Source organism: Pseudonocardia sp. (genome assembly GCF_050250275.1).
Taxonomy (GTDB): Bacteria; Actinomycetota; Actinomycetes; order Mycobacteriales; family Pseudonocardiaceae; genus Pseudonocardia.
This window is the reverse complement of sequence record NZ_JBFWOY010000046.1, coordinates 1-43,819: the sequence shown is the minus strand read 5'-3', so window position 1 is coordinate 43,819 and position 43,819 is coordinate 1. Positions and strand designations below refer to the sequence as shown.

41 protein-coding genes are annotated in these 43,819 nt (G+C 74.0%); 31 read left to right on the top strand and 10 right to left on the bottom strand.

Annotation, left to right across the window (positions count from 1 at the left end):
* Positions 1 to 151: 151 nt before the first annotated feature.
* The gene (locus AB7F12_RS29300) at positions 152 to 586 is read right to left on the bottom strand and encodes a nitroreductase family deazaflavin-dependent oxidoreductase (RefSeq protein WP_428502158.1); all 435 of its coding nucleotides are present in this window, start codon (positions 584 to 586) and stop codon (positions 152 to 154) included.
* A 229-nt stretch (positions 587 to 815) separates the two neighbouring features.
* On the opposite strand from AB7F12_RS29300, the gene thiC reads away from it, so the two are divergent.
* The 6 genes from thiC to AB7F12_RS29270 all read left to right on the top strand — a co-directional run bounded on the left by thiC (position 816) and on the right by AB7F12_RS29270 (position 7,903).
* Positions 816 to 2,462 carry a phosphomethylpyrimidine synthase ThiC gene (thiC, locus tag AB7F12_RS29295; RefSeq protein ID WP_428502159.1) on the top strand — a complete coding sequence of 549 codons (1,647 nt, stop codon included), beginning with the start codon at positions 816 to 818 and terminating at the stop codon, positions 2,460 to 2,462.
* A gap of 41 nt (positions 2,463 to 2,503) precedes the next feature.
* Complete coding sequence (gene thiD / locus AB7F12_RS29290; protein ID WP_428502169.1) at positions 2,504 to 3,319, top strand: bifunctional hydroxymethylpyrimidine kinase/phosphomethylpyrimidine kinase; 816 nt, start codon at positions 2,504 to 2,506, stop codon at positions 3,317 to 3,319.
* 192 nt (positions 3,320 to 3,511) lie between these two features.
* The gene (locus AB7F12_RS29285; RefSeq protein WP_428502160.1) at positions 3,512 to 5,782 is read left to right on the top strand and encodes a xanthine dehydrogenase family protein molybdopterin-binding subunit; all 2,271 of its coding nucleotides are present in this window, start codon (positions 3,512 to 3,514) and stop codon (positions 5,780 to 5,782) included.
* A gap of 5 nt (positions 5,783 to 5,787) precedes the next feature.
* Complete coding sequence (locus AB7F12_RS29280) at positions 5,788 to 6,333, top strand: (2Fe-2S)-binding protein (RefSeq protein ID WP_428502170.1); 546 nt, start codon at positions 5,788 to 5,790, stop codon at positions 6,331 to 6,333.
* Positions 6,330 to 7,145 (top strand): FAD binding domain-containing protein, encoded by an 816-nt coding sequence (locus tag AB7F12_RS29275; protein WP_428502162.1) that lies wholly within the window; start codon positions 6,330 to 6,332, stop codon positions 7,143 to 7,145. The genes AB7F12_RS29280 and AB7F12_RS29275 overlap by 4 nt, the downstream gene beginning before the upstream one ends.
* Before the next feature lie 260 nt (positions 7,146 to 7,405).
* Entirely contained in the window at positions 7,406 to 7,903 is a 498-nt protein-coding gene (locus AB7F12_RS29270) for a peptidoglycan-binding domain-containing protein (protein ID WP_428502163.1), read from the top strand.
* Between the two features lie 61 nt (positions 7,904 to 7,964).
* Here AB7F12_RS29270 and AB7F12_RS29265 read toward each other — a convergent pair whose 3' ends face one another.
* Both AB7F12_RS29265 and AB7F12_RS29260 read right to left on the bottom strand, forming a co-directional pair.
* Positions 7,965 to 8,603, bottom strand: coding sequence for a response regulator transcription factor (locus AB7F12_RS29265; protein ID WP_428502164.1), 639 nt, complete (start codon positions 8,601 to 8,603; stop codon positions 7,965 to 7,967).
* Positions 8,600 to 9,763 carry a sensor histidine kinase gene (locus AB7F12_RS29260; RefSeq protein ID WP_428502165.1) on the bottom strand — a complete coding sequence of 388 codons (1,164 nt, stop codon included), beginning with the start codon at positions 9,761 to 9,763 and terminating at the stop codon, positions 8,600 to 8,602. The genes AB7F12_RS29265 and AB7F12_RS29260 overlap by 4 nt, the downstream gene beginning before the upstream one ends.
* 122 nt (positions 9,764 to 9,885) lie before the next feature.
* On the opposite strand from AB7F12_RS29260, the gene AB7F12_RS29255 reads away from it, so the two are divergent.
* The 7 genes from AB7F12_RS29255 (at position 9,886) to AB7F12_RS29225 (ending at position 15,104) form a co-directional block, all read left to right on the top strand.
* A complete protein-coding gene (locus tag AB7F12_RS29255; protein ID WP_428502166.1) occupies positions 9,886 to 10,479 on the top strand; it encodes a hypothetical protein in 594 nt (197 codons plus the stop codon).
* Positions 10,472 to 10,609, top strand: coding sequence for a hypothetical protein (locus AB7F12_RS29250; protein WP_428502167.1), 138 nt, complete (start codon positions 10,472 to 10,474; stop codon positions 10,607 to 10,609). Before AB7F12_RS29255 ends, AB7F12_RS29250 begins: the two co-directional genes overlap by 8 nt.
* A gap of 136 nt (positions 10,610 to 10,745) precedes the next feature.
* A complete protein-coding gene (locus tag AB7F12_RS29245; RefSeq protein ID WP_428502168.1) occupies positions 10,746 to 11,216 on the top strand; it encodes a peptidoglycan-binding domain-containing protein in 471 nt (156 codons plus the stop codon).
* Positions 11,217 to 11,868: 652 nt separating this feature from the next.
* Entirely contained in the window at positions 11,869 to 13,296 is a 1,428-nt protein-coding gene (locus AB7F12_RS29240; protein WP_428516888.1) for a glycosyltransferase, read from the top strand.
* A gap of 13 nt (positions 13,297 to 13,309) precedes the next feature.
* Positions 13,310 to 13,537, top strand: a complete 228-nt coding sequence (locus tag AB7F12_RS29235; RefSeq protein WP_428498669.1) for a hypothetical protein — start codon at positions 13,310 to 13,312, stop codon at positions 13,535 to 13,537.
* A gap of 38 nt (positions 13,538 to 13,575) precedes the next feature.
* On the top strand, positions 13,576 to 14,289 hold the full coding sequence (locus AB7F12_RS29230) for a polysaccharide deacetylase family protein (RefSeq protein WP_428516892.1): 714 nt from the start codon (positions 13,576 to 13,578) through the stop codon (positions 14,287 to 14,289).
* The gene (locus tag AB7F12_RS29225; RefSeq protein ID WP_428518047.1) at positions 14,286 to 15,104 is read left to right on the top strand and encodes a glycoside hydrolase family 16 protein; all 819 of its coding nucleotides are present in this window, start codon (positions 14,286 to 14,288) and stop codon (positions 15,102 to 15,104) included. Before AB7F12_RS29230 ends, AB7F12_RS29225 begins: the two co-directional genes overlap by 4 nt.
* A 1-nt stretch (position 15,105) precedes the next feature.
* Here AB7F12_RS29225 and AB7F12_RS29220 read toward each other — a convergent pair whose 3' ends face one another.
* Positions 15,106 to 15,753 (bottom strand): response regulator, encoded by a 648-nt coding sequence (locus AB7F12_RS29220; RefSeq protein WP_428498666.1) that lies wholly within the window; start codon positions 15,751 to 15,753, stop codon positions 15,106 to 15,108.
* A 68-nt stretch (positions 15,754 to 15,821) separates the two neighbouring features.
* On the opposite strand from AB7F12_RS29220, the gene AB7F12_RS29215 reads away from it, so the two are divergent.
* The 4 genes from AB7F12_RS29215 (at position 15,822) to AB7F12_RS29200 (ending at position 20,749) form a co-directional block, all read left to right on the top strand.
* The gene (locus tag AB7F12_RS29215) at positions 15,822 to 17,063 is read left to right on the top strand and encodes a sensor histidine kinase (RefSeq protein ID WP_428498665.1); all 1,242 of its coding nucleotides are present in this window, start codon (positions 15,822 to 15,824) and stop codon (positions 17,061 to 17,063) included.
* Positions 17,064 to 17,223: 160 nt separating this feature from the next.
* Positions 17,224 to 17,892: a DUF6069 family protein gene (locus AB7F12_RS29210; RefSeq protein ID WP_428498664.1), complete on the top strand. Its 669-nt coding sequence runs from the start codon at positions 17,224 to 17,226 to the stop codon at positions 17,890 to 17,892.
* A 161-nt stretch (positions 17,893 to 18,053) separates the two neighbouring features.
* Positions 18,054 to 20,003 carry an FAD-dependent oxidoreductase gene (locus tag AB7F12_RS29205; RefSeq protein ID WP_428498663.1) on the top strand — a complete coding sequence of 650 codons (1,950 nt, stop codon included), beginning with the start codon at positions 18,054 to 18,056 and terminating at the stop codon, positions 20,001 to 20,003.
* Positions 20,000 to 20,749, top strand: coding sequence for an SDR family NAD(P)-dependent oxidoreductase (locus AB7F12_RS29200; protein ID WP_428498662.1), 750 nt, complete (start codon positions 20,000 to 20,002; stop codon positions 20,747 to 20,749). The genes AB7F12_RS29205 and AB7F12_RS29200 overlap by 4 nt, the downstream gene beginning before the upstream one ends.
* A 101-nt stretch (positions 20,750 to 20,850) precedes the next feature.
* Here AB7F12_RS29200 and AB7F12_RS29195 read toward each other — a convergent pair whose 3' ends face one another.
* A complete protein-coding gene (locus AB7F12_RS29195) occupies positions 20,851 to 21,999 on the bottom strand; it encodes a GNAT family N-acetyltransferase (RefSeq protein WP_428498661.1) in 1,149 nt (382 codons plus the stop codon).
* A 146-nt stretch (positions 22,000 to 22,145) separates the two neighbouring features.
* Here AB7F12_RS29195 and mftA point away from each other — a divergent pair, with 146 nt between their 5' ends.
* The 7 genes from mftA to AB7F12_RS29160 all read left to right on the top strand — a co-directional run bounded on the left by mftA (position 22,146) and on the right by AB7F12_RS29160 (position 30,859).
* Entirely contained in the window at positions 22,146 to 22,250 is a 105-nt protein-coding gene (gene mftA, locus AB7F12_RS29190; protein WP_428498660.1) for a mycofactocin precursor MftA, read from the top strand.
* A complete protein-coding gene (mftB, locus tag AB7F12_RS29185; RefSeq protein ID WP_428498659.1) occupies positions 22,240 to 22,548 on the top strand; it encodes a mycofactocin biosynthesis chaperone MftB in 309 nt (102 codons plus the stop codon). The genes mftA and mftB overlap by 11 nt, the downstream gene beginning before the upstream one ends.
* 13 nt (positions 22,549 to 22,561) lie before the next feature.
* Positions 22,562 to 23,812 (top strand): mycofactocin radical SAM maturase, encoded by a 1,251-nt coding sequence (mftC, locus tag AB7F12_RS29180; protein WP_428498658.1) that lies wholly within the window; start codon positions 22,562 to 22,564, stop codon positions 23,810 to 23,812.
* A gap of 56 nt (positions 23,813 to 23,868) precedes the next feature.
* Positions 23,869 to 27,786, top strand: coding sequence for an FAD-dependent oxidoreductase (locus AB7F12_RS29175; protein ID WP_428498657.1), 3,918 nt, complete (start codon positions 23,869 to 23,871; stop codon positions 27,784 to 27,786).
* 9 nt (positions 27,787 to 27,795) lie between these two features.
* Positions 27,796 to 28,488 carry a mycofactocin biosynthesis peptidyl-dipeptidase MftE gene (mftE, locus tag AB7F12_RS29170; protein ID WP_428498656.1) on the top strand — a complete coding sequence of 231 codons (693 nt, stop codon included), beginning with the start codon at positions 27,796 to 27,798 and terminating at the stop codon, positions 28,486 to 28,488.
* Between the two features lie 98 nt (positions 28,489 to 28,586).
* A complete protein-coding gene (locus AB7F12_RS29165; RefSeq protein ID WP_428498655.1) occupies positions 28,587 to 30,284 on the top strand; it encodes a formate--tetrahydrofolate ligase in 1,698 nt (565 codons plus the stop codon).
* Positions 30,281 to 30,859, top strand: a complete 579-nt coding sequence (locus AB7F12_RS29160; RefSeq protein ID WP_428498654.1) for a cyclodeaminase/cyclohydrolase family protein — start codon at positions 30,281 to 30,283, stop codon at positions 30,857 to 30,859. Before AB7F12_RS29165 ends, AB7F12_RS29160 begins: the two co-directional genes overlap by 4 nt.
* A gap of 166 nt (positions 30,860 to 31,025) precedes the next feature.
* Here AB7F12_RS29160 and AB7F12_RS29155 read toward each other — a convergent pair whose 3' ends face one another.
* Positions 31,026 to 32,171 carry an alkaline phosphatase family protein gene (locus AB7F12_RS29155; protein ID WP_428498653.1) on the bottom strand — a complete coding sequence of 382 codons (1,146 nt, stop codon included), beginning with the start codon at positions 32,169 to 32,171 and terminating at the stop codon, positions 31,026 to 31,028.
* A 260-nt stretch (positions 32,172 to 32,431) separates the two neighbouring features.
* Between AB7F12_RS29155 and mftF the strand changes: the two genes are divergently transcribed.
* The 5 genes from mftF to AB7F12_RS29130 all read left to right on the top strand — a co-directional run bounded on the left by mftF (position 32,432) and on the right by AB7F12_RS29130 (position 38,846).
* The gene (gene mftF, locus AB7F12_RS29150) at positions 32,432 to 33,868 is read left to right on the top strand and encodes a mycofactocin biosynthesis glycosyltransferase MftF (RefSeq protein WP_428498652.1); all 1,437 of its coding nucleotides are present in this window, start codon (positions 32,432 to 32,434) and stop codon (positions 33,866 to 33,868) included.
* A gap of 281 nt (positions 33,869 to 34,149) precedes the next feature.
* A complete protein-coding gene (locus AB7F12_RS29145; RefSeq protein ID WP_147103986.1) occupies positions 34,150 to 34,665 on the top strand; it encodes a (2Fe-2S)-binding protein in 516 nt (171 codons plus the stop codon).
* Positions 34,666 to 34,667: 2 nt separating this feature from the next.
* Positions 34,668 to 37,145, top strand: coding sequence for a xanthine dehydrogenase family protein molybdopterin-binding subunit (locus tag AB7F12_RS29140; RefSeq protein WP_428498651.1), 2,478 nt, complete (start codon positions 34,668 to 34,670; stop codon positions 37,143 to 37,145).
* Positions 37,142 to 37,993, top strand: a complete 852-nt coding sequence (locus tag AB7F12_RS29135) for an FAD binding domain-containing protein (RefSeq protein ID WP_428498650.1) — start codon at positions 37,142 to 37,144, stop codon at positions 37,991 to 37,993. The genes AB7F12_RS29140 and AB7F12_RS29135 overlap by 4 nt, the downstream gene beginning before the upstream one ends.
* Positions 37,994 to 38,120: 127 nt before the next feature.
* Positions 38,121 to 38,846, top strand: a complete 726-nt coding sequence (locus AB7F12_RS29130; RefSeq protein WP_428498649.1) for an SRPBCC family protein — start codon at positions 38,121 to 38,123, stop codon at positions 38,844 to 38,846.
* Positions 38,847 to 38,909: 63 nt separating this feature from the next.
* Here the strand turns inward: AB7F12_RS29130 and AB7F12_RS29125 are convergent, their stop codons facing one another.
* From AB7F12_RS29125 to AB7F12_RS29115, 3 genes are all read right to left on the bottom strand, one after another.
* Positions 38,910 to 39,383 carry a PepSY domain-containing protein gene (locus AB7F12_RS29125; protein WP_428498648.1) on the bottom strand — a complete coding sequence of 158 codons (474 nt, stop codon included), beginning with the start codon at positions 39,381 to 39,383 and terminating at the stop codon, positions 38,910 to 38,912.
* 280 nt (positions 39,384 to 39,663) lie between these two features.
* Positions 39,664 to 40,932 carry an ATP-binding protein gene (locus AB7F12_RS29120; RefSeq protein ID WP_428498647.1) on the bottom strand — a complete coding sequence of 423 codons (1,269 nt, stop codon included), beginning with the start codon at positions 40,930 to 40,932 and terminating at the stop codon, positions 39,664 to 39,666.
* A 3-nt stretch (positions 40,933 to 40,935) separates the two neighbouring features.
* Positions 40,936 to 41,616, bottom strand: coding sequence for a response regulator transcription factor (locus AB7F12_RS29115; RefSeq protein WP_428498646.1), 681 nt, complete (start codon positions 41,614 to 41,616; stop codon positions 40,936 to 40,938).
* Between the two features lie 103 nt (positions 41,617 to 41,719).
* Here AB7F12_RS29115 and AB7F12_RS29110 point away from each other — a divergent pair, with 103 nt between their 5' ends.
* On the top strand, positions 41,720 to 42,175 hold the full coding sequence (locus AB7F12_RS29110; RefSeq protein WP_428498645.1) for a hypothetical protein: 456 nt from the start codon (positions 41,720 to 41,722) through the stop codon (positions 42,173 to 42,175).
* A gap of 216 nt (positions 42,176 to 42,391) precedes the next feature.
* On the top strand, positions 42,392 to 43,405 hold the full coding sequence (locus tag AB7F12_RS29105) for a P1 family peptidase (protein ID WP_428498644.1): 1,014 nt from the start codon (positions 42,392 to 42,394) through the stop codon (positions 43,403 to 43,405).
* A gap of 28 nt (positions 43,406 to 43,433) precedes the next feature.
* On the opposite strand, the gene AB7F12_RS29100 is transcribed toward AB7F12_RS29105, so the two are convergent.
* A complete protein-coding gene (locus AB7F12_RS29100) occupies positions 43,434 to 43,709 on the bottom strand; it encodes a MoaD/ThiS family protein (RefSeq protein ID WP_428498643.1) in 276 nt (91 codons plus the stop codon).
* Between the last annotated feature and the right edge of the window lie 110 nt (positions 43,710 to 43,819).

The window sequence follows — 43,819 nt, the reverse complement described above, 5'->3', positions numbered from 1 at the left end:
CTGGCCGTGGGTGTCGTGCTCGTCGCGGTGCTGGCGGCGCTCGCTCCGGCGGTCCGCGCCGGCCGGGTCCCGCCGATCCGGGCGCTGGCCGGCTGAGACTGGGGTCGTGAGTGGCAACGGTCGCGGGAGCGACCGTTGCCACTCACGGGGGTCACGCCGGGTCGAGCACGAAGACGGGGATCCGGCGGTCGGTCTTCGTCTGGTACTCGGCGTAGTTCGGGAACGCCGCAACAGAGCGCTCCCACCACTGGTCGCGCTCGGGGCCGTCGACCTCGCGCACCGTGTACTCGCCCGAGCGCTCGCCGTCCTGCAGGGTGACGGTCGGGTTGGCGCGCAGGTTGAAGTACCAGAGCGGGTGTTCGGGGGCCCCGCCCTTCGAGGCGACGAGCGCGTAGTGGCCGTCGTGCTCCACCCGCATCAGGGGGACGTAGCGCAGCTTGCCGCTCCTGGCGCCCTTCATCGTCACCAGCACCACGGGCAGGCCCTGGATGTCGACGCTGTCGGTCGTGCCGGTCTCGAGGATCTTCTCGGTCTGGTCCCGGACCCAGCCGGACGGGCTCAACTCGACCTCGCTGTTCACTGCCATGTCCGGAGCAACCTCACGCCGGGGCCGGATCTATTCCGTCCGGGAGGGTGACGTCGCCGGGCGGGCGCGCTCGCTGGGTGGGACCGGCCTGGTGCGGCTCGTGGGCGCCGGGTTACGGTCGTGGCACATCTGAAGACACGCGGGAGCTCGCGCACGAGCGGGCTGAGAGGGCGGCTGGGGCCGCCGACCGCAGAACCAGCCGGGTAATGCCGGCGAGGGAGGACGTCACATGACGCAGGACAGCTCCGTCCGTCCGCAGGTCACCACCGGCCCGATCACCGGCTCCCGGAAGTCCTATGTGGACGGTCCGGACGGGCTGCGGGTCCCGGTGCGCCGCATCGGCCTGACCAACGGCGAGCACCTCGACGTCTACGACACCTCGGGTCCCTACACCGACGAGACCGCCACCGTCGACCTCGACGCAGGGCTGCCGGCGCTGCGCGCGGACTGGGTCGCCGACCGCGAGCCCCTCGACGGCGCGGTCACCCAGCTCGCGTACGCGCGCAAGGGGGTCGTCACACCCGAGATGCGGTTCGTCGCGATCAGGGAGGGTGTCGACGTCGAGCTGGTGCGGTCCGAGGTGGCGCGTGGCCGGGCCGTGATCCCGGCCAACCGGCGCCACCCCGAGTCGGAGCCGATGATCATCGGGAAGCGGTTCCTGGTGAAGATCAACGCCAACATCGGCAACTCCGCGGTGCGCTCCTCGATCGCCGACGAGGTCGAGAAGATGGTGTGGGCCACCCGCTGGGGCGCGGACACCGTCATGGACCTCTCGACCGGCGCCGACATCCACGCCACCCGCGAGTGGATCCTGCGCAACTCCCCGGTCCCGATCGGAACGGTGCCGATCTACCAGGCGCTGGAGAAGGTCGCGGGCGACCCGGCGGCGCTGACCTGGGAGACCTACCGCGACACGGTGATCGAGCAGTGCGAGCAGGGCGTCGACTACATGACGGTGCACGCGGGCGTCCTGCTCCGCTACGTCCCGCTGACGGCGAAGCGTGTCACCGGAATCGTGTCCCGTGGCGGGTCGATCATGGCGGCGTGGTGCCTGGCGCATCACCGGGAGTCGTTCCTCTACACGCACTTCGCCGAGCTGTGCGACATCCTGCGCACCTACGACGTCACCTTCTCCCTCGGCGACGGCCTGCGCCCCGGCTCCATCGCCGACGCCAACGACGAGGCCCAGCTCGCCGAGCTGCGCACCCTCGGCGAGCTGACGGCGATCGCCCGCTCCCGCGACGTCCAGGTCATGATCGAGGGGCCCGGCCACGTCCCGATGGACAAGATCGTCGAGAACGTGGAGCTGGAGGAGCGCTGGTGCGACGAGGCGCCGTTCTACACCCTCGGCCCGCTCGCCACCGACATCGCGCCCGGCTACGACCACATCACGTCGGCCATCGGCGCCGCGACGATCGCGCAGGCGGGCACGGCGATGCTCTGCTACGTCACGCCCAAGGAGCACCTGGGTCTGCCGAACCGCGACGACGTGAAGACCGGCGTCATCACCTACAAGATCGCCGCGCACGCCGCCGACCTCGCCAAGGGCCACCCGCACGCGCAGCGCCGTGACGACGCCCTGTCGCAGGCCCGGTTCGAGTTCCGCTGGCACGACCAGTTCGCGCTGGCGCTGGACCCGGACACCGCCCGCGGGTTCCACGACGAGACACTTCCTGCGGAGCCGGCGAAGTCCGCACACTTCTGCTCGATGTGCGGGCCGAAGTTCTGCTCCATGCGCATCACCCAGGACGTCCGGGACTACGCCGAGGCGCACGGGCTGACGAGCGTCGAGGCGATCGAGGCAGGGATGGACGAGAAGTCGCAGATGTTCACGGACGCGGGTGGCCGGGTGTACCTGCCGGTGACCACCCCGTGAGCGGGCCGCTCCCGACCGTCGGGGTGACCCCGCCGCGGGTGATGACGATCGCGGGTACCGACTCCGGGGGTGGCGCGGGCATTGCCGCCGACCTGCGGACCTTCGCCGCGTGCGGGGTCCACGGCTGCCTCGCGGTGTGCGCGGTGACGGTGCAGAACTCCGTCGGCGTGATCGGCGTCCACCCCATCCCGCCGGAGACGGTCGCGGCGCAGATCGCCGCCGTCGCCTCCGACATCGGGCTCGACGCCGCGAAGACCGGGATGCTCGCGGGTGCGGAGATCATCGAGGCCGTCGCGGGCGCGTGCGATGACAACGGCATCGGCGCCGCCCGCGCGACGCCGCTCGTGATCGACCCGGTGGCCGCGTCGATGCACGGCGACCAGCTGCTGGCCGACTCGGCCCTCGACGCCTTCCGCCGCCTGCTCTTCCCCCGGGCCACCCTGATCACCCCGAACCTCGACGAGGTGCGGCTGCTCGTCGGCATCGATGTGCACGACCGGGCGGGGCAGTACGAGGCGGCCAAGGTGCTGCACGGGCTCGGGCCGCGCAACGTCCTGGTGAAGGGCGGGCACCTGGCCGAGGACGTCGACGGCTGCGTCGACCTCCTCTACGACGGGCACACGTTCACCGAGCTGCCCGGCCCGCGGTTCGACACCGGCAACACCCACGGCGGGGGCGACTCGATGGCCGCGGCGATCTCGTCGGGGCTCGCGCGGGGGCTGTCGGTCGGCGACGCCGTCGCGTTCGGGAAGCGCTACATCGTGGAGGCCGTCCGGAACTCCTATCCGTTGGGTGCGGGCCACGGCCCGGTGTCGCCCCTGTGGACGGTCCGGGAGTGGTGGAACGAGCCCTCCTGAACCGGTGACGTGAACCACGACATCCCGGCGTCACATCCGCAGATGCGGTGTCGGGGCGGCCGCATCACCTGCTCGTGCCGCCGCCGTCGGGGTTCGACATAGGCAAGCCTTACAGCATCCGCTGGTCAGGGCGTGGCTCCCGGCGGTGCACGGTCGGACGGAACCCACCGGGCGGGGCTAGTCTCGCGATCGATGAGCATCATGGGGACGCGCGTCGTCCGTGTTGAGGATCCGGTGTTCCTCACGCGGGGCGCGACATACACCGACGACCTGACAGACGAGCGGCTCAGCGGAGCGCTGCACCTCACGCTGGTCCGCTCCCCGATAGCACACGCGACGATCACCTCGATCGACGTCGAGGCGGCCCGCGAGGCCCCCGGCGTCGTCGCGGTCCTGACCGGTGCCGACATCGACCTCGAGGCTCCGCTCCTGTTCGGGGGAGCGCCCAAGCAGATGGTCCGCCCGTGGCTGGCCACCGAGCGGGTGCGCTTCGTCGGGGAGCCCGTGGCCGCGGTCCTCACCGAGGAGCGCTACCAGGGGCCCGACGCCGCCGAGCTGGTCGACGTCGACTACGAGCCGCTGCCGGCCGTCGTCGACGTCCGCGAGGCACTCAAGGACGAGGTCCTGCTGTTCCCCGACGCGGGCACGAACACGTGCAGCGTCTACAACGCCGAGGACCCCGACCCCGACTTCTTCGCCGACTGCGAGGTCGTCGTCACCCGCGACATCGTCAACCAGCGGGTCGCCGCGGCGTCGCTGGAGACGCGCGCCGCGTCGGCCGTCTGGGGTGACGACGGGCGCTGCACACTGTTCTGCTCCAACCAGAACGCCCAGGGCGCCCGCGACGAGGTGGCCGGCTGGCTGGGCGTCGACGCGTCGCAGATCCACGTGATCCTGCCCGACGTCGGCGGCGGCTTCGGCGCGAAGATCGGCGCCGACCCCGAGTTCGGCCTCGTCGCCTGGCTCGCACGCCACACCGGCCGGCCGGTCCGCTGGAGCGAGAGCCGCTCGGAGAACATGACCGGGATGGTCCAGGGCCGCGACCAGCGGCAGACCATCACCATCGGCGGCAGCCGCGACGGCCGGGTCAAGGCCTACCGCCTCGACGTCATCGCCGACGCCGGCGCCTACCCGCGCCTCGGCGTCTTCCTCCCGGTGTTCACGCGCATGATGGCGCCCGGCACCTACGACATCGAGAAGGTCGACTCGCGGGCCCGCGTCGTCGTCACCAACACGACGTCGACCGCCGCCTACCGCGGCGCCGGCCGCCCCGAGGCCACGTCGGCGATCGAGCGGGCGATGGACCTGTTCGCCGCCGAGATCGGGATGGACCCGGCCGAGCTCCGCAAGATCAACGTCGTCGCCCCGGAGAAGTTCCCCTTCACCACCAAGGGTGGCGTCGAGTACGACTCCGGCGAGTACGCCAAGGCCATCGACCTCGCACTCGAGGCCAGCGACTACGCCACGCTGCGCGAGGTGCAGAAGGTGCGCCGCGAGCGCGGCGACGCCAAGCAGATCGGCATCGGCGTCTCCTCCTACGTCGAGATCACCGGCGGCGGCGCGTTCGCCGAGAACGCCTCGCTGGAGATCCACGCCGACGGCACGGCGCTGGTCTGGACGGGCACGTCGCCCCACGGTCAGGGGCACGCGACGGCGTGGGCGATGCTCGCCAGCGAGCAGCTCGGCATCCCCGTCGACAAGATCACCGTGCGCCACGGCGACACCGACCACGTGCCCCGTGGCGGCGGCACGATGGGCTCGCGCAGCCTGCAGACCGGCGGCGTCGCCGTCCACCAGGCCTCCCTCGAGCTCATCGACCTCGCCAAGCAGCGGGCCGCGGAGATCCTGGAGGCCTCCGTCGAGGACCTCGAGGTCGACACCGCCAACGCCGCGATCGTCGTCCGGGGTGCCCCCGGCTCGCCGACCGTCACCTTCGCGCAGCTCGCCGAGCGCGAGGAGCTCAAGGTCGAGACGGTCTTCGACGGCAAGAAGGCGACCTTCCCGTTCGGGTCGCACGTCGCCGTCGTCGAGGTCGACACCGAGACCGGCAAGGTCACCGTCGAACGCATCTGGGCGGTCGACGACGCCGGGCCCGTGCTCAACCCGCTGCTCTGCGAGGGCCAGCGCCACGGCGGCATCGCGCAGGGTATCGCGCAGGCGATGCTGGAGGAGGTCGTCTTCGACCCCGACGGGCAGCCGCTCACCGCGACCTTCGCCGACTACGGGTTCCCGTCGGCGGCCGAGCTGCCGAGCTTCGACCTCGTCACCATGGAGACGCCCACCCCCATCAACCCCTTGGGCTTCAAGGGGATCGGTGAGGCCGGGACCATCGGCTCCGCCCCGGCCGTGCAGAGCGCCGTCGTCGACGCGCTGTCGCACCTGGGGATCCGCCACATCGACATGCCGACCACCCCGCTGCGGGTCTGGGAGGCCATCCAGGACGCCGTGAAGGAGGACGGATGACGAACGTGAAGATCGAGATCACCGTCAACGGCCGCACCACCACCGACGAGGTCGAGCCCCGGCTGCTGCTCGCGCACTACCTGCGCGAGAACGTCGGGCTCAAGGCCACCAACATCGGGTGCGACACCACGTCGTGCGGGGCGTGCACCGTGCTGCTCGACGGCGAGTCCGTCAAGTCCTGCACCGTGCTCGCCGTGCAGGCCGACCAGCTCGCGGTCACGACGATGGAGGGCCTCGCCGGCGAGAGCGGCGAGGAGCTCGACCACCCGGTCACCGCCGCGTTCCGCGCCGAGCACGGCCTGCAGTGCGGTTTCTGCACCCCGGGCATGGTCATGGCCGTCGCCGGGCTGATCAACGAGAACCCGGACCTCGACGAGCGGGCCGTCCGCGAGGGGCTGGAGGGCAACCTCTGCCGCTGCACCGGCTACCACAACATCGTGCGCGCCGCGCTCGTCGCCGCGGGCAAGGACCCCGACGCCGAGCAGGCGATCGAGGCGGAGAGCGACGCGGCCCGCACGGCGCCGGGCTTCTCGGTCGGGAGTGGCGCGTGATCCCCGTCGGTTTCGAGTACGCCCGCCCCGACTCGGTCGACGGCGCGATCGCGCTGCTCGCCGAGCACGGCGACGAGGCGACGATCATGGCGGGCGGGCATTCGTTGCTGCCGGTCATGAAGCTGCGCCTGGCCGCGCCGGAGCTGATCGTCGACATCGGACGGCTCCGCGAGCTGAACTACGTCCGCGTCGAGGGCGACGAGGTCGCGATCGGCGCCGGGACGCGCCACCACGACGTCGAGAACTCCGACGTGCTGGCGACGGAGGTCCCGCTGCTGCCGGCCGTGGCCCGCACGGTCGGTGACCCGCAGGTCCGCCACCGCGGCACCCTCGGCGGCTCGCTCGCCCACGGCGACCCGGCCTCCGATCTGCCCGCCGCGGTCCTGGCCCTCGACGCGACGATCGTGCTGCGCTCGCCACGTGGGCAGCGCTCGGTGCCCGCCACCGAGTTCTGGACCGGTGTGTTCACCACGGCCAAGGAGCCCGACGAGCTGATCGTCGAGATCCGGGTGCCGCGCACCGGGAACGCGGGCTGGGCCTACGAGAAGTTCACCCGCCGCGCCAACGACTGGGCCATCGTCGCGGTCGCCGTCGTCGACGGGCGGGTCGGGCTGGTCAACATGGGCTCCACCCCGCTGCGCGCCGGTGCGACCGAGGCCGCGCTGGCCGAGGGGCGTTCGATCGCCGACGCCGCCGCGCTCGCCGCCGAGGGCACCGAGCCCCCGACCGACACGGCCGGCACCCCGGAGTACCGCAGGAACCTCGCGCGGGTCCTCACCCGCCGCGCGCTGGAGACGGCAGCCGGTCGCTGAGGCCGGTTCTCGACGGCGCCCCCATCCGCACGGGTGGGGGCGCCGTCGCATTTCCGCGCGCAACCCCACGGTCGCTCCCGGCGCGGAACACAGCAGTGAGGTTGCGCGCGGGGGAGGTTGCGCGGGGCGTGTCCGTCGATCGAGGGACACCCGGGTCGTCCTGCGCACCGGCCGGTCGGTCGACGGTGCTCGTGGCCTGCAGGGACGAACCTGGAGGCATCGGGAGATCACCCCCGGAACACCTCGAAGGAGCACCGGCCATGAACACCACGACCACCACCCCGGCCACCACCACCGCCCCCGGTGCCCGCCACACCGCCCCCACCACCTCGCGCCGCGCCAAGGGCCTCATGGTCGGTGCCGTCGCCGCGGTCGGCATCGCCGCCGCCGGCGTGATCACCACCCTGGTGATGACGGTCAGCGGCGCGGGTGCGCAGCCCGCGCCGGCGCCGTCGATCTCGCACGCCACCGGTTACGTGCCCGCCGACCACAAGGTCGAGCCCGTCACCCCGGTGACCCCGGCCAAGCCCGTCACCCCGGTCGCGCCGTCCGCGGCGATCGAGACGCTGCAGAAGGAGCTGGGCCGGCTGAACTACTACGAGGGCCCGGTCACCGGCGTGATGAACACCCAGACCACGCAGGCCATCACCTACCTGCAGCGTGACGCCGACCTGCCCCGGACGGGCACGATGAACGCCGCCACCCAGGCTGCGCTGGACAGCTTCCTGGTCAACGGCAACAACCACATGGGCGGCTGAGAGACCGACCCCGCACACCCGGACCACCCGCGCCTCATCGAGGCGCGGGCTCCCGTGCGTTTCAGGGGACCAGCCCCGCGTCCTGTGCCGCCAGCGCGGCCTGGGTGCGGGAACGCAGACCGAGCTTCGCGAGCACCCGGGAGACGTGGGTCTTGGCCGTGGCCTCGGTGATCACCAGCTCGTCGGCGATCGCAGCGTTGGACAGCCCGCGGCCCAGACAGCCGAGGACGTCGCGTTCGCGGGCGGTGAGGTCGTGCAGACCCGGGACCGGGGGCCGGGCCGGGCGCGCGGACAGCCGGGCGATGACGCGGCGGGTCACTTCGGGCGCGAGCACCCCGTCGCCACGGGCGACCGACCGGACGGCGTCGACGAGCGCGGGGGCGTCGACCGTCTTGAGCAGGAACCCGGCGGCCCCGGCGGCGAGGGCCCCGTCGACGAGGTCGTCGAGGTCGAACGTGGTGAGCACCAGGACCTCGGCGATGCCGGCCGTGGTGAGCTCGCGGGTCGCGGTGATGCCGTCGACGCCGGGCATCCGGATGTCCATGAGGACGACGTCGGGGCGCAGCGACGTGGCCGCCCGGACGGCCTGGGCGCCGTCGGAGGCCTCGCCGACGACCTCCACGTCGGGTGCGGCGTCGAGGATCATGACGAGCCCGGCACGGACAGCGGCCTGGTCGTCGGCGACGACGACGCGGATCACGACGCCCCCTCCGACGGGAGCTCGGCGCGGACGAGCCAGCCGTCGTCGGCAGGCCCGGCGTGCAGCGTCCCGCCGACGGCGGCCGCTCGTTCCCGCAGCCCGGCCAGGCCGGATCCCGCACCGCCCACCTCCGCCGGCGGCCGGGTGCCCGCGGTGCTCGCGACCTCGACGACCAGTCCGGAATCGTTGTCCGACAATGCGACCCGCACCGCTGACCCGGGGGCATGCTTCGCCGCGTTGGTCAGCGACTCGGCGACGATCCGGTGCGCCGCCAGCTCCGTGGCGGCCCGGACGGGTGCGGGCCGCCGGGAGTCGTCGAGGGCGACGTCGAGGCCGGTGGCGCGGGCGGAGTCGAGCAGCGGGCCCAGCTCGTCGAGCCGGGGCGGCGCGGCGGGCGGGTCCGCGTCGTCACCCTCGCGCAGCAACGTGATCATCGTGCGCATCTCGCCCAGCGAGGCCACCGACTGCGTCCGCACCGAGCCGAGAACGCGACGCAGGGTGGGCGCGTCGGCGTCGGGGAGGTTGAGCACCGCGGCGGACTGCAGCGCGATCGCCGACAGCTGCCCGGCGACGACGTCGTGCAGGTCGCGGGCCATCCGGGTGCGCTCGGCGGCGACGGCGGCCTCCCGGTCGAGCGCGGCCATCCGTTCGGCCTGCTCGGCACGGACGCGTTCGGCGTCGGCGAGCGTGCGGTGGCGGCGCACCTCCGCCGCCCACATGACGGGGATTGCCAGCAGGAGGGCGGCATTGAGCAGGCCGTAGAACGCGGCGCGGCCGTCGCCCGCGAGGAGCCCGACCACGACGACGGCGACGATCGCCACGCCCGCCGCCCCCGACACCGCGCGGCTGACCCGCCGCGAGGTGAACAGGACGGCGCAGTAGAGGAGATCGGTGAAGATGAGCAGCACGCCGAGGTCGGTGGCGCCCAGGACGATCCCGGCGGCGAACGTCGCGACCGAGATTCCCAGCCCCACCAGCGGCGCTCTGCGACGCAGGACGAGCGCCCCGCAGGCGACCACCAGCACCACGACGGCGGCCACGCCCGGCGGGGGCGGCGAGGGCTCCCACGAGATGCGCACGTCCGGCACGAACAGCATGAGCGCGAGCCCGACGACGAGGTAGCCGGCCGCTGCCGCGGAGTCGCGCGCGAGCGGGGCCACGCCGTCCATCAGAGCACGCCCTCTTGGGGGCCCGCGTCCCTCGAAGGATGTACGCCGGCCGCCGCGATGATCCGTCCGACGACCGACGACACCATCCCTGCGCGTCACCGAGGCTCGATGCCATGGGGGACTTCGTGCGCGAGAACGCGCTCGTCGTGCTGATCGCCGCGTGCGAGATCGGCTTCTGGGTGTTGCTGGGAGCGGGCCTGCTGGCCCGGTACGTGCTGCGGCTGAAGAGGACGAGCGCGGTGCTCCTGCTGCTCGTTCCGGTGCTCGACCTCGTGCTGGTCACCGCATCGATCGTCGACGTCGCTGGTGGCACCCGGCCGGGTCGCACGCACGGCCTGGCGGCGGTGTATCTGGGCGTGACCATCGCGTTCGGACACTCGATGATCCGCTGGGCCGACGTCCGGATGGCACACCGCTTCGCGGACGGCCCGGCGCCGGTGAAGCCGCCGAAGTTCGGCCCCGCGAAGGTCGCGCACGAGTGGCGTGAGTGGCGGAAGATGCTGGTCGCGGCCGTGATCGCGGTCGTCGTGGTGGCGGTGATCGCGGTCGTCGCGGGGCTGGGCGTGCCCGCCCCCGCGGCCTGGCTGTCCGACCCGTTCTGGGCATGGGGCGCGCGCGTCGTGCTCGCCACGGTGATCTGGTTCGCCGTCGGTCCTCTGTGGACGACGATCGCGCCGCCGCGCGACCGGGAGCCCAGCCGTGGCTGACCCCCGACGCGTCCCGGTCCTGGACCTGTCGCGGGGCGCGACGCTGTGGCTGCGCCATTTCGACCGCGGCCCGCTGGAGATCGTCCTGCACCGGCTGTACCGGCCGGCTCCCGTCGCTGCGGCGGGATGACACGCGTGTCCGTCGATCGGGGGACACGAGCGTCGTCCTGCAGGCCGGTCGGTCGGTCGAGGGTGCTCCTGGCCCGCGAGGACGAACCTCGAGGCATCGGGGAACACCCCCGGAACACCTCGAAGGAGCACCGGCCATGACCACCCAGACCCCCCGGACCGACCCCGCCGGCACCGACGCCGCCACCGGCACGCCGTCGCGGGCCCGCACGCTCGTCACCTTCTCGGCCGCGGGGCTGGCCGTCGCCGGCATCGTCGCCGGCCTGGTGATGGGCTTCAGCGGAGGCACGCCCGGCACCACCCCCGCCGCGCCGCAGCTCGCGCCGATCTCGCACTCCACGGGTTACGTCCCGGCGCACGACGTCACCCCGGCGAAGCCCGTCACCCCGGTGGCCCCGTCGGCCGCGGTCGAGACGCTGCAGCAGGAGCTCGGGCAGCTGAACTACTACGAGGGCCCGGTCACCGGCGTGATGAACGCGCAGACGACGCAGGCGATCACCTACCTGCAGCGCGACGCCGGCCTCCCGCAGACCGGGGCGATGAACACCGCCACCCAGGCCGCGCTGCACAACTTCCTGGTCGACGGCAACAACCACATGGGCGGCTGAGCACCGACCACACCGGACGGCCCGCGCCCGCACAGGGGCGCGGGCTCCGTGCCGTCCGGGTGCCGCCGGGGTGACCACGGCACGCCGGTGTGGCGTACGACTCGTGGAACGTGTCGCACATCACAACATAATTCAGGCATATCGCTCTGAGATGCGACGGACCGTGCCCGACGTCGGTGCGACGAGTGTTCGGACTAGGCCGATCGGTGCTACATCGTGTGTCGATCGGCCCAGAGTTCGACGCTGCGTGACGCACCCTGTCGGCCAACCGGGTAACGCCTGCGCCTGATCACTCGAAATCCTCTTCGCACCACCTCGGACGCTCCCCATCGCGACACCGCCGGTGCTTCGTCACTGCCGGTCGGTGTTCGAGTCCCGTCCCCGCACCGGGGTCACAGAAGGAGAGCCCCCTTTGGACGGTGGGAACGACACCGGCGCGGGCGCCGACCTCCTCGAGGAGACCGTTCGGCTCCCGGCGCAGCTGCGCCGTCCGGATGCCGGCGGCAGGCACCGTGCCGCGGAGTCGCGTCCGACGGGGCCCCGGCCCCCTGTGGCGCCCGGCCGACGGCCCGCGCAGACCGTGGGCGCCGTCCCCGAGCCCCGGGCCGGCCGGCCCGCAGCGGCGACCCCGCGCAGCGACCACCCCCGTCCGGTGCCGTCACCCCGGGAGCCCGACGCGGCGCAGGACCCGCGGACCACGGTCCTGCCGACGGTGGCCCTGTCGACGCCGGCCCTGTCGACGCCGGCCCTGTCGACGCCGGCCCTGTCGACGCCGGCGCTGTCGATGCCGGCGCTGTCGATGCCGGCGCTGTCGATGCCGGCGCTGCCGACGGCGGTACCGGCGGCGCTGTTCTCCCCGACGGTTCCCCTGCGGCCCGCGCCCGCACGACCGCCGGGCCGAGCCCTCGTCGACCCGGCCGACCCTGCACGGCGGACCGTCCCGCCGCGACTCCCCGCGCCGGCGGGGTCGCTGCGCGGGGCGCTGGAGTCGCTCACCCGCCCGATCGCGGTGGTGCGCGGCCGACGTCGGCAACCGATGCTCGTCGCCCTGCTGCCCGCCCACGACGAGCAGGACACCCTGCCCGGCGCGATCGCGGGACTGCGCGGTCAGACCACCCCGCCCGACCGGATCGTCGTCATCTCCGACAACAGCACCGACGCGACGCCGTCGATCGGTCGCGACCTCGGCGTCGAGGTGGTCGAGACCGTCGACAACTCCGACAAGAAGGCCGGTGCCCTCAACCAGGTGCTCGCGCGGTTGCTGCCGACCCTCGAGGAGGACGACGTCGTCCTCGTCCAGGACGCGGACAGCCTGCTCGACCCGCATTTCCTGGAGGCGGCGCTGTTCTACCTGCGCCGCGGATACGGCGGGGTCGGCGGGGTGTTCCGCGGCGGTCCGGGCGGCGGGTTCGTCGGGCACCTGCAGCGCAACGAATACGCGCGCTACGCCCGTGACGTGAACCGGCTCAACGGCAAGTGCCTCGTCATCACCGGAACGGCGGCACTGTTCAAGGTCGGCATGTTGCGCCAGGTCGTCGAGGCCCGGCTGGACGGGCGGTTGCCGGCCGGCGACGGTCGCGGGGGTGTCTACGACACCACCGTGCTGACCGAGGACAACGAGCTGACGTTCGCGTTGCTGCATCTGGGCCACCGGATCATCTCGCCGGTGCAGTGCACGCTCACCACCGAGGTGATGGAGAGCTGGCGCGACCTGTGGAAGCAGCGGCTGCGCTGGAAGCGTGGCGCGGTGGAGAACTGCCTGCAGTACGGCATGACCCGGGTGACGTGGCGGTACTGGGGGCGGCAGCTGTTCACGATGCTCGGCTGCCTGGTGTCCACCGCCTACTTGGGAACACTGCTGTGGGCCGCGGTGTCGGGCAGCTTGCACATCCACCCGTTCTGGCTGGCGGTCAGCGTCGTGTTCATCGTCGAGCGGGTCGTCACCGTCCGCTACCGCGGCTGGAGGCAGATGCTCCTCGCCGCGACCATGTACGAGCTGGTCCTCGACTACTTCCTGCAGGCCTGCCACGTGAAGGCCTACTGGGACTCCCTCACCCGCAAGACCAAACGCTGGAACTAGCCGAAGGATCTCGATGTACAACTCCGCGTTGACCCCCGGCGCGATGGGCGTCGGGGCCGGTGCCTCCTTGCCGTTCCTGGAGATGTCGCCGCTGTGGTGGGTGCTGGCCGCGTTCGCAGTCATCGCCTGCATCAGCGCGGTCAACCGCGTCCTGCCCCGCATGATCGTCGAGGGTCAGGACTGGTCCGGCCGCCGCGACGGCAGCAGCGTCCCCGGCGAGCGGCAGCCCGACCACCGCTGATGCACTCGGCCCGTGTCTGGCAGGTGATGTTCGTGGTCATGGTCGCCCTCTCCCCGGCCGTGGTGTCCGACGTCGCGGCCGGGGCCACCCCCGGCCGGGCGCCGTCGGTGGCCGCCGAGTGCCCCAACGGCCACGTCGCGCTCACCTTCGACGACGGACCCGACCCGGTGACGACGCCGCAGCTCGTCGCGGCGCTGCGCGCCCACGACAGCCGCGCCACGTTCTTCATGGTCGGCGCCGACGCGCAGGCCCACCCGGACGTCGTCGTCCGCGCGCGCGCCGCGGGGATGGAGGTCGGCAACCACACCTACGACCACCCGTTCCTCGACGAGCAGACCGAGCGCCAGGTCACCGACGAGCTGACCACCACCACCGCGATCCTCACCGGGATGGGCGGGCCCGCCCCGACCCTGTTCCGTCCGCCGTACGGTCGGAGCAGCGCCGTCGTCGAGCGCGTGGCCGAGCGCCTGGGCCTCACGCTCGTCCTCTGGTCGCGCGACTCCGACGACTACGAGGAGGCCACCCCCGAGGCCATGCTCGCGCAGGCGGAGAAGGCCTCCGACGGGGAGATCCTGCTGTACCACGACCGCTTCCAGAGCACCGTCGACGCCGTTCCCCGGATCCTCGAGGTCCTCGCCGGGCGCGGCCTGTGCGCGGGCCGGGTGCTGCCGTCGTCGACACCGCGGATGGCCTATCTCGACTACGACGGCCCCGACAAGACGTACTTCCATGCCGTGGCGGGGCCGTGGTGACGCGGCGGGGCGCGATCCGGATCGCCGCCGCTGCGGGCGTCGTGACCGCGGTGGCGCTGGTCGCCGAGTTCACCGGCCCGGCGTCGCACGGTGCTGCGGACGCGGCGCCGCCGCCGGTGTACACGTTCGCCGACGACTTCGACGGCCCGGCGGGCGGTGCGCCCGATCCGGCGCGCTGGACGTACGACCTCGGTGCTGGTGGGTGGGGCAACGGCGAGTCGCAGACCTACACCGACTCACGCCGCAACTCCTTCCTCGACGGCGCCGGTCACCTCGTGATCCGCGCGACGGCCACGACGGGTGCGGACGGCCGGGTCACCTGGGAGTCGGCCCGGCTCAAGACCAAGGGCCTGTTCGCGCAGCGGTACGGGCACTGGGAGGCGCGGATCAAGCACGTCAGCACGCGTGGGTTCTGGCCGGCGTGGTGGACCCTCGGTGCCGACATCGACGCCGTCGGCTGGCCACGCTGCGGCGAGATCGACATGTTCGAGGACTTCGGGTACGGCGCCCGCGAGTCCAGTGTGCACACCGGGACCGACGACGCCGCGCTCGCGAGCTGGTCGGCGGGGGCACCGACCGACAGTGACTTCCACGTGGTCCGCATGGACTGGACGTCGGCGGGGGTCACGTTCTCCCTCGACGGCGCCCCGTACGGCACCCTCGCGTTCGACGCCGCCGACCCGTCACGGCCCACGGACCCGCAGGCGGCGTTCATGCTGCTCAACCTGGCCGTCGGCGGGAACGCGGGGCCTCCCGGCGCAGGTGTCACCGGCCCCGTGGACCTCGTGGTCGACTACGTCCGGGTGTGGAACTGAGTCACTCGACGAGCCCGCGCCGCATCCCCTCGGCGACCGCGGCCGCCCGGTCGGAGACGCCGAGCTTCTCGTAGAGCCGCTGTACGTGCGTCTTCACCGTGCTGACGCCGATGAACAGCTCGCCCGCCACCTGCGGCACCGAGAGCCCGCGGGCGAAGGCCTGCAGCACCTCGCGCTCCCGTTCCGACAGCGCCGGCCCCGTGCTCTGCGCCCGCATCCGGATCTCGCCCGCGAGCCCGGCCGCCAGCTCCGGCGGCACCACCGTCTTGCCCTTGGCGACGTCGAGCACCGCCTCGACGATCTCCGAACGTTTCGAGTCCTTGGCCAGGTAGCCGGCGGCGCCCTCCTGCAGCGCCTGGAACACGACCGCGCTCTCGGTGTGCGCCGACAGGATCAGCACCCGGGTCTTCAGCCCGTCGCGCACGGCGGCCCGGACGATGCCGAGGCCGTCGATGTCGGGCATCTCGTAGTCGACCAGCGCGACGTCGGGGGTGTGCTCGCGGATCGCGGCGAGGGCCTCCCGGCCGTCGTCGGCCTCGGCCACGACCTCGACGCGCCCGCTGGTGGTCAGACCACGGGCGACGCCGTCACGGAAGAAGGGGTGGTCGTCGGCGACGACCACGCGCACCCGGGCGTCCGACGACTCCATCGGGTCAGCATAGGGATCTCGGCGTCCGCGGTGGACACTTCGCGGGCCGAACATTCACGGGAGGACCCATGCCCGCCCCGCCCCGCCCGCAGTCCATCGGTCCCGACGTCATGCGCATCGCGATGGACCACGCCCGCCGCGGGGTGGACCTGCAGGTCGTGCTGCGGGGTGTGCTGGTCGCGTTCGTCGCGCTGACCGTGGTGTTCGTCCCGCCCGCACACGACGTCTTCGCCTGCGCGCTCGTCGCGGCCGGGTACGCGGTGTGGGCGCTCGCGGTGTTCCTGTGGACGCGCGGCGGCAGCGACACGCCTGTCCGGCTGGCGTGGGTCGCCCTGTTGATGGACGTGTTCGTCCTGGGGTCGTTGACGCTGCTCACGGGCCTGTCGACGCCGCAGAGCTGGACGTCGGACGTCCTCGCCACGGGTTTCCTGCTGATCCCGGTGCTGGCGGCGACGCAGCTGCGGGCGCACGTCTGCGCGGCCGTCGCGGGGGCGACGCTGGTGGTGTACCTGGCGGCGGCGATCGCGACCCGCGAGTCGAACGCCGAGCCGTGGGGGTCGCTGCTGCTGCGCACGGCGATCGTGGCCGGGGTGGGCCTGGGCTGTGTGGGGCTGTCGCGGATCCAGCGTTCGCGCGTCGACACCATCGGCTCGCTCGTCAACGACCGCACCGATCTGCTCGACCAGCTCACCGGTATCGAGGAGCGCGAACGCCGGGCGCTGTCGGAGGCGCTGCACGACGGTGCGCTGCAGTACGTGCTCGCCGCCCGCCAGGACCTGGAGGACGCCCGCGACACCGGCGACGCCGAGTCGTTCGAGCGGATCGAGGAGGCGCTGCTGGAGTCGTCGCGGCTGTTGCGGACGACGGTGTCGCAGCTGCACCCGGCCGTGCTCGACCGGGCGGGGCTGGAGGCGGCGCTGGGTGATCTCGTCCGCACCGCGGCGGGCCGCGCCGGGTTCGACGGGGAGGTGTCGACGGTCGGCTGGCCCGGCGGGCGCACCCCGATCGACGGGCTGCTCTACCGGACGGCGCGCGAGCTCGTCGGCAACGCGGCGACACATGCGAAGGCGTCGACGCTGCGGCTGTCGCTGACCCGCGACGGCGACCGGGCGCGACTCGTCGTCGCCGACGACGGGGTGGGGCTGCCCGCCGACGCGATGACGTCGAGCCTGCGTCGTGGCCACATCGGACTGGCGTCGCACCGGGTGCGCATCGAGGCCGCGGGCGGGACGTTCGCAGCGGTCGGGAACGAGCCGTCCGGCACCGTCGTCACGGTCGAGCTGCCCGGTGAGTGGCAACCGTCGCCGTAGCGACCGTCGCCGCTCACGAGGTCGGTCCCCGTGTCCCTCGATCGGGGGACAGCACTGTCGTCCTGCGGGTCGTGCGGTCGGCCGACGGTGCGGATCCGTTGCGCGCGAGAGCCTTGAGGCATCGGGGAGGAAGCCCCGCAGACCGAATGAGGCGAGTGCGATGAGCACGACGATGGACAACCGCTACTGGGACGGCGACACCGAGCGCATGGCGCCGGTCGGTCAGCAGGTCCGCACCGCGGTCCCGCCGCGGATCACGGCGCCGGAGCAGCGCAACACCGTTCCCGGCGCCCGGTTCGCGCCGCAGCAGGAGTTCGGCGCCGACCGCCGCTACGGCTACGACGGCGCCTCGGCCGCCGTGCCGCCGGCCCCGATGACGGTCGAGCCGGTCGAGCACCGCCCGGTCGTCGACGCCACGCGGCTCTGGTCGGGCGGGCTCGCCACCGCGATCGTCGCGGCCCTGATCGGGCTGGTCGGGGTGCTGGTCGTGCGGGTCGCCTTCCACGTCGCGCTCTACGCCCCGGCGGGTGCGGCGGCGATGGGCTCGTCGACGGCCGTGACCATGCTCTGCCTGGTCTCGGCGGCGGCGGCGCTGGCGGCGACCGGGCTGGCGCACCTGCTGCTGATGTCGACGCCCCGCCCGCTCGCCTACCTCGGCTGGATCGTCGGCCTCACGACGGCGGCGGCCACGGTGATCCCCTTCCTGGGCGCCACGTCCCTCGCGGTCGCCACGGCCGCCGCGGTGATCCACCTGGTGATCGGGCTGGCCATCGGCAGCCTCGTCGCGGGCTCGGCCGCCGCTGCCGCGCGCGGCCGCCGATTCCACTGATCGGGTACATCGATACCTGATCGCGACTCCGACCAGGCAGTCTCGACCTCGCGTCCTCGCACCGGACCCCACCAGCCCGGTGCGGGGGCGCCCTCCTGTCTACGGCACGACTCGTCGTTAGAACCTTGACGACGCTTGGGCTCACGGGGCAGTGTCCGGGTGTGGCCCCACCGTTGACGCGACTGTTCGAGCCCGTACAGATGGGGAACGTGCGGCTGCGAAACCGCCTCGTCATGGCCGGTCACGGCAGCAGGTTCGTGGACCCGCACGAGCACGCGCTGGCCGAGCGCCAAGCCCACTACCTGGCCGAACGGGCCCGCGGCGGCGTCGGACTGATCATCCAGGGCTCCGGCATCGTGCACCCGACGGGTCTCACCTTCGGCGGGATCAACCAGGTCTGGGACGACGCCGGCATCGCGCCCTACGCCCGCGTCGTCGACGCCGTCCACGAACACGGCGCGGCGATCTTCGCCCAGCTCTCCCACCTCGGACGCCAAGGCAGCGGCTTCCCCAGCCACCGTGAGCTGTGGGCGCCGTCGGCGGTGCCGGACCCGTCGAGCCGCGTCGTACCGCACGCCATGACGCACGCCGACATCTCCGAGCTCGTCGAGTCCTACCGGTCGGCCACGAGGCGTTTCCTCGCCGCCGGGTTCGACGGCCTCGAGGTCTACATGGCCCACGGCTACCTGCTGTGCTCCTTCCTCTCCCGCTTCAGCAACACGCGCACCGACGAGTACGGCGGCTCGCTGGAGAACCGGATGCGGCTGCCCCTGCGGGTGCTCGCCGAGGTGCGGGCGATCGCGGGGCCGGACGTGCCCGTCGGCATCAGGGTCTCCGGCGACGAGTTCGTCCCCGGCGGCCTGGAGATCGACGAGAGCCGCGAGATCGTCGCCCGGCTCCTCGACGCGGTACCCGTCCACTACGTGAGCGTCAGCCAGTCCAACTACGCCTCGATCGACCGCCAGATCCCCGACATGAGCTACCCGCAGGCGCCGTTCGTGCACCTCGCCGGTTCGATCCGGGAGGTCACCGGCGGGGTGCCGGTGTTCGCGGTCGCCCGCGTCGTGTCCGCGGAGAAGGCCGAGGAGCTGATCGTCGACGGCACCGCCGACCTCGTCTGCCTCGTCCGGCCCCTGATCGCCGACCCGGAGCTGCCCAACAAGGCCCGCGAGGGTCGCCTCGACGAGATCCGCCCGTGCATCTCCTGCAACGTCGGGTGCCGCGGCGGGCCCCACCGCGGGGTCCCGGTCGCCTGCCTGGTCAACCCGGTCGTCGGGTTCGAGAAGCAGTGGGGCGGAACGCTTCCCGTCGTCGACGAGCCGCGCCACGTGGTCGTCGTCGGCGGCGGGCCCGCCGGGCTGAAGACGGCCGAGACCGCGGCCCTGCGCGGGCACCGCGTCACGCTGCTGGAAGCCGCCGACGTACTGGGGGGTCAGGTGCTCGTCGCCGCCGCGGCGATGCCGTACCGCGACGAGTTCGCCGGCGCGACGCGGTTCCTGGAGCGGGAGGTGCGCCGGCTGGGGGTGACCGTGTCGCTGTCGACGCGTGCGACGGCGGAGTCGGTCGCGGCCCTGGGCCCGGACCTGGTCGTCGTCGCCACCGGCTCGCGGCCCGGGACGCCCCCGATCCCCGGCGGCGACCGCGCGGTCAGCGCCCACGACGCGATCTCCCACGGAGTGCGCGGGGAGCGGGTCGTCGTCCTGGACTCCGGCGAGGCCGACTGGAAGGTCCTCACGACGGCCGAGCGTCTCGCCGCGGACGGCCACGTCGTCACGGTGATCACGCCGGTGCCCGCCGGTGCGGAGCTCGATGCGTTCTCCCGGCCGCCGATGATGCGCCGCCTCGGGGCGGCCGGCGTCCGGATCCGGGAGAGCCACACCGTCCTCGCGATCGAGGACGGGCGCGTGCGCTCGCGCGACAACTGGACCGGTGCGCAGGTGGTCGACGAGGCCGACGCCGTCGTCGCCGCGTGGTACGGCGTCGCCTGCGACGAACTGGTCGGCGAGCTCGCGGCGCAGGGGATCCGGGCGCGGGTGGTGGGCGATGCGCTCGCCCCACGCCGCGCGATCGACGCGATCTGGGACGGGTTCAGGGTGGGGGTAGAGGCATGAGGGTTGTTCTGGTGACGGGTGCCGGCGGTGGGATCGGTGCCGGGATTGCACGGGTGCTGGCGGAGCGGGGCTGGCACGTCGCGGTCAACGACGTCTCCGTCGAGGGCGCGGAGAAGGTCGCGGCCGAGGTCGGCGGGACCGCGGTCCCGGGCGACGTGGCCGCCGACCCGGCCGCGCTGGTCGAGTCCGCGCTGGCGGTCACCGGCCGGCTCGACGGCCTGGTCAACAACGCCGGCATCATCCGCCGCGGCCCGCTGTCCGCGCTCGACCCGGCCGATGTGGACGCCACCCTCGGGGTCAACCTCCGTGCCGTCGTCGCGCTGTCCGCCGCCGCGCTGGGGCACCTGTCGTCGGCGGGCGGGTCGATCGTGAACATCGCCTCGATGGCGGCGGAGGTGCCGCAGCTCAACGGCGGCATGTACGCGGCGTCGAAGGCCGGGGTGGTCGCCTTCACCCGGCAGGCCGCGGTCGAGTGGGGTGCGCGGGGCGTGCGGGTCAACGCCATCGGCCCCGGCATGATCCGCACGGAGATGGCCGAGGCCGTCTACGCCGACCCGGTCATGTACGAGCGTCGCCGCGCACTGGTCCCCGTCGGACGGATCGGGGCGCCGGAGGACATCGGCCGCGTGGTCGCGTTCCTGCTCTCCGACGACGCCGCCTACGTCAGCGGCCAGCACATCCTGGTCGACGGCGCCCTGACCCAGACGCTGATGGCGCACTTCCCGCAGCCGGGTGACTCCGCGTGACGCGGCCGCGGTGAACCGGGCGGCCGCCGGGCCCTGCGGGTTCCCCGGAGCGGCGGACCCGCGAACGCGGTGACGTCGGGGCGCGGGGGATGCGCGCACCCTCACCCTGACCGGGGCCGGTCCCGTCGCCGGCAGAACCAGGCCTCGCCCACCTCGCCGAAGCCCCGGCGGCGGTACCAGTCGCGCGGCCAGTCGGCCGCGTCGGCGTCGAGCCACACCAGGTCGCACCCGGACTGGTGGGCCTGCCGCAGCGCGCCCGCGAGCAGCGCGTCGCCCAGGCCACGACCGCGGTGGGTCGGGGCGGTCTCGACGGCGTCGAGCTCCGCCGTCGCCCCGTCGATCTTGAGCAGGCAGCAGGCGACGACGTGCCCGTGCTCACGGACCGCCATGGCGTGCACGTCGACCACGTCGTCCTCGAGGTCGTGCCGGTCGGAGAGCTGGGCACGCTGCTGCTCGGTCAGCCCCGGCGCCGACCGCAGCCACGACGCCTCCCAGAACGGGCGCAGCTCCGAGGGCAGCGCGCGTTCGGCGTGCGGGTGGTGGCGCGGCGGTGCGGCCGAGGGCATCGTCGCCAGCGACACGAGGTGGTCGACCTCCCAGCCGTGCCGGGCCAGCTCGGCGGCCGTCGCGGCGGCGTCGGTCCCGCGCAGCGTCGCCGCCCGATGGGCCAGCCCGGCCCCGCCGAGGACGCGGTCGGCGTCGGCGATCACCTGCGCGGCACCGACCGGGCCGTCGAGCAGCAGCTGGTTGTGCTGGTAGGACGCCGACACCGACTCCGTGACGACGGCGACACCACCGGTGACGGGCTCCTCCGACGTCGCCAGCCGGCGCAGCACCGAGTACGACATCGTGTCGCGGCGGGCGACCGCGTCGACCCGGGCGGGCGGGCCGCCGGGCGCGTCGAAACCACCGTCGGGGCGCGGGCGCAGCGGCAGCACGGCGACGACGGCGCCCGTCGGGACCGGGCCGTAGGCGTGCGGGAAGACCATGTCCGACGGGTCGTCGGGCAGCCCCGGCTCCCAGCGCAGGTCGGCGATGCGCCCGGCGTCGACGGCCAGCGCCACGATGTCGTCGCGACCCGGGAACAGGCGGCTCGCGGGCAGCGCGACCTGCTCGGCCGTCGACAGGTGCACGAACCCGGACTCGGCCATCGACCGGCCCGCCGCCCCCGACAGACCGAGCGCGCCGTCGGCCATGGCCGCCCGCCACTCGCCCGGCGTGCAGAGGTGCAACAACGTCGGAGCACTCACGTCGGCAAGTCTGAACGGTCCTGCCCCGACCCCTCCGAACGGGTGGGTCCGGACAGGTCGGCGGTCCAGCTCACCCTTGCATTGGCACCGGGTGCCATTTAGCGTCCAGTTGGTCCGAGCACGACCCGAACGACGGGAGACAGCCGATGGCGCCGGCCGAGAACACCCAGTCCACCTCGCAGGAGGAGCCGCTCGTCGAGGAGACCCTCGTCGAAGAGGTCTCGATCGACGGTATGTGCGGTGTCTACTGACCCGACCGCAGGCGGCGCGGTCCCCGGGTTCGACCCGGGGACCGCGTACCGCTGCAGCCCGCAGGTCTCCCTGCGGCCCGAGTCGTTCGGCGCGCTCGTCTACCACTTCGGGACGCGCAAGCTCTCGTTCCTGAAGACGCCGCAGCTCGTCGACGTCGTCACCGGGCTCGAGAAGCACACCGACGTCCACGCCGCGATCGACGCGGCCGGCGTCGCCGAGACCGAACGCCCCGCGTACCTCAAGGCCCTGGCCGGCCTCGCCGCCTCCGGGACCATCGAAGCGCGTCCCACCACCTGACAGGGGAGCGACGTTGAAGCTCGTCGACCACTTCCAGTACGGCCTCAGCTCACCGATCTGCCTGACCTGGGAGCTCACCTACGCGTGCAACCTCGCGTGCGTGCACTGCCTGTCGTCGTCGGGCCGCCGCGACCCGCGCGAGCTGACCACCGCCGAGGCCAAAGCGGTCATCGACGAGCTGCAACGCATGCAGGTCTTCTACATCAACATCGGCGGTGGCGAGCCGACCGTGCGCCCCGACTTCTGGGAGCTGCTCGACTACTCGATCGCCCACGACGTCGGCGTCAAGTTCTCCACCAACGGCATCAAGCTCGACAAGAAGCGCGCCGCCCAGCTGGCCGGCACCGACTACGTCGACATCCAGATCTCCCTCGACGGCGCGACCGCCGACGTCAACGACAACGTCCGCGGCCCCGGCTCCTATGCCACCGCCATGCGGGCCCTGGAGAACCTGGCCGAGGCCGGGTTCGCCCAGCCGAAGATCAGCGTCGTCATGACGCGGCAGAACGTCGACCAGCTCGACGAGTTCAAGGCCATCGCCGACAAGTTCGGCGCCCAGCTGCGCATCACCCGGCTGCGCCCCTCGGGCCGCGGCGCCGACGTGTGGGACGAGCTGCACCCGCTCCCGTCGCAGCAGCGCCAGATGTACGACTGGCTCGTCGAGCGCGGCGACCAGGTCCTCACCGGCGACTCCTTCTTCCACCTCTCCGCCTACGGCGAGGCCCTGCCCGGGCTGAACCTGTGCGGTGCGGGACGCGTCGTCTGCCTGATCGACCCGGTCGGCGACGTCTACGCCTGCCCGTTCGCCATCCACGAGAACTTCCTCGCCGGCAACGTCCGCTCCGAGGGCGGGTTCCAGAAGGTCTGGCAGGACTCCGAGCTGTTCACCGAGCTGCGCCGGCCGCAGACCGGCGGGGCCTGCTCCGGGTGCATGCACTACGACTCGTGCCAGGGCGGCTGCATGGCGGCCAAGTTCTTCACCGGCCTGCCGCTCGACGGCCCCGACCCCGAGTGCGTCCGCGGCTTCGGCGAGCAGGCCCTCGCGGCCCGCGACGGCGAGACGGCGATCCCGAAGTCCGACGTCGACCACAGCCGCTCGGCGCCGCGCAACTCGCGCACGCCGAAGGCGCCCGTGCCGCTGACGCTCACGACCCGCCCCCTGGAGGTCGCGCGCCCCGACCGCGCGTGCGAGACCAGCCCCCTCGCCGGTCTCGGCGCCTCGGAGTCCGACTCCGGGCTGCGCCGGCCGGTGGCCGGCGGCTGAGAGACGGCCGGCACCGGACCCGCCCGACCGGGTCCGGTGCCGTGCACTTGCCTCCCGTGCCCTCGCTGACGTCTCCGTGGCCGCTGCGGGGCCGGGTCGCGCCCTCGCGGGTGCTGTTCGGCCCGCACGAGACCAACCTGGGTGACGGCCGCGCGTACTCCACGCGGCACGTCTCCTACTACGCGGCCCGCGCAGCGGGTGGCTGCGGCGTCGTCGTGACCGAGACGGCGTCGGTGCACCCGTCCGACCACCCCTACGCGCGGGCGCCGCTGTTCTCCGACGCCGGCGACGGGTGGGCCGCCGTCGCTCGCGCGTGCCGCCCGGCGCTCGTGCTGGCCTCGCTCGGGCATGCGGGTTCGCAGGGGTCCGTCTCCTACGGTGCGCCGGTCCTGTGGACCCCCGACTCGTTCGACCGGGCCGCGCTCGTCGACGGGTTCCGCTCCGCTGCCCTGCTCGCCGTCTCCTCCGGGCTCGACGGGGTGGAGATCGACGCCGGGCAGTACGCGCTGCTGCGGCAGTGCCTCTCCGCGGGAGATCCCTCGCTGGTCGGCGAGGTGCTCGACACCGTCCGCGACGCGATCGGCGACGCCGTACTCGGCCTGCGGCTCTGCTGCGACGAACGCACCCCCTGGACCGGGATCACCCCCGCCTCGACCACGCCGGTGGTCGACGCCGTCGCGGGTGTCGTCGACTACCTCGTGCCGGTGCGCGGCGGCACGCTCACCGTCGCCGCGACCCGCCCCGACATGCACACCCCGCCCGGGGTGAACCGCGCGCTGTGCACCACGGTGCGCTCCATCGTCGATGCGCGGTGCGACGTCGTGTGGCAGGGCTCCGTCGCATCCCCGTCCCTGGGGCAGGAGGGCCTCGACTCCGGGGTGTGCGACGCCGTCGAGATGACCCGCGCGCAGATCGCCGACCCCGACCTCGTCGCCCTCGTCCGGGCCGGGACACCCGCGAGGGTCCGGCCACCCACGCTCTCGGGCCGGTGGTGGGCGGGCCGGGACCCGCGCAACGTCGTGGTCTCCGACGACGCGGAGCCCTCGTTGCCCGCTCCCGTCGCGCCGGGGACCGGTGACGTCCTCGTCGTCGGGGGCGGCCCGGCCGGGCTCGAGGCCGCCCGGACCTACGCGCTCCAGGGACGATCCGTGCACCTCGTCGAACGCGCCGACCACCTCGGCGGGGCGCTGCGCCTCGCCGCCGCCCTGCCCGGCCGCGCCCGCTTCGGGCTGCTGATCGAGTGGTGGGAGCGGGAGCTCGCGCACCTCGGGGTCACCGTCACGACGGGCCGCACGCTCACCCCCACCGATCTCGACGAGTTCGACGGCGAGGTCCTGGTGGCGACGGGTTCCCGCCCCCGGCCCCCCGCGTTCGCCGTGGGTGCAGGGGTGGAGTGCGTCCCCGCGGCCGAGCTCCTGGATCGCACGAACGGCCCTTTCCCGCAACTGAGCTGCGGGAAAGGGCCGTTCGTGCAGCTGGAGGTCGTCGTGTCCGACCCCGTCGGGGACGCCGTCGCGATCGGGGTGGCCGAGCTGCTCGCCGCGGCCGGGCACCGGTGCACCCTCGTCACCCCCGACCCGGCGGCGGGGATGCGCCTCGGCCCGGGCGCCGACGTGTCCGGCGCGCACGCCCGGCTCCTGCGTGCGGGCGTCACGATCACGCCGTTCGCAGAGGTCCGCGCCGCCGCGGACGGGGTCGCCGAGCTGGTCGACGTCCACACCGCCGAGGTCCGCCGGGTCCCGTGCACGGTCGTCGTCGACTGCGTCCAACGCCTCCCCGACGACACCCTCTGGTCCGCCCGCCCCGACCTGCCGCGCGCCGGCGACTGTGTCGCACCCCGGGGGATCCAGGAGGCGGTCCGGGAAGGCCGCACCCCTGTGCGCGGTAGTGGCCGCCACCGCGACTGTGACCGATCACGACCGCTGACCAGGCGTTCGGCACCCCGGACCGCGCTCGGGCCCGACCCGCTGTTCACCCCGTTGCAGGTCGGACCGCTGCGGCTGCGCAACCGGGTCGTCTTCGCCGCGCACCTCACCGGCTTCGCCGAGGACGGGCTGCCGAGCACGCGCCACGTCGCCTACTACGCGGCGCGGGCCGCGGGCGGCGCCGGGCTGGTCATCACCGAGGAGCACGCGGTGCACCCCGGCGACCGCCCCTACGAGCAGATGATCCGCGGCCACGACCCCCGCGTCCTCGACGCGTATTGCCGCCTCACCGACGCCGTCCACGCGCACGGCGTCCCCGTGCTGGCCCAGCTCAACCACAACGGGCCCCAGTCGTCGGGGCTGTACTCGCACGCGCCGGTGTGGGGGCCGTCGGCGGTGCCCGACCCGATGTTCCGCGAGGTGCCCGTCGCGATGACGCCCGGGCAGATCGACGAGCTCGTCGCCGCCTACGCCGACGTCGCCGCGCGCTGCGTCGACGGCGGTTTCGACGGGGTCGAGCTGCAGGCCTCGCAGGCGTCGGTCCTGCGGGCGTTCCTCGCCCCCGGCACCAACCTGCGTACCGACGCCTACGGAGGGGGTCCCGTCGAGCGGGCGCGGCTGCTCGTCGAGGTGGTCGCGGCGGTGCGGGCGGCGATCGGACCGGACCGCGCCCTCGGGGTGCGCCTCGGCGGCGGGGAGGACGTCCCGGGCGGTCTGACGATCGACGACGCCGTGGCCACCGCCCGGCTCCTGGAGCCGTTCGTCGACCACCTGAGCACCTCGGTGGGGCTGGCGACGCGGACGTTGGAGCTGGTCGAGGCCCCCTCTCCGGTCCCGCCGGGCTACGCGGCGGCGCTGCCGTCGGCGATCCGGGCGGCGGTGTCGGTGCCGGTTCTCGGTGCCGGCCGCTACACCCGCCTCGACGACGCCCGCGCCGCACTCGCCGCCGGGCACTGCGACCTCGTCGGGGTGGTCCGCGGACAGATCGCCGACCCGGAGTGGGCGGCCGGCACCGGCGCGCGGACGTGCATCGGGTGCAACCAGGACTGCACGGCGAACGTCGGGACGAACCGGCCGCTGTCGTGCGCGGTGCGCCCCCGTCCCGACCACGCCCGCCGGGCCCGCCCGATCGCGCTCGGCAACGGCCTCCCGGCGGGGCCCGTGGGCGCGCGCGGCGCCCGGCTGCTGGTCGTCGGGGGCGGACCTGCGGGGTTGCGGGCGGCGGCGTCGGCGGCGCAACGCGGAATGCGGGTACGGCTGCTCGAACGCTCCGACCGGCTCGGCGGCACGCTCGCGCTCGCCGCGACAGCACCCGGCCGCGGCGAGCTCGCCACCCTCGTCGACGACCTCGTCGGTGAGTGCCGCGCCGCCGGGGTGGAGCTGTGCACCGGCGTCGAGGTGGACCCGGCGGAGACCAGCGGGACCGTCGTCCTGGCGACGGGCGGGACCCCGGACCGTCCGGCGTGGGCCGTCGCCGGGGTGTACGACGTCGTCGACGTGCTCGCCGGGGCGGCCGATCCGCGTGGCGAGGTGCTGGTCGTCGACGGGACGGGGTTCCACGAGGCCACCTCGGTCGCGGAGCTGCTGGCCGGGCGCGGCTGTGGGGTGGAGGTGGTGGCGGCGGCCATGGTCGTCGGCCAGGACCTCGGCCTCACCCTGCACCGGCCCATGTTCCGGCGCCGCGCGGCCGCGCTCGGGATCACCTGCACCCCTGACACGGTGGTCCTCGGCGCGGCGCGCACCGGCGCGGGGTCGGTCGCCGTCACGCTGCTGCACCACCCGACGGGCCGGGAGACGGTGCGCACCTACGACGCGGTCGTCGTGGCGACCCCGCCACGCCCGCGGGAGGGGGCGAACCGGATCGGCGACGCCCTCGCCCCCCGCCGCGTGGGCGCCGCGATCGCCGACGCCGAGCGCCTCGTCGCCGGGCTCGCGCTCGGGAACACCGCGCTCGGGAACACCGCGCTCGGGAACACCGCGCTCGTCGAGACCGACGGGAGTGCTGTCGGCGGGCTCGGGAACAGCACCGTCGTCGGTCTCGGCGGATAGGGTCCGCGCGTGCCCCTGCTGCGGGACCTCACCTGGCCACAGCTGCGTGCCACGCGGCCGACGCTGGTCGTGCCCGTGGGATCGGTCGAGCAGCACGGGCCGCACCTGCCCCTCGACACCGACGTCCGGATCGCCGAAGCCGTCGCCGCCGGGCTGCTGGCCGCGGAGCCCACGCTCGTGCTCGCGCCGGCCGTCGCCTACGGCGCCGCGGGGGAGCACGAAGGGTTCCCCGGCACCGTGTCGATCGGGCACGAGGCGCTGCGGCTGCTGCTCGTCGAGTACGGACGGTCCGCCTGCCGCTGGGCCGGGCGGCTGCTGTTCGTCAACGGCCACGGTGGCAACCTCGTGACCCTGGTCGAGGCCGTCGAACGGCTCCGCTACGAAGGTCGCGACGCCGCTTGGGTTCCCTGCGGCACGCCGGGTGGCGACCCGCACGCCGGACGCACCGAGACCTCCCTGATGGCGGCCATCGCCCCGGCCGCCGTGCACGCCGACCGTGCCGAGCCCGGCAACACCGCGCCGCTCGCCGAGCTGCTTCCGGTGCTGCGCGCCGGTGGCACGGCCGCCGCCAGCCCGAACGGCATCCTCGGCGACCCCACCGGCGCCACCGCCCGCGAAGGACACGCGCTGCTGGAGACGATCGTCGGCACCTGCCTCGCCGCGCTGCGCACGTGGGAGCCCGGGCCGGGCGGACGCCTGTGACGATCACCCTCCGTCCTGTCCACGAGGCATGCGTCACATAGCCTCCGGGGGACGACGGACGCGTCGTCGCACGACCGCCCGGTGAAGCGAGGACGTTCATGGCCTTCCCCTCCGACCTGACGATCGCGCGCGGGGCGAACCTCAAGCCCCTCGACGAGGTGGCCGCGGCGATGGACATCCCGTCCCATCTGCTGCAGCCCTACGGCGACAACGTCGCGAAGATCAAGCTCTCGGCCGTGCAGGAGCTGGCCGACAGGCCGAAGGCGAAGTACGTCGTGGTGTCCGCGGTCACGCCCACGCCGCTGGGCGAGGGCAAGACCACGACCACCGTCGGGCTCGGGCAGGCGTTCTCCCACATCGGCAAGCGCGCGACGATCGCGATCCGCCAGCCGTCGATGGGGCCGACGTTCGGGATCAAGGGCGGCGCCGCGGGCGGCGGCTACTCGCAGGTCGTGCCCATGGACATCCTCAACATGCACCTGACCGGCGACTTCCACGCCGTCACCGCCGCCCACAACATGCTGTCCGCGGTGCTGGACAACCACCTGTTCCAGGGCAACGCCGAGGGCATCGACCAGCACGACATCACCTGGCGGCGCGTCATCGACGTCAACGACCGGGCGCTGCGCAACATCGTCGTCGGTCTCGGGGGACGGCTCGACGGCGTGCCCCGTCAGACCGGTTTCGACATCACCGCGGCCTCGGAGGTCATGGCCATCCTGGCGCTGGCGACGTCGATCCCCGAGATGCGCGCCCGGCTCGGCCGCATCGTCGTCGGCTACCGCCGCGACGGGTCCGCCGTCACGGCCGAGGACATCAAGGGCGCCGGGGCGATGGCCGCGATCATGGTCGACGCGTTGCGCCCCAACCTGATGCAGACGCTGGAGAACACGCCCGTCCTCGTCCACGCCGGCCCGTTCGGCAACATCGCGCACGGCAACTCCTCCGTCGTCGCCGACCTCGTCGGCATCCACGCGGGCGACTACCTCGTCACCGAGGCGGGCTTCGGTGCCGACATGGGCGCCGAGCGGTTCTTCAACATCAAGTGCCGCGCATCCGGCCTCGTCCCGGACGCCGCCGTCGTGGTGACCACGGTCCGCGCCCTCAAGGCCCACTCCGGCAACCACCGCATCGTCGCCGGCAGGGCACTGCCCGCGGCGCTGCTCGCCGAGAACCCCGACGAGGTCCACGAGGGCGGCGCCAACCTGCGCAAACAGATCGAGAACATCCGCATCCACGGGGTGACGCCGGTCGTCGCGATCAACGCCTTCCCCGACGACCACCCCTCCGAGCACGCCGCCATCGCCGAGATCGCCGCGTCGCTCGGGGTCCGCGCGGCGGTGTCGACGCACTTCGTCGACGGCGGCCGTGGCGGTGTCGAGCTCGCGCAGGCCGTGGCCGAGGCCGCCGACGAGCCGTCGGCGTTCACGTTCCTCTACCCCGACGACGCGACGCTGCGGGAGAAGATCGAGATCGTCGCGACGAAGGTGTACGGCGCCGACGGCGTGGACCTCGCCCCGGCTGCTGCGCGCCAGCTGGACACCTACGAGCGCAACGGCTTCGGCGACCTGCCCGTCTGCATCGCGAAGACGCACCTGTCGATCTCGTCCGACCCGTCGCTCATGGGCGCGCCGACGGGCTGGCGGCTGCCGGTGCGGGAGGTGCGCGCCTCCGTCGGGGCCGGCTTCGTCTACCCGATCTGCGGCGACATGCGCACCATGCCCGGCCTGGGCACACACCCCGCCGCGCACGAGATCGACGTCGACGCCGACGGCAACATCGTCAACCTCTCGTGAGCCTTCAGGACCGGACCGTCCGGGAGCTCCTCGACGACGTCGCCGCCCGCACCCCCGCGCCCGCCGGGGGTGCGGTCGCGGCGCTCGTCGCCGCGCAGGCCGCCGCCCTCGCCGCGATGGCTGCCCGGTTCGCCCCCGATGCGCCCGAGGCGGCCGGCGCGGCCGACCGTCTCGGGGCCGCGGCGGCGGCGCTCGCCGACGACGACGTCGCCGCGTACTCGGCGTTCATGGCCGCCCGGAGGCTGTCGCGCGACGACCCGGCGCGCGCCACCGCCCTCGCCGCCGCCCGTTCCCGTGCCGCCGACGTCCCGCTCGCCCTCGCCGAGGCCGCCGCGGAGGTGGCGGCGCTGGCGCTGCCCCTGGTCGCCGGGGGCAACCGCAACCTGCGGGCCGACGCCGCGGCGGCGGCCCTGCTGGCGTCGGCCGCGGCGGCGAGCGCGGCGACGATGGTCGCGGAGAACCTCGCCTCGGATCCCGCCGACGCGCGCCTGACCCGTGCCGCCCGCGCCGCGGCCGGTGCCCGCGCACGTGCCGACGCGGCCTTCGCCGCGTTCCCGGCGGTCGCGGGGGACTGATCGGGGCCACGCCTCACCGAGCGTGTGTCGAGGGTGGGCGGATCGCCCTGACGACACGCTCGTGGGGAGGTGTCGCGGCGAGCGTGCCGGGGGAGCCGGCGGGCCGCCCCCATGACACGCCCGCCGCGGGCGCCGGGCGGGGTCGGCGTGCCGGGCGCCGGGCGGGTCAGCCCGCCGGGCCCGCCACCAGCAACGGGACGAGCTGTTCGGCGCTGGTCAAGGAGCCGTGCTGGCCGACGAGCCCGGCAAGCTTCGGCTCGGCCCGGCTGCGCACCAGAGCGGCCCCGCCCCGCATCGCGGCGACGACGTCGCCGATCCGCCCCGCGACGTGCGGGCCCAGCGGCCCGAACCAGCCGGCAGCGACGGCCTCGTCGCGGGTGACCACCCAGGCGTCGTCGCCGAGCACGTCCGTCCACACCGCGAGGACGTCGGCGGCGGCGCCGGGCGCCGTGTACACGTGCCGGGCCCGGGCATCGCCCCCCAGCAGCGCGACACCGGCCTGCAGCGTCTCGTCCGAGTCGAAGTCGGGAGCACGCTCGACCGTGACCATCCCGTGGTCCCCCGTGACGACCAGCAGGGCATCGGGCGGGAGGGCGGCGGCGATCGTCGACACCAGCAGGTCGATCTGGCGCAGCTGCAACCGCCAGGGCAGCGTCGCGGGGCCGTGGACGTGGCCGAGGGTGTCGAGGTCGGAGTGGTAGGCGTAGCAGAGCCGCCGACCGGGCCCGGTGAGCCCGGCGACGGCCTCCGCGGCGAGGTCACCCAGCGCGAACACGCCGTGGAAGTCGCCGCCGCGCAACGCCGCGCGGGTCAGGCCGGAGTCGCGTTGGAACCCGGGCGCCACCTTCGTGACCGCGATCCCGGCGGCGGCGGCGCGCTCCAGCGCGGTCTCGGCGGGCTGGACGGCCTCGGGGACGTGGACGTCGCGCTGGTCGACGTGCCGGCCCTGCTGTGCGCGGGTCCAGCGCAGCGAGTCGAGCAGGGCATGGTCGCCCGGGTCGAACGAGAGGCCGACGATGCCGTGCCCGCCCGGCGGGAGACCGGTGCCGAGCGTGGCGAGGCTGATCGGCGTCGTCGACGGGAAACCGGCCGTGAGCGGACCGGCGTCGGTCATCGCGGACAGGAACGGCGCGTCGGCGGCGTGGGCGGCGAGCAGCTCGGCGCCGAGCCCGTCGACGAGCAGGACGCAGGCCGCGCGGACCTGCGGCAGCGCGATCGGGGCCGGCCCGGGGACACCGAGGGCCGCCAGCACCGACGGGAGCACCTCGGCGAGGGAGGCCGTTCCGTACCGGGGGAGCAGCGGGGCCGTCACGTGTGCAGCCTGCCACCTCGTCGTCGGTCGCCGCCCGGGACCGGCGCCGCCACCACGATTCCCGGACGTCACGAGCGGGTCGTGACCGGGCAACGGTCGTCACAGGGGCCGCCACCGCACCCGGGTGTGAGAATGCAGCCGATGACCTCCCAGGCCGCCCGGCCCGGGGCCGCGCGCCCCGGGACATCGCTCACCGCCGTCCGCGCGACCGGCCTCGTCGAGGCGGTGGCCGGGCCGGCGCGGTTGCCGGGCCGCCCAGGATGACGGGCCCGGCCGACACCAGGCTCCCGGACGGGTTCCGGGTCGTCCTCGACCGGCGGACCCGGGTTCTCGACGGCGGCGCCGCGCTGCTCGGCGGGGCGCCGCCGCGGCTGGTGCACCTCACCCCGAAGGCCCGCGCGCTCCTGCAGCGCAACGAGATCGTCGTCGCCGACTCCGCGTCCCGGGCGCTCGCGCGGCGGCTGCTCGACGGCGGCCTCGCCCAGCCCGCGGCGCCTCTCGGGCCGCTCGCGCGGCCGGAGCGCGCGGACGTCACCGTCGTCGTGCCGGTGAAGGACCGGACCGCGGGGCTGGTCCGCCTGCTCGCCGCGCTGCCCACCGACCTGGGCGGGATCGTCGTCGTCGACGACGGATCGGCTGTCCCGGTCGACGTGACCCATGACGGGCCGCTGACCCTGTTGCGCAACGACACCGCCCGCGGCCCGGCCGCCGCCCGCAATGCCGGGCTCGCCGCCGCGACGACGCGCCTGGTGGCGTTCCTCGACTCCGACGTGGTGCCCCGGCCGGGCTGGCTGGAGCCGCTGCTGGACCGGTTCGCCGACCCTGCCGTCGGGCTGGCCGCGCCGCGGATCGTCGCGCTCGACGCGGGCGCGACGTGGGTGAGCCGTTACGAGGCGGTGCGGTCGTCGCTGGACCTCGGTCTCGACGCGGCACCCGTCGTCCCGCGCTCGCGAGTGGCCTACGTGCCCAGTGCCGCCCTGCTGGTGCGCCGCGACGCCGTCGGCACCGGGTTCGACGAGAACCTGCACGTCGCGGAGGACGTCGACCTCGTCCTGCGGCTGCACGAGCAGGGGTGGCGGCTGCGCTACGAGCCGGCGTCGCACGTCGCGCACGACCATCGGGTCGACGTTCGGCAGTGGCTGGGGCGCAAGGCCTTCTACGGGACGGGTGCCGCTCCGCTCGCGTTGCGCCACGCCGGGGCGGTGCCGCCGATGGTGCTCTCGCCGTGGTCGGCCGCGGTGTGCGCGCTGCTGCTGGTGCAGCGCCGCGGGGCGGCGGCGCTGGCCGTCGGGGTCACGGCGGTCGCCGCGGAACGCCTGGCGCGCAGGCTCGGCAGGTTGGACAGGCCCCGGCTCGTCGCGGCCCGGCTGACCGGGCTGGGGCTTCTCGGTGCGCTCGCCCAGACCGGGTCGGCGCTCACCCGGCACTTCTGGCCGCTCGCGGTGCTCGGGTGCCTGTTCTCGGCACGGGCACGGCGTGCGGTCGTGGCCGCCGCGGCGGTCGAGGGCCTCGTCGACTGGTGGGCCCACCGCGGCCACGACGCGGGCGGCCCGGGGCTCGCGGCGCACGTCGGCGCGCACCGGCTCGACGACCTCGGTTACGGCGCGGGTCTGTGGTGGGGTGCGTGGCGGCACCGAACGACGGCGCCGCTGCGTCCGGCCGGGCCGGGTGGGTGGCGGCCACACCGACAGGGCTAGTCCGAACGGATGAAGCGGCGTCCGGGACGGAGCCGCTTCTGCGCATCCATCCAACCTCTGTCTCCGTGACTGCGGAAACGATGAGCCGATCGAGCCCGCACACGCACCGTGAACCGCTTCCACGGCCGGCGGCCGCCTTGCACGGGTCGATCATCGGGAGTATGATGTGTCGACCGCCACACGTGTGCGCGGTGTCCCCTGCGGCCCGGCCGCGGCGGGACGACACCACCCCGGTAGTCCTCGCGACACGCCACGGACGTCGCGGTTGAGGAGTGAGACTCATGGCACAGGTCCGGGTCACGGTCGACGGCGTGAACTACGCCGACGACGTCGAGCCCCGAATGTTGTTGGTGCAGTACCTGAGGGAGCGTCTGGGCAAGACCGGGACAGTCGTCGGCTGCGACACGAGCAACTGCGGTGCCTGCACCGTCCACCTGAACGGGCAGAGCGTGAAGTCCTGCTCGGTCCTGGCGGTCCAGGCCGACGGCGCCGAGGTGCTGACCATCGAGGGGCTGGCCCGCGACGGTGAGCTGCACCCCGTTCAGAAGGCGTTCAACGAGTGCCACGGCCTGCAGTGCGGCTACTGCACCCCCGGCATGATCATGGCGGCCGTCGACCTGCTCGGGGACAACCCCGACCCCGACGAGACCGAGGTGCGCGAAGGCATCGAGGGCAACCTCTGCCGCTGCACCGGCTACCAGAACATCGTCCGCTCGGTGCAGCGCGCCGCGCAGATGATGAAGCCCGGCGCGTCGGCCCCGACCGAGTCGCCGGCGCCCGTCGCGGGAGGCAACTGAGCATGACGACGACCGCCGAACCCACCACAGAGCTCGGCAAGGCGCGCGTCCGCAAGGAGGACGCGCGCCTGATCACCGGGCGCACCCGCTACACCGACGCGATCACCCCCCACGGCACGCTGCACATGTACGTGGTGCGATCCCCGATCGCCCACGCGACGATCACGGGCGTCGACAAGTCCGCCGCCGAGGCGGCCCCAGGCGTCATCGGCGTGTTCACGGCCGCCGACCTGGGTGTCGAGGCCGTCGGCCTGCCCTGCGCCTGGCCGATCACGCCCGACATGAAGGCGCCGCAGCGTCCGCTGCTCGCCACCGGGACCGTGCACTTCGCCGGTGAGGGCGTCGCCGTCGTCGTCGCCCGCACCCCCGCCGAGGCACGTGACGCCGCCGACCTCGTCGAGGTCGACTACGACGCCCTCGAGCCGGTCCTCGACATGGAGGCCGCCCTCGCCGACGGCGCCACCCTCGTCCACCCCGACCTGGGCACCAACGAGAACGCCACCTGGGTCTTCGACTCGGGTGCCGCGGGCACCGGTGGCAGCGTCGACGAGGCCGTCGCCGCCGCCGAGGCCGACCCCGACTCGATCGTGCTCAAGCGCCGCTTCCGCCAGCAGCGGCTCATCCCCGCGTTCATGGAGCCGCGCTCCTGCGTCGTCGACCCGACCGGTGAGCAGATCACCGTCTGGGCCGCCACCCAGGTCCCGCACATCCTGCGCACCATAACGACGGTGACCCTCGGCGTCCCCGAGGCCAAGCTGCGCGTCATCGCCCCCGACGTGGGCGGCGGCTTCGGCGGCAAGATCGGCGTGCTGCCCGAGGAGATGCTCTGCGTCGCGCTGGCGCAGCGGCTCAACAAGCCCGTCAAGTGGACCGAGACCCGGTCGGAGTCCCTGCTCGCCGCCCACCACGGCCGCGACCAGATCCAGGACATCACGATCACGGCGAAGAAGGACGGCACGGTCACCGGCCTCGACGTCCACCTGCTCGCCGACATGGGTGCCTACCTCGGACTCGTCGGCCCCGGCGTCCCGATCCTCGGCGCGTTCATGTTCAACGCGATCTACAAGATCCCGGCGCTCAAGTTCACGTGCACCAACGTCTTCACCACGAAGACGCTGACCGACGCCTACCGCGGCGCCGGGCGGCCCGAGGCCACGTTCGCGATCGAGCGGATCATGGACGAGCTGGCCGTCGAGCTCGGCCGCGACCCGATGGACCTGCGCAAGCAGAACTGGATCACCCACGAGGAGTTCCCGTTCACCACGGTGGTCGGGCTGACCTACGACACGGGCAACTACGAGCAGGCCACCGACCAGGCCATGGCGACGTTCGACTACGCCGGCCTGCGCCGCGAGCAGGAGGAGCGCCGCGCCCGCGGCGACAAGGTCCAGCTCGGCATCGGCATCTCGACCTTCACCGAGATGTGCGGTCTCGCCCCGTCCCGCGTCCTCGGCTCGCTCGCGTACGGCGCCGGCGGCTGGGAGGCAGCGAGCATCCGGATGCTCGCCACCGGCAAGGTCGAGGTCGTCACCGGGTCGTCGGCACACGGCCAGGGCCACGAGACGGCGTTCAGCCAGATCGTCGCCGACCAGCTGGGCGTGCCGTTCGAGGACGTCGAGATCCTCCACGGCGACACCCAGATCTCGCCGAAGGGCCTCGACACCTACGGGTCGCGGTCGCTCACCGTCGGCGGCATCGCGATCGTCAAGGCCGCGGACAAGGTCATCGCCAAGGCGAAGAAGCTGGCCGCGCACCTGCTCGAGGCGTCCGAGGACGACATCGAGTTCAACGCCGGCCAGTTCACCGTCCGCGGCACCGACAAGGGCAAGGCCATCCAGGAGCTGGCGTTCGCCGCGTTCATGGCGCACGACTACCCCGAGGACATGGAGCCGAGCCTCGACGCCGACGCCGTGTACGACCCGGAGAACTTCTCCTTCCCGCACGGCACGCACCTCGCCGCGATGGAGGTCGACACCGATACCGGCAAGGTGAGCCTGCGCCGGTACGTCTGCGTGGACGACGTCGGCAACGTGGTCAACCCGCTGATCGTCGAGGGCCAGGTGCACGGCGGCCTCGCCCAGGGCATCGCGCAGGCCCTCTACGAGGAGGCCAACTACGACGACCAGGGCACCCTGGTCAACGGCACCTTCGTCGACTACACGCTGCCGTCCGCGGCCGACCTGCCCAGCTTCGACACCGCCGTGGTGAGCACCCCGGCGACGTCGAACCCGCTGGGTGTCAAGGGCGTCGGCGAGGCGGGCACGATCGCCTCGACCCCGGCGATCGTCAACGGCGTCCTCGACGCGGTGCGCCACCTCGGCGTCACCGAGATCGAGATGCCGACGACGTCGCAGCGCGTGTGGCGGGCCATCCAGGAGGCCAAGGGCCGCTCGACGCAGGAGACTCCGATCGACACGCACTCGCCGGGCGCGGGCCTCGGCTCGATCGACCCGAACAACCCCCAGGGAGAGGTCCAGTGATCCCCGCCAAGTTTGACTACGTACGGCCCTCGTCGGTGGACGAGGCCGTGACGGCGCTGCGGGACGCCGGTGAGGACGCCAAGATCCTCGCCGGCGGGCAGAGCCTGCTGCCGGTGCTGCGGCTGCGGCTCGCCGCCCCGTCGACGATCATCGACCTCGGCGGCATCGCCGACCTGCGCCGGATCGCCGAGGACGGCGACCGCATCGCCATCGGTGCCATGGCCCCGCACCACGACGTCATGCGCGACGACCTCGTGAACCAGCACGTGACGCTGCTCTCGCAGGCCACCGCCACGGTCGCGGACCCGCAGGTCCGCCACCGCGGGACCCTCGGCGGCGCGCTGGCGCACGCCGACCCGGCGGGCGACCTCGGGGCCGTAGCGCTCGCCCTCGACGCCGAGTTCGTCATCGCGGGCGCCTCCGGCACCCGCACGGTGCCGGCGAGCGAGTTCTTCGTCGACTACTTCACGACGGCCATCGGCGAGGGCGAGATCCTCACCCAGGTGCGGTTCCCGAAGTACACCGGCTGGGCCTCGCACTACGAGAAGTTCAACCGGACCGCGCAGGCCTGGTCGATGTGCGCGGTCGCCGTGGCCCTGCGCCTCGACGGTGGCAGCATCGCCGAGGCCCGCGTCGGTCTGACCAACATGGGGACCACCCCGATCCGGGCGACCGGTGTCGAGGCGGCCCTCGTCGGGCAGCAGGCGAGCGAGGACGCGGCCCGTGCCGCGGCCGAGCACGCGACGGAGGGCACTGCCGCACCGAGTGACGCCGACGCCGCATCCGACTACCGTGAGCACTTGGCAAGGGTGCTGACCGGTCGGGCGGTGCTCGCAGCAGCGGGCTGAGCCACAGCGTCGTCTCTGTGGACGCCCGCCCGACCCGGGCGGGCGTCCACAGTGTTTTGTGCGGGGGTTTTCGGCCCGTCCCGCCCGGTCGGCGGGAGCGAGGCCCCGATGAGGAGGCAGTACACCGATGCAGCTGGAGAACAAGTTCACGATCGCGGCGCCGATCGAGGAGGCCTGGGCGGCCCTGAACAACCCGGAGACGGTCGCGCCGTGCTTCCCGGGCGCCACCCTGACCGAGTACGAGGACGACTCGTTCACCGGCACCGTCAAGGTCAAGCTCGGCCCGATCTCCCTGACCTACAAGGGCAAGGGCACCTACGTCGAGCGTGACGACGCGAACCACAAGGTCGTCATCGACGCCACCGGCCGCGACTCGCGCGGCAACGGCACCGCCGCGGCCAAGGTCACGGGCTCGATGGTGGCCCAGGGGCCGGACAAGACCGAGGTCACGATGGTCACCGACCTCTCGATCACGGGCCGTCCCGCCCAGTTCGGTCGCGGTGTCATCTCCGACGTCAGCGAGAAGATCATCGGGCAGTTCGCGTCGTGCCTGACCGACAAGCTGGGTGCCTCCGGTGCCGCCGCAGCCGATGCGGCACCGTCGGCCGACGCCCCCGCCGCGGCCGCACCGACGAGCGCCCCGACGTCGGCGACCGCTGGTTCGGAGGCTCCGAAGCCGGTCGCCGCGCCGAAGTCGACGCCGACGGGTGGCCCGCTGCGCAGCGAGGTCGACGCGATCGACCTGCTCGACTCCGCCGGCGCTCCGGTCCTCAAGCGGCTGGCGCCGGTCGTCGGCGTCCTCGGCGCGCTGCTGGCGATCTTCGTCGTGGTGCGTCGCCTGCGGTCCAAGTAGCGCCTGCGCGAGCAGAACCCGTGAGTGGCGATGGTCGCGACCCTGACCATCGCCACTCACCGGTCAGTCGTCCCAGCGGTCGTCGTCCCAGCGGTCGCCGCCGCGGTCGTCGGCCGTCGTGACGCGGTGCTTCGCGTCGTCGTCGCGGCGGTCGTCGTCATCGTCGAGGCGGTCCCGGGTCACCTGGCCCGTCACGGCGTCCACGTGCAGTTCCCGCAGGCCCGTCGCCGTCCGGACGTCGACCTCCCACACCTCGCGGCCGTGCTCGAACTCCCGCTCCATCTCCACGACCCGCCCGCCGCCCACGTGCGCGACGGCCGCCTGCTCGGCGGCGACGCGGTCGACGGCGGCCTGCGCGGTGTCGGTGAGCAGCGCGGTGGGGGGCGCGCCCGTCGAGCTCATGGCGGTCGTCGGGACGGTCGGCGTCCGGGTCGAGCTGTCGTCGCCCGCGGCGCCGAGGGCCAGCGCCGTGCCGGTGAGGGCGAGCAGGGTGACGCCGGTGGCGGCGGCGAGAACGAAGGGGCGGCGGATGTTCACGGTGTCCTCCAGGTCGGGGTTCGTCGGGTTCGTCCGACCTGTCCGACGATGCCGCCGCGGCGCCTAGCGCCGCGCTGCCCGATCCCTAAGATCCGGCTAAGCCGGCGCGCCGCCGGGAACGGCCCACCCCGGGCGCAACCCCACGGTCGTGCATCGGGCGCGCGACGACAGTGAGGTTGCGCGCCGCGGTGCGGGCTCACGCCGCGCGGCCGCGATCTGCCCCGGCGTCGCACAGCAGGCGGATCGGAGGCAGAGCCGGCCGGGCGGCGACGTGCGGGTGTCAGCGAGGAGGGCCCAGGCCGACGACGACCCGCAGCCCGCGCCCCGGCGACTCCAGCCGCAGCCCGCCGCCCGACTGCTCGGCCGAGCGGCGCGCGATGTCGAGCCCCAGCCCGGTCGACCCGGCGCCGCTCACCCCGCGGCGCAGCGCGGGCGCGCCCGCGGGGATGCCGGGGCCGTCGTCGGTGACGGTCAGCGTCGCGCCACCGCCGGGCTCCGGTGCGAGCCGCACCGCGAACGAGGTCCCGTCCGGGGTGTGGGCGAACACGTTGCCCAGCAACGTGTCGACGACGGCCTCCAGGTCGCCGCGGGGGAGCGCCACGGGCAGCGGCCCGGGAGCGAGGTCGACGGTGACGTCGCGTTCGGTGTCCTCGGCGAGCACCGCCCAGAACGCGACGCGGTCGGCGACGACCGGCACCGCGTCGCAGGCCGCGGGGTCGGCGCCGCGGCGGCGGGCCTGCTCGATCGCCCCGGTGACGGCGCGCTGCACGGCGTCGACGCCCTCGCCGATGCGGACGGCGTCGGCGGGCGGGAGCGACTCGGCCTCCAGGCGCAGCGAGGTGAGCGGGGTGCGGACGCGGTGGGCGAGGTCGGCGACGGTCTCGCGTTCCTCGCGCAGCAGGTCGGTGATGCGTCCGGCGAGCCCGTTGAGGGCCCCGGCGACGACGCCGAGCTCGGCGGGGGCTCCCGCGTCGGCGCGGGCGTCCAGGTCGCCGCGGGCGAGTCGGTGCGCCGCGGCGGCGAGGTCGGTGGTGGCGTGGACGAGCCGGCGCGCCAACCGGTCGGCGAGCACGAGCCCGACGGCCAGCAGCGTGATCCCGAGCCCGGTGAGCAGCAGCCAGGAGCGGCCGACACCGCGGGTCAGGTCGGCGTCCGGGACGAAGGCGCGCACGGCCCCACCGGCACCGGTGGCGTCCCGGACGGCGACGACGATCTCCCGCCCGCCCGGGGCGTCGGTCGACGCCGAGACACCGCGGGCGCCGAGCTCGACGAGCGGGGTGCGCGCGGCGGGCGTGCCCAGGACCGCGCCGTCGGCGAGGAAGAGGGTGACCTCGGCGGAGGTCGTCGCGTCGACCTGGCCGACGGCGAGCGCGAGGGCGTCGCGGCCCGCGGTGGCGACGAGCGGGCTGAGCGACTGGGCCTGCGCGGTGACGGTGGCGACGGCGCGGTCCTGCGCGACGGTGCGGACCAGCAGGGCGAGCGGCACGAGGAACGCGACGAGGACGAGTGTCGTCGTCGCTGCGACGAGAACGAGGACGCGGCGGCGCACGGGTCAGCCCGGAGCGCCCAGCCGCACCCCGACGCCCCGCACCGAGTGCAGGTAGCGCGGGGTCTGCGCGGTCTCGCCGAGCTTGCGGCGCAACCACGACAGGTGCACGTCGACGGTCTTGTCGGCGCCGCCGTAGGGCAGTCGCCACACCTCCGTGAGCAGCTCCCGCTTGGCGACGACCTCGCCCGCCCGCGCCGCCAGGTAGTGCAGCAGGTCGAACTCCCGCGGGGTGAGCTCCAGGTCGCGGCCGTCGAGACGCGCCGTTCTCCCCCGCGGGTCGACGACGAGCCCGCCGACGGTGACCGTCGGATCGGCGTCGGGCTCCCCGCCGCGGCGCAGCACCGCCCGGATCCGGGCGTCGAGCTGGGCGGACCCGAAGGGCTTCACCAGGTAGTCGTCGGCGCCGGCGTCGAGGACCGCGACGATCTCGGCCTCGTCGTCGCGTGCGGTGGCGACGATGACCGGCACCGTGCTGGCGCCGCGCAGCATCCGCAGCATCACGGTGCCGTCGAGATCCGGGAGGCCCAGGTCGAGGACCACGATGTCGGGCCGGTTGCCGACGGCCTTCTCCAGCCCCGCCATCGCGGTCGGCGCGGAGTCGACGGCGTGGCCGCGTTCGGAGAGCCCGCGCACGAGGGCACCGCGGATCGCGGCGTCGTCCTCCACGAGCAGTACCTGGGCCATGACCGCACCGTATGGCACGCGGGGTGGGTGCGAGGTACGTCCGGTGCCGACGTTGGCGTCGTCTTAGCGCTGCCTTAACCACCGGGGCGGGCATCCTGGTGGGGTGCGCCCCAGCAGAGCCCGGACCGCCGCCGCCGTCCTCGTGTGGGTGGTGGTGGCGGCGGGTGCGCTCGTCGTCGGGCTCACCGCCGTCGGCGCCGTCGGGTCCGGGATCACGGGGGAGGGGCTGCGCCCGTTGACATCGGCGGAGATCGACAGCCGCCTCGCCGCGCTGCCCGCCACCTCGGCCCCGCAGCCGCCAGTGTCGCCGGTCCCGCCCGCGGCGGACGCGCGGGCGGTCGTCGTCGCCGGTGGGCCGGGCGGCACGGTCGTGGTCCGGTGCGAGGGGGCGACGCCGAGGATCGTCTCGGCGAGCCCGGCGCAGGGCTTCGAGCTCAAGGACTCCGACGGCGGCGCCGACCGGGTGCGGTTCGACGGCGACGACATCGAGGTCGATGTGCGGCTGAGCTGCAGCAACGGTGTTCCGGTGGGTGACGTCCGCGTCGAGTACGACGACTGACCCGGGTACCGCGGACGGGCCGGGGACTGCGTGCCGCGCCCGGCGAGCACGGGCACCGGCGGCGCGTCCGCCACCGCCGTGTGCAGGGCCGGCCTGCAGCCGGCTCCGGTCGGGCACCTGCTCGGGGCACGGAGGTGCCGCCCGGCTCGTGGACCTGCCGTAGCGCCGGTCCGCGGGCGCGCAAACGCCGGCGAGGGCGGGTGCCAGGATGGCGCCATGACCGGCGCGGGGCGGCACAACGACATCACCGACGTCGCGGGCATCCGCGTCGGGCATGCGCAGGTCGAGGGCGAGGGCGCGCTCAGCGGCACGACGGTCGTCCTCGCGCCGCCCGGAGGCGCGGCGGCGGGGGTTGACGTCCGCGGGGCGGCCCCGGGCACCCGCGAGACCGACCTGCTCGACCCGCGCAACACCGTCGACACGGTGCACGCGATCGTGCTGGGCGGCGGTAGCGCCTACGGGCTCGACTCCGCGTCCGGGGTCATGGCCCGCCTCGAGGACGCAGGGATCGGGTTCGCGGTGCCCGGCGGGGTCGTGCCGATCGTGCCGGCCGCGGTGCTGTTCGATCTCGGCCGCGGTGGCCGGTTCGACGCGCGCCCCGGTGCGGCGCACGGCATGGCGGCCTTCGACGCGGCGACCGGGGGACCGATCGCCCAGGGGGTCGTCGGCGCGGGGACGGGCGCGGTCGCGGGTGGGCTCAAGGGCGGGGTCGGCTCGGCGAGCACCGTGCTCGCCGACGGGACCACGGTCGCCGCCCTCGTCGCCGTCAACGCGGTGGGCTCACCCGCGCACCCGGGCACCGGTGTGCTGCACGGTGTGCTGCACGGGCTGCCCGGCGAGTTCGACCTGCCCGACGTCGTGGAGCCGGCCGGTGTCGGGGCGGCCCTCGCCCGGCACGCGGGCGGCGGCGCGGGGACGGCCACGACGATCGGGGTCCTCGCGACCGATGCGACGCTCGACAAGGCGGGCTGCGCCCGGCTCGCGACGATGGGCCACGACGGGCTGGCCCGTTCTCTCGCGCCGGTGCACACGGTGATGGACGGGGACACGATCTTCGCCCTGTCCACCGGTCGTGCGGCGGCGCCGGACCTGCCCGGGCTGTTCGCCCTGCACGCGGCGGCCGCGGACGTCGTGGCCCGCGCGGTGGTGCACGCGATCCTGCACGCGAGGAGCATCGCGACCCCGGCGGGGTCGTGGCCGTCCTACCGGGACGCGGTCCGGGGGTCGTGAGTGGGCCGGCGGCGGGCGCTCACCGGGGTCAGCCGCCGGCGAAGGGGGGCAGGACGTCGAGGACCGCCCCGTGGGGGAGCGGGGTCGAGGTGTCGCGGACCGCGATCTCGTCGAGGAGGTAGCTGCAGCGCCGCAGGACGCGGGTGAACTCGGCGTCGTGGGTGGCGCGCAGGGTGTCGAGGAGGTTCTCGACGGTCGAGCCCTCGGGGACCTCGACGGTGGTGGTGTCGGTGCCGGCGGCGGCGCGGGCGGCGGCGTAGAAGCGGACGGTCGCGGTGAGGGTTGTCGTGGTCGCCGGGGTCATGGGGGCGTCCTTTCAGCCGCCGATGGCGCTCATCGGGCGGTCGGGCTGCAGGAAGTTCGGGTCGTCGATGCCGTGTCCGGCGAGTTTGCCCCACATGGCGTCGCGCCAGG

Excerpts from the sequence above, each read along its gene's own strand:
- AB7F12_RS29300 (WP_428502158.1), bottom strand. The coding sequence starts at position 586 with ATGGCAGTGAACAGCGAGGTCGAGTTGAGCCCGTCCGGCTGGGTCCGG.
- thiC (WP_428502159.1), top strand. The coding sequence starts at position 816 with ATGACGCAGGACAGCTCCGTCCGTCCGCAGGTCACCACCGGCCCGATC.
- thiD (WP_428502169.1), top strand. The coding sequence starts at position 2,504 with ATGACGATCGCGGGTACCGACTCCGGGGGTGGCGCGGGCATTGCCGCC.
- AB7F12_RS29285 (WP_428502160.1), top strand. The coding sequence starts at position 3,512 with ATGAGCATCATGGGGACGCGCGTCGTCCGTGTTGAGGATCCGGTGTTC.
- AB7F12_RS29270 (WP_428502163.1), top strand. The coding sequence starts at position 7,406 with ATGAACACCACGACCACCACCCCGGCCACCACCACCGCCCCCGGTGCC.
- AB7F12_RS29255 (WP_428502166.1), top strand. The coding sequence starts at position 9,886 with ATGGGGGACTTCGTGCGCGAGAACGCGCTCGTCGTGCTGATCGCCGCG.
- AB7F12_RS29245 (WP_428502168.1), top strand. The coding sequence starts at position 10,746 with ATGACCACCCAGACCCCCCGGACCGACCCCGCCGGCACCGACGCCGCC.
- AB7F12_RS29235 (WP_428498669.1), top strand. The coding sequence starts at position 13,310 with ATGTACAACTCCGCGTTGACCCCCGGCGCGATGGGCGTCGGGGCCGGT.
- AB7F12_RS29230 (WP_428516892.1), top strand. The coding sequence starts at position 13,576 with ATGGTCGCCCTCTCCCCGGCCGTGGTGTCCGACGTCGCGGCCGGGGCC.
- AB7F12_RS29220 (WP_428498666.1), bottom strand. The coding sequence starts at position 15,753 with ATGGAGTCGTCGGACGCCCGGGTGCGCGTGGTCGTCGCCGACGACCAC.
- AB7F12_RS29215 (WP_428498665.1), top strand. The coding sequence starts at position 15,822 with ATGCCCGCCCCGCCCCGCCCGCAGTCCATCGGTCCCGACGTCATGCGC.
- AB7F12_RS29210 (WP_428498664.1), top strand. The coding sequence starts at position 17,224 with ATGAGCACGACGATGGACAACCGCTACTGGGACGGCGACACCGAGCGC.
- AB7F12_RS29200 (WP_428498662.1), top strand. The coding sequence starts at position 20,000 with ATGAGGGTTGTTCTGGTGACGGGTGCCGGCGGTGGGATCGGTGCCGGG.
- mftA (WP_428498660.1), top strand. The coding sequence starts at position 22,146 with ATGGCGCCGGCCGAGAACACCCAGTCCACCTCGCAGGAGGAGCCGCTC.
- AB7F12_RS29165 (WP_428498655.1), top strand. The coding sequence starts at position 28,587 with ATGGCCTTCCCCTCCGACCTGACGATCGCGCGCGGGGCGAACCTCAAG.
- mftF (WP_428498652.1), top strand. The coding sequence starts at position 32,432 with ATGACGGGCCCGGCCGACACCAGGCTCCCGGACGGGTTCCGGGTCGTC.
- AB7F12_RS29145 (WP_147103986.1), top strand. The coding sequence starts at position 34,150 with ATGGCACAGGTCCGGGTCACGGTCGACGGCGTGAACTACGCCGACGAC.
- AB7F12_RS29140 (WP_428498651.1), top strand. The coding sequence starts at position 34,668 with ATGACGACGACCGCCGAACCCACCACAGAGCTCGGCAAGGCGCGCGTC.
- AB7F12_RS29130 (WP_428498649.1), top strand. The coding sequence starts at position 38,121 with ATGCAGCTGGAGAACAAGTTCACGATCGCGGCGCCGATCGAGGAGGCC.
- AB7F12_RS29115 (WP_428498646.1), bottom strand. The coding sequence starts at position 41,616 with ATGGCCCAGGTACTGCTCGTGGAGGACGACGCCGCGATCCGCGGTGCC.
- AB7F12_RS29105 (WP_428498644.1), top strand. The coding sequence starts at position 42,392 with ATGACCGGCGCGGGGCGGCACAACGACATCACCGACGTCGCGGGCATC.
- AB7F12_RS29100 (WP_428498643.1), bottom strand. The coding sequence starts at position 43,709 with ATGACCCCGGCGACCACGACAACCCTCACCGCGACCGTCCGCTTCTAC.